Source organism: Haladaptatus sp. AB643 (genome assembly GCF_024136975.1).
GTDB lineage: Archaea > Halobacteriota > Halobacteria > Halobacteriales > Haladaptataceae > Haladaptatus.
In genome coordinates, this window is record NZ_JAMYJW010000001.1 from 1 (window position 1) to 54,743 (window position 54,743).

At 61.0% G+C, this 54,743-nt stretch carries 61 protein-coding genes and 2 tRNA genes (1 of these 63 running past the window's edge); 34 read left to right on the forward strand and 29 right to left on the reverse strand.

Annotated features, from left to right (window positions below):
* Nucleotides 1-552: 552 nt before the first annotated feature.
* Nucleotides 553-861, reverse strand: a complete 309-nt coding sequence (locus NKF25_RS00005) for a non-histone chromosomal MC1 family protein (RefSeq protein WP_253224715.1) — start codon at nt 859-861, stop codon at nt 553-555.
* A 243-nt stretch (nt 862-1,104) separates the two neighbouring features.
* Between NKF25_RS00005 and NKF25_RS00010 the strand changes: the two genes are divergently transcribed.
* Entirely contained in the window at nt 1,105-1,302 is a 198-nt protein-coding gene (locus NKF25_RS00010; protein ID WP_007982308.1) for a hypothetical protein, read from the forward strand.
* 42 nt (nt 1,303-1,344) lie between these two features.
* The gene (locus tag NKF25_RS00015) at nt 1,345-2,403 is read left to right on the forward strand and encodes a quinone-dependent dihydroorotate dehydrogenase (protein WP_253224716.1); all 1,059 of its coding nucleotides are present in this window, start codon (nt 1,345-1,347) and stop codon (nt 2,401-2,403) included.
* A gap of 9 nt (nt 2,404-2,412) precedes the next feature.
* On the opposite strand, the gene NKF25_RS00020 is transcribed toward NKF25_RS00015, so the two are convergent.
* The 3 genes from NKF25_RS00020 to NKF25_RS00030 are packed head-to-tail and all read right to left on the reverse strand — an operon-like array spanning nt 2,413 to nt 6,127.
* A complete protein-coding gene (locus NKF25_RS00020) occupies nt 2,413-2,871 on the reverse strand; it encodes a GNAT family N-acetyltransferase (protein ID WP_253224717.1) in 459 nt (152 codons plus the stop codon).
* Between the two features lie 32 nt (nt 2,872-2,903).
* Entirely contained in the window at nt 2,904-4,619 is a 1,716-nt protein-coding gene (gene pheT / locus NKF25_RS00025) for a phenylalanine--tRNA ligase subunit beta (RefSeq protein WP_253224718.1), read from the reverse strand.
* Entirely contained in the window at nt 4,619-6,127 is a 1,509-nt protein-coding gene (locus NKF25_RS00030; protein WP_253224719.1) for a phenylalanine--tRNA ligase subunit alpha, read from the reverse strand. Before NKF25_RS00030 ends, pheT begins: the two co-directional genes overlap by 1 nt.
* A gap of 277 nt (nt 6,128-6,404) precedes the next feature.
* Between NKF25_RS00030 and NKF25_RS00035 the strand changes: the two genes are divergently transcribed.
* Both NKF25_RS00035 and NKF25_RS00040 read left to right on the forward strand, forming a co-directional pair.
* Entirely contained in the window at nt 6,405-7,040 is a 636-nt protein-coding gene (locus NKF25_RS00035; RefSeq protein WP_253224720.1) for a class I SAM-dependent methyltransferase, read from the forward strand.
* Between the two features lie 67 nt (nt 7,041-7,107).
* Nucleotides 7,108-7,566: a hypothetical protein gene (locus NKF25_RS00040; RefSeq protein WP_253224721.1), complete on the forward strand. Its 459-nt coding sequence runs from the start codon at nt 7,108-7,110 to the stop codon at nt 7,564-7,566.
* Between the two features lie 72 nt (nt 7,567-7,638).
* On the opposite strand, the gene NKF25_RS00045 is transcribed toward NKF25_RS00040, so the two are convergent.
* From NKF25_RS00045 to NKF25_RS00060, 4 genes are all read right to left on the reverse strand, one after another.
* On the reverse strand, nt 7,639-7,788 hold the full coding sequence (locus NKF25_RS00045) for a hypothetical protein (RefSeq protein WP_253224722.1): 150 nt from the start codon (nt 7,786-7,788) through the stop codon (nt 7,639-7,641).
* A gap of 148 nt (nt 7,789-7,936) precedes the next feature.
* Nucleotides 7,937-9,496: a tryptophan--tRNA ligase gene (locus NKF25_RS00050; protein ID WP_253224723.1), complete on the reverse strand. Its 1,560-nt coding sequence runs from the start codon at nt 9,494-9,496 to the stop codon at nt 7,937-7,939.
* Nucleotides 9,493-10,524, reverse strand: coding sequence for a tRNA-intron lyase (gene endA / locus NKF25_RS00055; RefSeq protein ID WP_253224724.1), 1,032 nt, complete (start codon nt 10,522-10,524; stop codon nt 9,493-9,495). The genes NKF25_RS00050 and endA overlap by 4 nt, the downstream gene beginning before the upstream one ends.
* 134 nt (nt 10,525-10,658) lie before the next feature.
* The gene (locus NKF25_RS00060) at nt 10,659-11,408 is read right to left on the reverse strand and encodes an endonuclease NucS domain-containing protein (RefSeq protein ID WP_253224725.1); all 750 of its coding nucleotides are present in this window, start codon (nt 11,406-11,408) and stop codon (nt 10,659-10,661) included.
* 76 nt (nt 11,409-11,484) lie between these two features.
* On the opposite strand from NKF25_RS00060, the gene NKF25_RS00065 reads away from it, so the two are divergent.
* Entirely contained in the window at nt 11,485-12,171 is a 687-nt protein-coding gene (locus tag NKF25_RS00065) for an HAD family phosphatase (protein ID WP_342766291.1), read from the forward strand.
* Here NKF25_RS00065 and NKF25_RS00070 read toward each other — a convergent pair.
* Nucleotides 12,140-14,482, reverse strand: coding sequence for a DEAD/DEAH box helicase (locus tag NKF25_RS00070; RefSeq protein WP_253224726.1), 2,343 nt, complete (start codon nt 14,480-14,482; stop codon nt 12,140-12,142). The two genes, NKF25_RS00065 and NKF25_RS00070, sit on opposite strands and share 32 nt — an antisense overlap.
* A 238-nt stretch (nt 14,483-14,720) precedes the next feature.
* On the opposite strand from NKF25_RS00070, the gene ilvA reads away from it, so the two are divergent.
* The 8 genes from ilvA (at nt 14,721) to NKF25_RS00110 (ending at nt 21,670) form a co-directional block, all read left to right on the forward strand.
* Entirely contained in the window at nt 14,721-15,932 is a 1,212-nt protein-coding gene (gene ilvA / locus NKF25_RS00075) for a threonine ammonia-lyase (protein ID WP_253224727.1), read from the forward strand.
* A 69-nt stretch (nt 15,933-16,001) separates the two neighbouring features.
* A complete protein-coding gene (locus NKF25_RS00080; protein ID WP_066139611.1) occupies nt 16,002-16,382 on the forward strand; it encodes a Rid family detoxifying hydrolase in 381 nt (126 codons plus the stop codon).
* Nucleotides 16,383-16,390: 8 nt separating this feature from the next.
* Nucleotides 16,391-16,579 carry a hypothetical protein gene (locus NKF25_RS00085; protein WP_253224728.1) on the forward strand — a complete coding sequence of 63 codons (189 nt, stop codon included), beginning with the start codon at nt 16,391-16,393 and terminating at the stop codon, nt 16,577-16,579.
* Nucleotides 16,580-16,621: 42 nt separating this feature from the next.
* Nucleotides 16,622-16,703: transfer RNA gene (locus NKF25_RS00090), tRNA-Ser, on the forward strand.
* A gap of 186 nt (nt 16,704-16,889) precedes the next feature.
* Complete coding sequence (locus tag NKF25_RS00095; protein WP_253224729.1) at nt 16,890-17,513, forward strand: CAP domain-containing protein; 624 nt, start codon at nt 16,890-16,892, stop codon at nt 17,511-17,513.
* Nucleotides 17,514-17,585: 72 nt separating this feature from the next.
* Complete coding sequence (locus tag NKF25_RS00100; protein WP_253224730.1) at nt 17,586-18,146, forward strand: hypothetical protein; 561 nt, start codon at nt 17,586-17,588, stop codon at nt 18,144-18,146.
* Nucleotides 18,147-18,429: 283 nt separating this feature from the next.
* Nucleotides 18,430-20,067: a thermosome subunit beta gene (gene thsB, locus NKF25_RS00105; protein ID WP_253225572.1), complete on the forward strand. Its 1,638-nt coding sequence runs from the start codon at nt 18,430-18,432 to the stop codon at nt 20,065-20,067.
* Between the two features lie 616 nt (nt 20,068-20,683).
* A complete protein-coding gene (locus tag NKF25_RS00110; RefSeq protein ID WP_253224731.1) occupies nt 20,684-21,670 on the forward strand; it encodes an ornithine cyclodeaminase family protein in 987 nt (328 codons plus the stop codon).
* A 58-nt stretch (nt 21,671-21,728) separates the two neighbouring features.
* Here NKF25_RS00110 and NKF25_RS00115 read toward each other — a convergent pair whose 3' ends face one another.
* Entirely contained in the window at nt 21,729-21,956 is a 228-nt protein-coding gene (locus NKF25_RS00115; protein WP_253224732.1) for a hypothetical protein, read from the reverse strand.
* 249 nt (nt 21,957-22,205) lie between these two features.
* Between NKF25_RS00115 and NKF25_RS00120 the strand changes: the two genes are divergently transcribed.
* Nucleotides 22,206-23,411, forward strand: a complete 1,206-nt coding sequence (locus NKF25_RS00120) for a potassium channel family protein (protein WP_253224733.1) — start codon at nt 22,206-22,208, stop codon at nt 23,409-23,411.
* A 12-nt stretch (nt 23,412-23,423) separates the two neighbouring features.
* Here the strand turns inward: NKF25_RS00120 and NKF25_RS00125 are convergent, their stop codons facing one another.
* Nucleotides 23,424-23,813 (reverse strand): RidA family protein, encoded by a 390-nt coding sequence (locus tag NKF25_RS00125; protein WP_253224734.1) that lies wholly within the window; start codon nt 23,811-23,813, stop codon nt 23,424-23,426.
* A 203-nt stretch (nt 23,814-24,016) separates the two neighbouring features.
* On the opposite strand from NKF25_RS00125, the gene NKF25_RS00130 reads away from it, so the two are divergent.
* From NKF25_RS00130 to NKF25_RS00140, 3 genes are all read left to right on the forward strand, one after another.
* Nucleotides 24,017-24,973 (forward strand): succinylglutamate desuccinylase/aspartoacylase family protein, encoded by a 957-nt coding sequence (locus NKF25_RS00130; protein WP_253224735.1) that lies wholly within the window; start codon nt 24,017-24,019, stop codon nt 24,971-24,973.
* Nucleotides 24,974-25,079: 106 nt separating this feature from the next.
* Nucleotides 25,080-26,183: a threonine synthase gene (locus NKF25_RS00135; RefSeq protein WP_253224736.1), complete on the forward strand. Its 1,104-nt coding sequence runs from the start codon at nt 25,080-25,082 to the stop codon at nt 26,181-26,183.
* A gap of 79 nt (nt 26,184-26,262) precedes the next feature.
* Entirely contained in the window at nt 26,263-26,790 is a 528-nt protein-coding gene (locus NKF25_RS00140; protein WP_253224737.1) for an NUDIX domain-containing protein, read from the forward strand.
* 35 nt (nt 26,791-26,825) lie between these two features.
* On the opposite strand, the gene upp is transcribed toward NKF25_RS00140, so the two are convergent.
* Nucleotides 26,826-27,503 carry a uracil phosphoribosyltransferase gene (upp, locus tag NKF25_RS00145; protein ID WP_253224738.1) on the reverse strand — a complete coding sequence of 226 codons (678 nt, stop codon included), beginning with the start codon at nt 27,501-27,503 and terminating at the stop codon, nt 26,826-26,828.
* 89 nt (nt 27,504-27,592) lie between these two features.
* On the reverse strand, nt 27,593-28,843 hold the full coding sequence (locus tag NKF25_RS00150; RefSeq protein ID WP_253224739.1) for a GTP-binding protein: 1,251 nt from the start codon (nt 28,841-28,843) through the stop codon (nt 27,593-27,595).
* A 119-nt stretch (nt 28,844-28,962) separates the two neighbouring features.
* Here NKF25_RS00150 and NKF25_RS00155 point away from each other — a divergent pair, with 119 nt between their 5' ends.
* From NKF25_RS00155 to NKF25_RS00165, 3 genes are all read left to right on the forward strand, one after another.
* Entirely contained in the window at nt 28,963-29,259 is a 297-nt protein-coding gene (locus NKF25_RS00155) for a hypothetical protein (protein ID WP_066139654.1), read from the forward strand.
* Nucleotide 29,260: 1 nt separating this feature from the next.
* The gene (locus NKF25_RS00160; RefSeq protein WP_253224740.1) at nt 29,261-30,229 is read left to right on the forward strand and encodes a TRC40/GET3/ArsA family transport-energizing ATPase; all 969 of its coding nucleotides are present in this window, start codon (nt 29,261-29,263) and stop codon (nt 30,227-30,229) included.
* 130 nt (nt 30,230-30,359) lie between these two features.
* On the forward strand, nt 30,360-32,108 hold the full coding sequence (locus NKF25_RS00165) for a carbon starvation protein A (RefSeq protein WP_253225573.1): 1,749 nt from the start codon (nt 30,360-30,362) through the stop codon (nt 32,106-32,108).
* An 8-nt stretch (nt 32,109-32,116) separates the two neighbouring features.
* Here NKF25_RS00165 and NKF25_RS00170 read toward each other — a convergent pair whose 3' ends face one another.
* Nucleotides 32,117-32,719, reverse strand: a complete 603-nt coding sequence (locus NKF25_RS00170) for a hypothetical protein (protein WP_253224741.1) — start codon at nt 32,717-32,719, stop codon at nt 32,117-32,119.
* 102 nt (nt 32,720-32,821) lie between these two features.
* On the opposite strand from NKF25_RS00170, the gene NKF25_RS00175 reads away from it, so the two are divergent.
* The 5 genes from NKF25_RS00175 (at nt 32,822) to NKF25_RS00195 (ending at nt 36,627) form a co-directional block, all read left to right on the forward strand.
* Nucleotides 32,822-33,571, forward strand: a complete 750-nt coding sequence (locus tag NKF25_RS00175; RefSeq protein ID WP_253224742.1) for a class I SAM-dependent methyltransferase — start codon at nt 32,822-32,824, stop codon at nt 33,569-33,571.
* A gap of 37 nt (nt 33,572-33,608) precedes the next feature.
* On the forward strand, nt 33,609-33,833 hold the full coding sequence (locus tag NKF25_RS00180) for a hypothetical protein (protein WP_066139671.1): 225 nt from the start codon (nt 33,609-33,611) through the stop codon (nt 33,831-33,833).
* Nucleotides 33,834-33,941: 108 nt separating this feature from the next.
* Nucleotides 33,942-34,631, forward strand: coding sequence for a DUF5828 family protein (locus tag NKF25_RS00185; RefSeq protein WP_253224743.1), 690 nt, complete (start codon nt 33,942-33,944; stop codon nt 34,629-34,631).
* 91 nt (nt 34,632-34,722) lie between these two features.
* A complete protein-coding gene (locus NKF25_RS00190; protein ID WP_253224744.1) occupies nt 34,723-35,373 on the forward strand; it encodes a TMEM175 family protein in 651 nt (216 codons plus the stop codon).
* Between the two features lie 66 nt (nt 35,374-35,439).
* Nucleotides 35,440-36,627, forward strand: coding sequence for an inorganic phosphate transporter (locus NKF25_RS00195; protein ID WP_253224745.1), 1,188 nt, complete (start codon nt 35,440-35,442; stop codon nt 36,625-36,627).
* Between the two features lie 18 nt (nt 36,628-36,645).
* Here the strand turns inward: NKF25_RS00195 and NKF25_RS00200 are convergent, their stop codons facing one another.
* The 3 genes from NKF25_RS00200 to NKF25_RS00210 all read right to left on the reverse strand — a co-directional run bounded on the left by NKF25_RS00200 (nt 36,646) and on the right by NKF25_RS00210 (nt 38,738).
* Entirely contained in the window at nt 36,646-37,290 is a 645-nt protein-coding gene (locus NKF25_RS00200; RefSeq protein WP_253224746.1) for a YigZ family protein, read from the reverse strand.
* An 83-nt stretch (nt 37,291-37,373) separates the two neighbouring features.
* Nucleotides 37,374-38,153, reverse strand: a complete 780-nt coding sequence (locus NKF25_RS00205) for a class I SAM-dependent methyltransferase (protein WP_253224747.1) — start codon at nt 38,151-38,153, stop codon at nt 37,374-37,376.
* 81 nt (nt 38,154-38,234) lie between these two features.
* On the reverse strand, nt 38,235-38,738 hold the full coding sequence (locus NKF25_RS00210) for an ACT domain-containing protein (protein ID WP_253224748.1): 504 nt from the start codon (nt 38,736-38,738) through the stop codon (nt 38,235-38,237).
* Between the two features lie 84 nt (nt 38,739-38,822).
* Here NKF25_RS00210 and NKF25_RS00215 point away from each other — a divergent pair, with 84 nt between their 5' ends.
* Complete coding sequence (locus NKF25_RS00215) at nt 38,823-39,380, forward strand: putative glycolipid-binding domain-containing protein (RefSeq protein ID WP_253224749.1); 558 nt, start codon at nt 38,823-38,825, stop codon at nt 39,378-39,380.
* Here the strand turns inward: NKF25_RS00215 and hisB are convergent, their stop codons facing one another.
* The gene (gene hisB / locus NKF25_RS00220; protein WP_253224750.1) at nt 39,381-39,968 is read right to left on the reverse strand and encodes an imidazoleglycerol-phosphate dehydratase HisB; all 588 of its coding nucleotides are present in this window, start codon (nt 39,966-39,968) and stop codon (nt 39,381-39,383) included. It abuts the gene before it with no gap.
* 121 nt (nt 39,969-40,089) lie between these two features.
* Between hisB and NKF25_RS00225 the strand changes: the two genes are divergently transcribed.
* A complete protein-coding gene (locus NKF25_RS00225) occupies nt 40,090-40,269 on the forward strand; it encodes a hypothetical protein (protein WP_253224751.1) in 180 nt (59 codons plus the stop codon).
* A gap of 15 nt (nt 40,270-40,284) precedes the next feature.
* Here the strand turns inward: NKF25_RS00225 and hisA are convergent, their stop codons facing one another.
* Nucleotides 40,285-41,007, reverse strand: coding sequence for a 1-(5-phosphoribosyl)-5-[(5-phosphoribosylamino)methylideneamino]imidazole-4-carboxamide isomerase (gene hisA / locus NKF25_RS00230; RefSeq protein ID WP_253224752.1), 723 nt, complete (start codon nt 41,005-41,007; stop codon nt 40,285-40,287).
* A gap of 76 nt (nt 41,008-41,083) precedes the next feature.
* Here hisA and NKF25_RS00235 point away from each other — a divergent pair, with 76 nt between their 5' ends.
* On the forward strand, nt 41,084-42,268 hold the full coding sequence (locus tag NKF25_RS00235) for an inorganic phosphate transporter (RefSeq protein ID WP_066139695.1): 1,185 nt from the start codon (nt 41,084-41,086) through the stop codon (nt 42,266-42,268).
* A 99-nt stretch (nt 42,269-42,367) separates the two neighbouring features.
* A complete protein-coding gene (gene fer, locus NKF25_RS00240; RefSeq protein WP_253224753.1) occupies nt 42,368-42,757 on the forward strand; it encodes a ferredoxin Fer in 390 nt (129 codons plus the stop codon).
* Nucleotides 42,758-42,810: 53 nt separating this feature from the next.
* Here the strand turns inward: fer and NKF25_RS00245 are convergent, their stop codons facing one another.
* On the reverse strand, nt 42,811-43,401 hold the full coding sequence (locus NKF25_RS00245; protein WP_253224754.1) for a DUF3238 domain-containing protein: 591 nt from the start codon (nt 43,399-43,401) through the stop codon (nt 42,811-42,813).
* Nucleotides 43,402-43,505: 104 nt separating this feature from the next.
* Here NKF25_RS00245 and NKF25_RS00250 point away from each other — a divergent pair, with 104 nt between their 5' ends.
* Nucleotides 43,506-44,489, forward strand: coding sequence for an A24 family peptidase C-terminal domain-containing protein (locus tag NKF25_RS00250; RefSeq protein WP_253224755.1), 984 nt, complete (start codon nt 43,506-43,508; stop codon nt 44,487-44,489).
* A 28-nt stretch (nt 44,490-44,517) separates the two neighbouring features.
* On the opposite strand, the gene NKF25_RS00255 is transcribed toward NKF25_RS00250, so the two are convergent.
* The 3 genes from NKF25_RS00255 to NKF25_RS00265 all read right to left on the reverse strand — a co-directional run bounded on the left by NKF25_RS00255 (nt 44,518) and on the right by NKF25_RS00265 (nt 46,559).
* Entirely contained in the window at nt 44,518-45,372 is an 855-nt protein-coding gene (locus NKF25_RS00255) for a universal stress protein (RefSeq protein WP_253224756.1), read from the reverse strand.
* 107 nt (nt 45,373-45,479) lie between these two features.
* Nucleotides 45,480-46,070, reverse strand: coding sequence for a hypothetical protein (locus NKF25_RS00260; protein ID WP_253224757.1), 591 nt, complete (start codon nt 46,068-46,070; stop codon nt 45,480-45,482).
* Between the two features lie 48 nt (nt 46,071-46,118).
* Entirely contained in the window at nt 46,119-46,559 is a 441-nt protein-coding gene (locus tag NKF25_RS00265) for a DUF2391 family protein (RefSeq protein ID WP_253224758.1), read from the reverse strand.
* A gap of 156 nt (nt 46,560-46,715) precedes the next feature.
* On the opposite strand from NKF25_RS00265, the gene NKF25_RS00270 reads away from it, so the two are divergent.
* Nucleotides 46,716-47,396, forward strand: coding sequence for a class I SAM-dependent methyltransferase (locus tag NKF25_RS00270; RefSeq protein WP_253224759.1), 681 nt, complete (start codon nt 46,716-46,718; stop codon nt 47,394-47,396).
* A 211-nt stretch (nt 47,397-47,607) separates the two neighbouring features.
* A complete protein-coding gene (gene mdh / locus NKF25_RS00275; RefSeq protein ID WP_066139714.1) occupies nt 47,608-48,525 on the forward strand; it encodes a malate dehydrogenase in 918 nt (305 codons plus the stop codon).
* A 101-nt stretch (nt 48,526-48,626) separates the two neighbouring features.
* Here the strand turns inward: mdh and NKF25_RS00280 are convergent, their stop codons facing one another.
* From NKF25_RS00280 to NKF25_RS00290, 3 genes are all read right to left on the reverse strand, one after another.
* Nucleotides 48,627-49,286, reverse strand: a complete 660-nt coding sequence (locus NKF25_RS00280; RefSeq protein ID WP_253224760.1) for a metallophosphoesterase family protein — start codon at nt 49,284-49,286, stop codon at nt 48,627-48,629.
* A 25-nt stretch (nt 49,287-49,311) separates the two neighbouring features.
* Nucleotides 49,312-49,890 (reverse strand): IMP cyclohydrolase, encoded by a 579-nt coding sequence (locus NKF25_RS00285; RefSeq protein WP_253224761.1) that lies wholly within the window; start codon nt 49,888-49,890, stop codon nt 49,312-49,314.
* Between the two features lie 62 nt (nt 49,891-49,952).
* Nucleotides 49,953-51,119, reverse strand: coding sequence for an FAD-dependent monooxygenase (locus NKF25_RS00290; protein ID WP_253224762.1), 1,167 nt, complete (start codon nt 51,117-51,119; stop codon nt 49,953-49,955).
* A gap of 117 nt (nt 51,120-51,236) precedes the next feature.
* On the opposite strand from NKF25_RS00290, the gene NKF25_RS00295 reads away from it, so the two are divergent.
* The gene (locus tag NKF25_RS00295; protein ID WP_253224763.1) at nt 51,237-51,902 is read left to right on the forward strand and encodes a helix-turn-helix domain-containing protein; all 666 of its coding nucleotides are present in this window, start codon (nt 51,237-51,239) and stop codon (nt 51,900-51,902) included.
* Between the two features lie 124 nt (nt 51,903-52,026).
* Nucleotides 52,027-52,099 (forward strand) — tRNA-Gln (locus NKF25_RS00300).
* A gap of 86 nt (nt 52,100-52,185) precedes the next feature.
* On the opposite strand, the gene NKF25_RS00305 is transcribed toward NKF25_RS00300, so the two are convergent.
* The 3 genes from NKF25_RS00305 to NKF25_RS00315 form a co-directional block, all read right to left on the reverse strand.
* Nucleotides 52,186-52,563 carry a hypothetical protein gene (locus NKF25_RS00305; RefSeq protein WP_253224764.1) on the reverse strand — a complete coding sequence of 126 codons (378 nt, stop codon included), beginning with the start codon at nt 52,561-52,563 and terminating at the stop codon, nt 52,186-52,188.
* A 62-nt stretch (nt 52,564-52,625) separates the two neighbouring features.
* Nucleotides 52,626-53,114, reverse strand: a complete 489-nt coding sequence (cgi121, locus tag NKF25_RS00310; RefSeq protein WP_253224765.1) for a KEOPS complex subunit Cgi121 — start codon at nt 53,112-53,114, stop codon at nt 52,626-52,628.
* Nucleotides 53,111-54,743, reverse strand: the 3' portion of a protein-coding gene (locus NKF25_RS00315) for an ATP-dependent DNA helicase (protein WP_253224766.1). 626 nt of this gene lie beyond the right edge of the window; only the last 1,633 of its 2,259 coding nucleotides appear in the window; the start codon falls outside the window, past its right edge; it ends in the stop codon at nt 53,111-53,113. The genes cgi121 and NKF25_RS00315 overlap by 4 nt, the downstream gene beginning before the upstream one ends.

Sequence of the window (54,743 nt, forward strand, 5' to 3'; positions counted from 1 at the left end):
GAGTGCCCCCATACACTTAAGGGCATTGGATTGGCTTTCTTTCGCCCGAAACCCAGCGGGCACATCGTGAGATGTGATGGGTTTCGGGCTGACACCTCGCGGGGTGACCACGAGGCGTCCTTCGCATTTACTCAAAGTCGGGGGTTAGACTTAAGCCCGTCGAATGAAACTCTCATAGGCACAGATTAACTAGCATTATATCTCAAAGTAAGCCCACAAAAGGGAGAAATAGTTCACCAAGGGCCATTGATTTCGAGTTATCGAGCAAGCGGGCAACCGATGTGGCTCGAAGGGAACGCAACTCGGGTAGTTCGGTTTGCGGATTAGCGTAACGGTTGAACGGTTACAGCTACTGGTCGAGAGAACTATTGCGCGAGTGGAAGATCGAACCGTCATCCTACGCGTCGTGCGTTCAGTCCGGCCGGATGTGCCTCGCGCATCCTGTTATTTTTTTGAGCGAGCAAAAAAAACTTCTGCTACGCTACGCGCATGCGAAGAATACTATACTATGTAGCAGTCGAATAAAACACTCGGTTATTGAGTACGTTCGATTCACTCGTCCAGGTGCTCGATGCCCTGTTTGGAGACGTTTGCCTCCGTTATTTCGGTCGGCATCCAGTCTGGTTTGTCGTCAGGGGCCTCCTCGTGCCATGCCCAACCCTCGTAGATGTGGACTTTGTCGGTACCCTTCTCTCGAAGTCGGAGCTCGACTCTGTCCGCCGCATCTTCGGAACTACCTGGGTCAAGTCGACGTGCTGCTTTGAGCGCAGCCTGTCGAGGGGTGTTCCCCGAAAAGACACTTGATTCGTCTCCATCCGATTGGCGCAGTGCAAAGTTCCGCTTACCATCGTCACGTACCATGGTTTTCTCCTCCATGCCAACCCAGCACAGGGTCCACTATAAATATATCGCCGATATGAGCGGTTTTCGGCGATAGACATAAATAGGAGAGTTCCGCAGTATCGTGGTTTCACACTGGAAAAACAGGCCGAGCAAGGTAAGTGGTCTCGGCTCATAGGGCATTTCTAAGAGAGACGGAGCGGAACAGTACGGTAGAAAACACTTAAGTACATCCTACGGTGAAGGACTGCATAAGATACCGCGATGGTACGGAAAAAGAAGCTCAGCCCGAGTGGCGCGAAAGACGAAGACGGAGAATATCACAACGTCCACGTCAACCTACACGAAGACGAACTTGCCGTCGCTGGCATGGAGATCGGTGACGAAGTCTTTGTACGAGTTCGGGAAGACAAGATCATTATCCAGAAGGCGGATAAAGACGAGGTCGAACACGAATTTTAGGTCGCCGCGGGCACCCCGCAGGTGATTTTCATTCGAAGAACGATGAACGGATACGAGGTCGTTAAACCACTTTTATTCCAGTTGCCAGCAGAGCGTGCACACAGCACGGTTCACACGCTCTTGAGAACGGTGCAGGGGACACCGGCCGAGCGATTGCTCGGGATGAACTACCGAGTCACCGACCCCCGCCTGACGGTCGACGCGCTCGGCCAGAGATTTCCCAACCCGGTCGGTGTCGCTGCCGGGTTCGATAAGAACGCGGAGATTCCCTCCGCATTGGCGAGCCTCGGGTTCGGACACGTGGAAATCGGGGGTGTAACTGCGGAGGCCCAACCGGGCAACCCGAAACCGAGAATGTTCCGACTCCGCGAGGACGAAGGTATCATCAACCGGATGGGGTTCAACAACCACGGAGCCGACAGAATCGGTGCACGCATGGCAATGCAGTCGCTCCCGGACGTTCCCGTGGGAGCGAACATCGGGAAGTCGAAGACGACCCCATTGGAGACGGCAGAGGAGGACTATCTGTACAGCTACGAGCGCGTTTCCTCGCACGCCGACTACTTCGTCGTGAACGTCTCCAGTCCGAACACGCCCGGTCTACGTGAACTACAGAACCGCGAGAATCTCGAACGGATCTTGACGACGCTACAGGATGCAGGCGCAAGTCCGTTACTCGTGAAGCTCTCGCCGGACCTGCCGGAGCCAGCGATCGCGGACGCACTCGATCTCGTGGCGGAACTCGGGTTGGACGGCGTCATCGCCACGAACACGACGACCGACCGCCCCGAAACGCTCCGGAGCGAGTACCGAGACGAAGATGGCGGGCTATCGGGAATGCCGATCCAAACGCGTGCAACGGAGATGATTCGATTCGCCGCCGAACGGGTGGACGTTCCAATCATCGGTGTGGGGGGAATCTTCACCGCCGAGGACGCGTACGAGAAGATTCGTGCAGGTGCACACGTCGTCCAGTTGTACACCGGTCTCATCTATCAAGGGCCGTCAATAGCGCGTGATATCAACGAAGGACTGCTTGAACTCCTCGATCGGGACGGCTACGACAGTATCGAGGACGCCATCGGAGCGGACCTTTCGTAGAATCACTCGTCAGGCATCACGCCGCATTTCGAGAAATTCGTACTCCCCACCGTTGGTTTCCTGTACGAACACCTCGACGCGCTCGAATCCAACCTTCTCATAGACAGAAATCGCGCGGTCGTTGAACGTCGCGACGGCGAGGGAGAACTCCTCGGGGTCGTACTCCTTCCGAGCGAACACCAACCCGGCTTCGACGAACGACCGTCCGTTGCCTCGTCCGGTGAGATGGGGATGCATCCCGAGCCCTATTTCGAGCGTTCCATCCGAGAATTCGAACGAGAAGAAACCGGCGCGTTCGTCATCTGCAGCGAACACCGCGTACTTGTCGTCCCAGTTAGTCGGATTAGTGAACAGCGCCAAATCCTCTGGGTCACTCTCCATGTCGTAGAAATCGTACGGCGGGTCGTAGTGCCACGAGACGATGGCGCGCACATCGTCCACAGTGATAGGACGAAATTCGTAGTTCATAGAAAAACCGCCACACGAAAAGGAGTTAGTCGTTACTCTAGTGCGTCCAGTCGGAACTCGAATCCGGTGACCGGAACCTCCAGGTCGTGCTCAACGAGCACTTCCGGATGGATTTCGCCGACGATTCCGACCGTCTCCCCGTCGATGACGACGGCGGCCGCACGGCCGGAGATGAACGACGGGTGCTCCGTCGGGGGCGTTTCGAGGGTCACGTCGAAGTTGCGAGCGATGGCTTGCAGACGCGCCTTGGCGTCCTCGTAGGAGGCGTCGTAGCGCGCGAGGACGCCGGCCACGGTTCGGTGTTCGGCGACGCCCGTGTTCTCCGAGTCGTCAACTGCCGCCGCCAGACCGATTTCCGTGAGGTCCTGCGGGTACGTGCGGTGAGTGTTGTTCTCCAGCACCATCATGAGCGAGGGGAGCGCCCACGTTCGGAGCATGGTGTAGTCCTCGCTGTAGGGGTTTTTGATGGTCGCAGGAGTGCCCCCGCCGACGACGTCGGTGCTGGGTTCCACGCGCATGCGCTCGAAGTTCTCCTCCTCGCTTATCATGTGGAAGTTGAGCAGGTCCTCGAAGCCGAGACCGACGAGAACCTCGCGCGCTGCGTCTTCGAGTTGCGAGCGCTCGTGTCGGCCGCCGACCGTCCCCACGTCAGGGTAGCGGGGCGAGAGGTCGTTGAAGCCGTATGCGCGGCCGATGTCGTCCACGATGTCTACGGGGTGGAGCACGTCCACGCGATAGGGCGGAATTTCCACCTCGTAGACGACGCCCCCGTCGTCGGTCTCCTCGGCTTCGCCGGAGAGGCCGGAGTGGGCCAACAGGTCCAGCACTTCGTCCGGGGTGAACTCGATACCGAGCAGGGTCTCGATACGGTCGTGGGTGACCTCCTTGGTCGTCACGTCGAAGTTCGGCCGGACCAGCGTTCGGTCGTCGTATTCGACTTCGACTTCCTCGATGGTGCCGCCGCGGGCGTCAAGCGCGTAGCAGATGATGGCACACATCTTGTCGATGGTCCACTGGTCGGTTCCGGTGAGTTCGACGAACAGGTTGCGCGAGTCGGCTTCGACCTCGGTCCGGCGGCCGTTGATCACCGGCGGGAACGAGAACAGACCGATATCGTCGTAGATGGCCGGGTAGCGGTCGTACTCCGAGACCAGATCGGCGTACTTCTCGCCGGTCGGGTGGGCACGCAGGACTTCGTCGGGTGTCATCTCGGCGTCCGCGTCGAGCGGCACGAACCGGTCGCCGTCGGGGTCGACGCCGACGTAGCGAATGGAGTTGCCGCCTTCCTCGGTGGCCGAACTCCCCTTGAGCATCGTCAAATCGTGAATCCCGATGGCACCTTTCGCACGTTTGCGACCCATCGTCGCGTGGAGTTTCTCCTGCAGTTGGATGAGCGAGTCGAGTGCGTCCTCGCTGAGGTTCACGCCACGGACGATCGCACCGGTGACATAGGGGCGTTCCTCGGGGACGCTCTCGTCCACCTCGATGGTCCAGTCCGCGTCGTTCAGCTTCGGGACGTAGACGCCGCTGTCGTCGCCGTACTGGTAGCGAAGCGAGCGCGCGACACCCTCGATGGAAAGACGGTCGAGGCGGTCAGGGGCGAACTCCAACTGCATGTCGCCGTCCTCCGTGTCGCCCTCGTACTCCAGGCCGAGGCCGAACATGTCCTCCTTGAGTTCGTCGTCGCTCTTTTCGTCGTGACCGGTCAGTTGTCGCAGTTCGTCGGGGTTGACATCGACAGTTGGCATCAGTGAATCACCTCCACGTCGCGGAGCAGTTCGAGGTCACACAGCGTCCCGTGAACGTCGCGGATGTCCTCGAAGCCGTACATCAACATCAGCAGGCGTTCCAGGGCGAGACCCCACGCCATCACGTCGCACTCGACGCCGAGGGGTTCGAGCACCTCGGGACGGAACATCCCGCTGTTCCCGATTTCGATGAGTTCACCCGTCTCCGGGTGGTTGCCGAACAGTTCGAAACTCGGCTCAGTGTACGGGTTGTAGTGCGGTTTGAACTGGATGTCCGTGATACCGAACTGGGCGTAGAACTCCTCGAACGTACCCATCAGGTCACGAACCGAGAGGTCCTCGGCCATCACCCAGCCCTCGATCTGGAAGAACTCCAGCAGGTGAGTCGGGTCGAGCGTGTCGTTGCGGTACACCTTTTCGACGCTGAAGAAGCGCTGTGGCGGTTCCAACTCGCCCTGCGCATAGCCCGAGAGGTATCGCATCGACAACGAGGTGGTGTGCCCGCGAAGCGCGATTGCTCGTGCGAAGTCCTCGTCCCACGGCGAGTGATATCCCTCGCCGTTTTCGCCGACACCTTCGAGGTGCGCGCTGTGGACGCGCTCCACGAGGTCCTCCGGCAAGTCCCCGATTTCGGTGGGGTTCGACAGCGCGAACCGGTCCCAGTGGGTGCGCGCCGGGTGGTCCTGGGGCATGAACAGACAGTCGTTGATCCAGAAGTCCGCGTCCGCGTGCGGGCCGTCCATCTCCTCGAAGCCCATGCCGACGAGCACGTCCTTGACGCGGTTCGCGGTCTGGCGCAGGATGTGAACCTTGCCGCCGTCGACTCGCTCGGCGTCGGCCGCGACGTTGTACTCGGCGAACTCCACGTCGCGCCAGTCGCCGGTCGTGAGCATTTCCGGTGTTAGCTGGCCGACCGTCTCGGCCGCTTCGATACCTTCCATCATCGCGGTGACGCCCGCCTCGGTCAGCGTCACGGAGCGAACCGTCGATTCGGAGCGCTCGACGAGGCCGCGGCTTTCCAACTGGTCCAGCGTGTCCGCGTCGTCCACGGATTCCCCATCCGCGAGCGCGGCGAGCGCGCTCGCTTCGTCGTCCTCGTCCGGGTTCGCGTCGGGGTCGACCGTGATTTCGCCGCTGTCGATGCTCCCGTAGCCCTTTCGAGCGTAGTTCGAGAGGGCGATGTTCACTTGCGGACCGCCGAGTCCGGATCCCCCGATGGGTTGGCCCATCTGAACGGCGTCGTCGTCAGCCCCGGCGTCGATGGCTGCCTCGTAGAGGGCAATTTCCGGCAGTCCGTCCTCGGCGTACTCCTCGCCTTCCTCGGTCAGCGAGACGGATTCCTCGGTTCGTTCGTCGATCGACAGCAGTCCCTCGTCTTCGAGTTCGAAGACCGCGCCCGTCACCGTCTCCGGTTTCAGACCGGTCTCCTCGGCGAGTTCCGCTATCGTCTGTTCGTCGTTCGCGCTCGCGGCTTCCAACACCGCGACCTGTGATTCTGGTAGTTTCATGTCCACTGGTAGTCGTTGGTCGTATCTCCCGTTCCGCCGGTTTAGCCCTTCTGAAGACAGACGGACCACTCGGGCTCCTGCACCCGGTTTCGTCCTCCCGCCGCGGGAGGAGTCCACCGACCGCTCAGACCGCGATAAAAAAGCCGAATCCCAGCGGTGGCCGTGGTTCGACTGCACTACTGCCATGGTGGGATTCGGATGGCATGGCTGAATGGTGGCGTCAAATCGACAAAAGGGTTCCGGAGGGGTTTACCCCACATGGCGTGATTTGGGGACGATGATGGACTGGGAGCGGTTCTACGACAGGGCGAACTACGACCGCTGTGCCTACATCGGCGGCGAGCGGATGGCAGACCTCGTGGAGCGATCTTTCGAACGGGAGGGCACGCCCGAGAACTTCGCGTCGGTTGGCTGTGGACCGGCGGTCGTCCCGTTCCTCCTCGCCGAGCGCCACCCCGACATCGACGTGTACGGGTTCGACATCTCGGAAACGGTCGTCCGGGACAACGCCGAGAAAGCGACGGAAGAAGGGTTGAACAACCTCCATTTCGCGGTCGATTCGCTCCCGAATCTCGATAGGAATCGGAAATTCGACGTGGTGTACTGCGTCGCCACGCTCTATTTCGTGGACGAACCGCGCCGAGCAATCGAGAACCTGTACTCACACGTTCGAGCGGGAGGTCATCTCATTTTGAACTATCCGAACGAACAGAGCAGGAGAACGTTCGATAGGGAGTTCGAGGGACGCAAACGGGAATCGTTCGAACTCGTCTTGAGCGGCGCGAATATCATTAGCGAGGATGTCGTTCGGAACATAACTGGCGCGAAAACGCGGAGCTACTGGGAACTGATAGACGCCGAAGACGAGGAGTTCGTTGATTCGGCGACTCCGTGTGTCGTCGTCGAGAAGTGAGGAGAGTATCCGGTCATCATTCGTAGTTCGTAGCTGGGTTCTTACCTGTAGAAAACGAATATTAGCTATGTCCGCTATCGCAACCCGAGGAGGGACGGTACGATGGCTCCGCGGCCTCTGGGAGTACTATCGAGAGTACACCCACACGGCGATACATGCGGCCGCGACCGCGGCGCTCACCGCATTCGGGTTGCTTATCTTCGTCAACAAACTGTTCGTGCTGCTGGCGATTGCCTCGTACGTTTTCCCGCCGGTTATCCTCTACAGCATCGGATTCAACGTCGAAAAATCGCCATCCTCTCCCGAGACCGGTGCTGGCCAAACGATTGCCGGAGCGAATTCGAGCGGGACTTCGAAAAGCGACGGGGGAAGCACGGGTACGATTAGGCATGACGGGGACGCGGATTCGGACGGATACGACGGCGATACCGATTCCGATAGCGATGACGGCGACACTGATTCGGACAGCGATGACGGCGACACTGATTCGGACAGCGACGACGGAGATACCGACTCTGACGGATGATGGTATCGATCATCGAAATTCATACGAACGCGATGCGTCGAACGGGAAGCAAGCGCGTGGAGGTCGGTCCGATTAGCCGTCGGCGTCCGGTGCAGAGGACTGCTGATGTTGGTATCCCAGGAAGAAGAGACCGAGACCGATGAGAATGAGGATGACTCCGGGAATGAGGAGGATGAAACTCGGACCACAGGGGTTACCGACGCTACTATTGGGAGTGCACATCTGGTCTCGAAACCCGAGCCAGATCAAAAACACACCGACGACGACACCGGATACACCGAATCCTTCGAACGAACGGAGCCGTGACATCACGTTTGAGATAGAGACCGGACCCGCAAAACACTTCTGAAGCGTCGAAATCGGGAATCGGTTATCGACGCGAGGATTCCAACTCGATATCCAAGCCGTCCAACAGTTCTTCCGCCTCTTCACGCTTTTCCTGGTGGTCTTCCAGGAACTCCTTCATGAGTTGAGCGGCCTGCTCCTTGCAGTCGCCACAGAGGCGCTCGCCGGAGACACATTCGTCGTAGACCTCCTTCGTGAACTCGTCGTCGTCACCCGCGAGGAGGTAGGCGTACAGTTCGTACACCGGACATTCGTCGGCCTTTCCGCCCAACTCGCGCTGTTTTTCGGCGGTTTCGCGGCCGCCCGTCGTCGCGGATCTCACCTTGTCGTAGCCGTCCTCGGGGTCGTCGAGCAGGCTGATGTGGCTGGCCGGAACCGACGAGGACATCTTGCCGCCCGTCAGACCGGTCATGAATCGGTGGTAGATCGACGATGGCATGATGAAGCCGTAGCCATCGTTCTCGATTTCGATTTCACGGGCGAGGGTTTTGGCCTCCTCCCGCGAGTAGTCGAACACGTCGATGTGCTCGTCGAACACCCGTTTTTCGCCCTCGATGGCGTCGATGAGTGCCCCATATGCCGCTTCTGTCGCGTTGCGGTCGAGGAACCGAACACGGGGGCGAAGCGGCTCCATGCCGGCGTTTTCGAGCTTCGAGATGGTCGTCTCGACGGCCGGAACGTCCGGGTCGCCGTTCTCGGCGAGCCACGCGGCCGCGTCCTCACAGCGGGGCATCTCGGGGTCCTCGGCGTACTCCTCGCGTGCTTCGTACGCCGCCGCGATGTGAGACAGTTCCGTCTCGTCCGCCTCGAAACTCGCGTAAGCTTTCGTCACGCCGAAGTAGCGCATCCGAACCGCCAGGTCGCGGGCCAACCTGACGTGCGGGTCCTGGTCGGGACCGACCGGAATGACGGTCGGTTTCGGTTCGTCGAGTTGCGGGTAGAGGATGTCCGCCATCTGCGTGACGACGCTCTGGACGTGCGAGACGTTGGTTTCGCCGTCGAAGCCGTAGATGGACTGGAACTCCGAGAAGTTGGCCTTCGACCCGAGTTCGAACGCCAAATCCTGTAGTTCGCGGTTCTCGGACTGGCGGTAGAGCGTCCCCGTCTCGGCGTCGAACCCGAGGGCGATGAGCGAGAGCAGGTAATCCCGCGAATGCTCGTCGATTTCCTCCCACGAGAGGCCACGGGCGCTGTGGGCTTCGAGGTCCGCGATGAGCCCGTAGGTGTCCCCGCCCTGCTGTTGATGCCAGATGAGTTCGTCGAACACCAGTTTGTGTCCGATGTGCGGGTCACCGGTCGGCATGAACCCCGACAGCGCGGCGAACGGTTCGTCGTTCTGCATCGCCTCGGCCACGCGGCGGTAGCCACGGTCGCCGAAGATGACGCTCCGGCGCATCAGGTAGTGTGGGTCCGGAACCGCCGGGAGGACGTCGTCGAACTCCTCGATACCGAACTCCTCAAACAGTTTGCGGTAGTCGGACACCGTCGCCGACCCCCACGGGTCGAGGACGACGTCGTCCTCCCCCGTTGCGGTACCACCGTCGGGCAGGAGTCCGCCCGTTTCGGATGAATCGTCTCGTGTCATGGTGTAAGTCGTGTCACCGACAGCCAAGTGTCTATTCGTTCGTTCTCCGTGATGAGCGCAAAAATCATTTGCTTTCGTACCCCGTGTGCCAGTCGAACGTCGAGCGCGAGGTCACGCGGGACGAACTCGTAGTCGTCCTTCAACACCCGAATCAGATACTCCGAGTGCCCGAGGTCGTCCACCGACTTCACGTCGGCGTAGGTCCGGAAATCCGCGCCGAACTTGAATCCCGTCTTCGGGACCACGCCATGTTCCCGAAGGGTTCGATACACCAGCAAGCGGCGGTCGAACCGCTCGCCTTCGACCTCCTCACCTCGCTCGACTATGTCGTCGTACGTTCCCCCGATTTCGAGATTACCCTCCGCGACCAGATGGGCGGCCTCCACGAGCGACAACTGTAGAATCCCCGTCGCGTCGCGTCCACCCATCTGCTGGCCGTAAAACGCCTTGCCGTGGAGTTCGTCGGGAGCGTCCCACACCAGCACGCGGTCGCCGACGATCGACCCGGAAAGGTCGGTCGGTACGTCGTGATCCGTCGTCCCCTCGATCTCGATGCGATCGGTCTCGAAGTAGGTGATTTCGCTCTCCTCGTCCACGATCGCGAGGACCACGTCGCCTAGCTCCGCGACGGGAATCGGATCGCGCTCGCTCGCGACCCGAATCCGGTGTGACACCTCGTCGTCCCACGGGCCGCTCCCGCGCGGATAGACGACGAAATCCGACGACGGGTGGGGGTTCGACACCCATCCCTCTCGATCCGGCGAGAGGTAGAACCCGCGCTCTCGAAGGTTTGCGTAGACGAGGAATCGGGCCGCAAATCCGTTGCCAGTCGATTCCTGTAAAAATTTCTGAAATCCGTTACCATCGACCGAGTCGAGGTCGCCGCGAAGCAGGAGGTGGGCGGCTTCGACGCGTGAAAACGCTACCTCGTTGCCACTGAGTGGGCGACCGTATCCCCGCGAATCGTAGTACCGCTGGCGGGCGTCGCCGCCGACACGGACTTCGTCGTCGCGTAGGCTTCCATCCATACGTCTTCTGTGATGTGGGCCTTCAAATGCACTACGACTCAGGGACGAACTCACCCGACCGTCCGGAGAACGGTGTTCTGCCACCCCGTTAATACACCACTCGGACGGCCGAGAGAGCAGTCATCGATGGGAAATCAGCCCTCCAAACGGCCGTCTTCGAACATCTCGCAATCGGTGTTCAAACACCGACGACCTGTCGAGGTTCGGAACACGGGAAGGCCACAGTCACACGAACCCACGATCATCCCGTTCGGAATTCCGAAGCCGACCTCGCAGTCGGGATAGCGGTCGCATCCCGCGATGATACTGCCCTTGTTCAGAATTCGCATGTCGGCTCCGCAGTCGGGACAGTCCCATTCCCGGTCGAATCGTCGCCGCACGGCCTCGAAAACGGTGCCGCAGTCGCGGTCGATACAGAGTTCGAATTCGGCTCCGCGTTCGACGTGCATGGACGGTAGGCCGCAGTCACACGTTTCCGTTCCGATACTGGCCCGACGCGGAATCGGATACTCCTCGTGACAACCGAGACACGAAACCGCTCCCTTGGCTCGCGTGAGCGTGCCGTCGCAGTGTGGGCAGGTTCCGACGGAAATCCCGGCGACTGAGCCCGGATAGCGGGAAATCCCGTGGCAGGCGTGACAATCGACGCGAACGCGATGGTCGTCGGTCGCGGCGACGAGCGTGAACGAATCGCCGTCGAGCGAGGCGTGGGCGGTTTCCGCACGGGTGAGCCATTCGACCGGTTGATAGCCATCCACGTCGTGGACGAGGAGGGTATCGTCGGGTTTGAGGATGGCGACGACCTCGCCGCGCCGCTGTCCGTGGGTGTCGCCGTCCGTCGTAATCGTACAGTCACCGGCGAACACGCGAATCGTGTCTGTCATGGCCCGGGTTGGTTCCGTGTTCGTATTTGAACGTTCGGGCCAAGGGTTTTGAGTGAAAAGGATGAACGAAGAGAAAATGGAAGAGATAGAAGAAATGGAAGGAGCAGAGCGACAGGCAGTGCTGTTCGACATGGACGGCGTCATCGTGAACTCGGAGGATTTCTGGGCGGAACTCGAAGAGGAGATCATCTTCCCCGAAGTGGGCGTGGAGGATATCGGCGACAACGAGATCACCGGGATGAACTTCCGCGAGATCTACGACTATCTGGACGAGGAGTACGGGACCGACGTGACGAAATCGGAGTTCATCTCCCTCTACGACGGAATCGCCGAGGACCTCTACGGCGAGCACGTCTCGCTGATGGACGGCTTTCACGACCTGTTGGACGACCTACGAGCGGACGGGACCGACGTGGCGCTCGTGTCCTCGTCACCTCACGACTGGATAGAAATAGTCACCGACCGCTTCGACCTCGAATTCGAGGAAGTCGTCAGCGCCGACGACATCGACGCTCCCGGCAAGCCCGAACCGGCAATCTACGAGTACGCGGCCGGGTTGCTCGACTATCGAGCCAACGAGTGTGCCGCGGTCGAGGATTCAGAACACGGCGTCGAATCGGCCGTTCGGGCCGGGACGTACTGTGTCGGCTATCCGAACGGTGCGAAAGAACTCGACCTCACGATGGCGAACGTGGTCGTCTCCTCACCCGCCGAATTGCACGAAGAACTGCTCACTCGACCTGCACGGACCGAACGTCGGTAACCGGCAGGAGAGGGAGGTCGGGGAACGCGACGCGAACGGTGAACTCCATCTCGTCGGCCGTGCCCCCGAAGACGCCGACGGGAATCGTCGTCTCGCCGTCGAGATACGTCGATTTTTCCGTCATTTCGACGCCGTTGACAGTCACGTCGATAGCTGCTTGCTCGCGGTTACCACGGTTCTTGATGGTGACCTCGCGCATGTCGTTCTCGCCGCGAGCGATTCGGCTCGGGAACGACCCCCATTCGATCTCCACGTCGGGAAGCTTGCGGGCGCTGGCTTCGACCTGTTCGGCGACGCCCTCGGTGAGACCCGCATCGACCAACCCATCGACGCCAACGGCGCGCACGTCGGCGGGCGTTTCCAGACCTTCCGTCGCCAATTTGCTGGACCGCCCGGCACCCACCCCATCGATCGCGGTGAGTCCGACAGCGCTTTCCCCGACGCCGTTTTCGACGCGGGCCTCGATTCGGGTGACGAGGTTCGCGGCGACCGGCCTGTCGAGCCGTTTCAGGAACGCACGGAGCGCCGCGAGCAGTCGAACCGCGTTCTGCTGGATGACCCACGCGTCGCTCCGCAAGTCGCCCGGCGTCGAACCCGTCATGCTGGAACGGAGGATGGCGAGCACCTTCCGCCCGCCCGCTTCGAGGTCGCCGGAATCCTGTCCGACGAGGACGGAATTGATGGCGTCACGCTCGGCTTGACGGGCACTCACGCTGTCGAACTCGGCCGCGCCAGCGACCGTTTCGAGCACCTTCGGCACGTCGATGTCGTCGGCCTCCGCGAGGCGGCGGAACCGTTCGGCCGTGTCGAGGTTGAGGTAAAATTTCGAGGCGAGCATGGCGAGCGCCGTGCCCTCGATGGAGAGGTCGTCGCCCTGCTCCACGAATCCGCGCGAGACGAGGCGCTGAAGCGTGTTTCTGACGCGCTCACGGTGATTTTCGAAATCATACTCGTCGGGTTTCGTCTGGGCGCGGACGTAGTAGAACGTGGTTTGAAGCCACGACATCACATCGTCCAGATCCGAGATGGTGCCCATCGCGATTTCGGCGTTGAGATGGGAGTCCAAATCCTCCGCGAGACGGGATTCGATCTCCTTGCCGTCGCGCAGGAGTTTTCGGTACTTGTCCGCGTCCTTGAAGTCACAGACGACCCACCCGTAGCCCACGTCGTCGTAGCCGGGACGGCCCGCCCGTCCGAGCATCTGGAGCACGTCGAGCGGACTCATGTCCACCTCGCCTTCGAGCGGGTCGTGAAGTTTGGTGTCGCGCAGGACGACACATCGGGCGGGGAGATTCACACCCCACGCGAGCGTGGAGGTGGAAAAGAGGAGCTGAATCTTTCCCTGTTTGAACCACTCCTCGACCCGGTCGCGGTCGTTCTTCGACAGTCCCGCGTGGTGAAACGCCACGCCGTCGAGCACGGAGTTTCTGAGGGTATCGTTTCGCAGTTCCTGTGTTTCGGTATGGAAATCGTAGTCGCCGCGCGCACCGATGGGGATGTCCCGCTCGGCGATTTCGTCGCGGGCCTTCTTCGCGGCCTGCACGGTGTCCTGCCGCGAGGCGACGAAGACGAGCGCCTGTCCGTCCTCGCGGATGTGTGGCTCCGCGAGGTCCAGCGCACGATACAGCCTGCGATACTTGTCCGCGAAGGAGTTGTCCCCGTGGGAGTAGGTCTTCACGTCCGCGTGCAAATCGACGGGGCGGTAGTCGTCCCCGAACTCGAAAGTGGTCTCCGGCGGCGCGTCGAGCCAATCGGCCACGTCGCTCACGTTCGGCATCGTCGCGGAAAGCGCGACGATACGAGGGTCACAGAGCCTGCGGAGGCGTGAGATGGTGACTTCGAGGACGGCCCCGCGCTTCTCCGAATCGAGCAGGTGCACCTCGTCGATGACACAGCAGTCCACGTCGGTGATAAAGGAGTAGCGGGACGAGTCGTGTTTCCGGGTCGCCGAGTCGGTCTTCTCGGGCGTCATCACGAGGATGTCGGCGCGTTCGGCGCGCCGCGGGTTCAACTCTCGTTCTCCCGTGACGACGTACACCGAGTAGCCGAGGTCCTCGAAGCGTTCCCAGTCGCTTTCCTTCTCGTTGGTCAGCGCCCGAAGCGGGGCGATGAACAGCGCGGTGCCGTCGTCGCGCAGCGCCTTGCAGATGGCGAGTTCCGCGAGCGCCGTCTTGCCGCTCGCCGTAGGCGCGCTGGCAACGACGTTCTCGTCGCTTTCGAGCAGCGCGGGAAGCATCTCGCGTTGCATTCGGTTGAACTCCTCGAAGGCGAACGCCTCCGCGAACTGTGGAACCGCCTCGGAGACCTGCATCGTTTCGTAGGCAGAGTGGAAAGCAAAAAGGCGTTTCTGTACCGGGCTGTCAGCAGACATTTGATGAGAAATGAACATGAATTGCGAGGGCGCTCCCGGACACGGTCACGCAACGACCGTCTCGTTGCGCTTCGTTTCTTTGGGTATTCACTTGAAATCGGTCTCGCGGTGACGAACGTCAACGAATTCGCGGGGACACTTCCTAAACGATAAAGCGTCGCAAAAACTACCGACAACTATGCTAGAGCTTGAAGACGTGTTGGCGGCGCGGGAGCGGGTGGCCGAGACGGCCCGACATACACCGCTCGATTACTCTCACACTTTTACTCGGATGACGGGTGCGGAAGTCCACCTGAAACTGGAGACGTTCCAGCGGACGGGGTCATTCAAGATTCGCGGCGCGACCAACCGCATCATGACCCTCTCGGAAGCCGAAAAGGAAGCGGGTGTCGTCACGGCCAGCGCGGGCAATCACGCGCAGGGTGTCGCACTCGCGGCCACCCGAAGCGGCGTCGATGCGAAGATCGTCATGCCGAAACACGCTCCGATTTCGAAGGTGCGTGCGACGGAGAACTACGGCGCGGAGGCCATCCTCTACGGCGAGGACTACGACGAAGCCGCCGAGCGCGCCCACGAAATCGAGGAGACGGAGGGCCGAACCTACGTCCACGCCTTCGACGACGAGAAGGTGATGGCGGGGCAGGGGACCATCGGACTGGAGATCATGGACGACCTTCCCGAGGTCGAAACCGTCGTAGTCCCCATCGGTGGTGGCGGCCTCATCAGCGGCATCGCAACCGCCATCAAGGGACGGAACCCCGACGCCCGAGTCATCGGCGTGCAGGCCGAGGGCGCATCGAGCGTGGCCGACTCGCTCCAGAAGGGGAGCGTCCAGACGCTCGACAGCGTTGATACCATCGCGGACGGAATCGCCACCCGAAGCGTCGGCCAGCGGACGTTCGACGTGATAGACGCCCGCGTGGACGAGGTCGTCACCGTCTCGGATTCGGAAATCGCGGTGGCGGTCTCCTACCTGCTCGAACGCGGCAAGACGCTCGTGGAGGGTGCGGGTGCGGTGAGTCTCGCCGCGATCCTCGGAGGCAAGTTCGACTACGCGGACGACGAGGTGGTCGTCCCCGTCCTCAGCGGCGGTAACATCGACATGAACCTCCTCACGACCGTCATCGTGCGCGGACTCGTTGAAACCGGGCGCTACGTCAAACTCAAGACGGTACTCAAGGACCGACCCGGTTCGCTGCGAAAACTCCTCGACGTCATCGCGGATGCACAGGCGAACATCTACGCCATCCAGCACGACCGCACCTCCCGCGACATCGGTATGAACGCGACGGAGGTCGAACTGGACCTCGAAACACGCGGCCCGGAGCACGTCGACAACCTTCTCGACTCCCTGCGAGAGAACGGGTTCGACGTGGAAGTGCTGGTCTGAGCGGATCGGTGGTTGATTTTTCGCCCCCTATTGACGTAGGTTTAAGTTCCACGGCCCGAAGTGACGTGCATGAAGCGAATCATCAGCACGCAGGACGCTCCCGAGGCGGTTGGCGCGTACAGTCAGGCAACGACGAACGGTGACATTCTCTTCACCGCAGGTCAGATTCCGATGACGCCCGACGGCGAGCTCCTCGCCGACGAGGACATCTCGGTGCAGACGCGCCAGAGCCTGGAGAACGTCAAAGGCATCCTCGAAGAGGAAGGGCTGAACATGCAGGACGTGCTGAAAGTGACCGTCTTCATGGACGACATCGAGGACTTCGACGAGATGAACGAATCCTACCAGGAGTACTTCCAGGACAATCCACCGGCCCGCAGCGCCGTCGAAGTGGCGAACCTGCCGAAGGGCGTCGGCGTCGAAATCGAGGCCATCGCCAGCACCGAGTAAGGATAGCTGTGAATCCTCGCGTCAAGGCGAGTCTCCTGTGGGGCGTCGTCGGCGCGCTCGCGTTTCTCGTCCTCCTACAGGGGTACCAGTTGGTCACCGGCTATCGCTACTCGGTTCCGATGATCGTCGGGACGACGCTCGTCGTGGCGATCGGTGCACCGATATTCACCTACATCGCCCACGGGGCACTCGATTAGAAAAGAAGGGTTTAAACACCGCACCCGGTAACCAACAGGTAAGCCGGGATGGCCGAATGGCAAAGCGCACGCCTGGAAAGCGTGTTCCCTTATGGGATTCTGGGTTCAAATCCCAGTCCCGGCGTTTTCGAGTGAACTGCTTGGCGAGCACCGCGTAGCGTGCACTTCAAAACGGCGAACGAGAAAACGCATCGGACTGGATTTGAGCAGGAGTCTCACATTCACACCATCGAGAGCTCCGTTCGAAAATGTCGATTACCGGAACAGCAGGGCCCGACATTCATCACACCGGGGGTCGAACAGCGAACGAATGCGTACGCGCTCGCTCGTCCCGCTTTGCTTGGTCCTCCTCATCGTACTGTTCTCCGGGGCATACGTCGCTGGCTACCACGTCCCCGGCGAACGGACGCTCGATACGGCCCGCGGAGTACAGGTGGTGGACGTTCCACACGACCAGCCGAAACGGCTGACCGACCCGAACCGGACGCAGTTTCGCCGCTGGGTGGAGTTTTACGTCCATCGCGGTATCAACGAACGGCGAGCGGAACACGGACTCGCCCCGCTCGAATTCGACGGTGCGCTCCGCGACATCGCGAGAAATCACAGTGCCGATATGGGGAAGAAAAGATACTTCGCGCACGTGTCGCCGTCGGGTGCCGACCCAAATGACCGGTATCGGCGGGCAGAGTACTACTGCATTCGGGGTGCGGGGGAGAACATCGCGTACACCTACTTCGACCGGCGGGTTCGAACCGACAATGGGACCGTAGTGCGATATCGGACGGCGAAGGAACTCGCTCGTGGAATCGTTTCACAGTGGATGCACTCGCCGGAACACCGAAAGAACCTACTCTCCAAAAATTGGGAGCGAGAAGGCCTGGGAATCTATTATACTCGGGATGGAAGAATATATGCAACAGAAGACTTCTGCTAAATCGGTGCAAAAAATTAAATAGTTAGGGTCACCTCTCAAAAACGAACATTCGCCCGGTCGATAGACGACACAATGAACGAAGAAGCAGACGAGACGAAGGAGACGCCACTGTCGAGAGATATCATCTTCCAGATACTGAGCAATCAACGGCGACGATACGCACTCCACTACTTGCGACGTAGGGAAGAAGCGGCCGAAATCGGGGAGCTTGCGACGCAAATCGCGGCGTGGGAGAACGACGTCACCGTCGACGAAGTAACCTCACAACAACGCAAACGGGTGTACAACACGCTCCAACAGGCACATCTGCCGAAGCTTAACGAGACTGGCTTTATCGATTACGACCCGGCACACGGTGACATCACGTTGACCGAGCGGGCCGAGCTCTTGAACACGTATCTCGAAATCGTTCCCGACAACGACCTCCCGTGGTCGGAGTACTACTTCGTTTTGGGCTGTGTCAGCCTCGCACTGTTGACAGGGGCACAGCTCGGTGCCGGACCGTTCGGTCTCGTGCCGGTACTGTGGTGGGCACTCGGGCTCGCCGTACTGGTGACGATTTCCGGCGGGGTCCACATGTACTACCATCGAAACCATCGTCTCGGTCACAGGGAAGTGCCACGAGAAAACTGATCGAGTGGACACCGTCGGGAAGACGTTCCGAGAAACGACGGGCGTCGAGACGAGAAAGGGGAGGGGGGTATGAACTGTGCATCGGAGTATATAAATAGGAGTTTGAGAATCGGATTTTCATCGAGAGACTCGTGTTAACTAGTATCGTGATTTTCGTCGTACCGACCGCCTTACGGCGATTTTCTGTTTCAGAATTCGATCGCTGGATGTCCGCGAACGAGGCAGTGGATAAAGATTTATATAGAAGCACAATCATAGTCGCCATTGTACTATGAGTCAGCGCATGCAAGGTCAGCCGATGATCGTAATGTCCGAGGACTCCCAGCGAGTCAAGGACAAGGACGCGCAGGAACACAACATCACTGCGGCGCGAGCGGTGGCGGACGCCGTTCGCTCCACACTCGGTCCGAAAGGGATGGACAAGATGCTCGTCGATTCGATGGGCGACGTGACCATCACGAACGACGGTGTCACCATCCTCAAGGAGATGGACATCGACAACCCGACGGCCGAGATGATCATCGAAGTCGCCGAAACCCAAGAGGACGAAGCGGGTGACGGGACGACGACGGCCGTCGCGGTGACGGGTGAACTCCTCAAGAACGCACAGGACCTCCTCGAACAGGACATCCACCCGACGGCAGTCATCAAAGGCTTCCACCTCGCAAGCGAGAAAGCACGCGAGGAGATCGACAACATCGCGGACGAGGTCGACACTGACGACGAAGACCTCCTTCGCAAAGTCGCGGAAACCAGCATGACCGGCAAAGGTGCCGAACTCAACAAGGAAGTCCTGAGCCAGATCATCGTCGACGCGGTTCAGTCCGTCACCGTCGAAGAGACGGTCGACCTCGAATACGTCAACATCGAGACTCAGACCGGCCGCTCGGCTGGTGAATCCGAACTGCTCGACGGCGCGGTCATCGACAAGGACCCCGTCCACGACAACATGCCGAGCTCCGTCGAGGACGCGAAAGTTCTCCTCCTCAACGAAGCCGTCGAGGTCGAGGAAACCGACGTCGACACCGAGATCTCCATCAACGACCCCGATCAGCTCAAGAACTTCCTCGACCGCGAGGAAGCCCAGCTGAAGGAGAAGGTCGATCAGATCATCGACACGGGCGCGAACGTCGTCTTCTGCCAGAAGGGCATCGACGACCTCGCACAGCACTACCTCGCGAAGGAGGGCATTCTGGCCGTCCGACGCGCAAAGAAGAGCGACATCAAGTTCCTCCGAGAGGTTCTCAACACGAACATCGTCTCGGACCTCGACAGCGCGTCCGCGGACGACGTTGCAGAAGGTAGCGTCACCCGCGACGACAGCGACGAGCTGTTCTACGTCACGGGCGGCGAGAACTCCCACGGTGTCACGCTCCTCCTCCGCGGTTCCACCGACCACGTCGTGGACGAACTCGAACGAGGTATCACGGACGCACTGGACGTCGTCGCACAGACCGTCAGTGACGGACGAGTCGTCTCCGGTGGCGGTGCCATCGAAGTCGAACTCGCCTCCCGACTCCGCGACTACTCCGACAGCGTCGAGGGCCGCGAACAGTTGGCCGTCGAAGCGTTCGCCGACTCGCTCGAACTCGTCCCGCGCGTTCTCGCCGAGAACGCTGGACTGGACTCCATCGACACGCTCGTCGACCTCCGCGCGGAACACGAGGACGGCGAGAAACGCGCCGGCCTGAACGTCTTCAGCGGCGACGTGGAAGACACGTTCGAGGCGGGCATCGTCGAGCCGGCTCACGCCAAGGAGCAGGCACTCTCCAGTGCGACCGAGGCCGCGAACCTCGTCCTCAAAATAGACGACATCATCTCCGCCGGCGACCTCTCCACCGACAAGGGTGGCGACGAAGGCGGCGCACCCGGCGGCATGGGTGGCATGGGCGGCATGGGTGGTATGGGCGGCGCGATGTAAGCGAGGTTTCGAAGAAACCTCGAATGTCGAACGGGCGAAGCCCGTGAGACGGAAGATAGGTTCAGGCTATCTTTCACTCCGCTCACCCCCGAGGAATCGTCTATTGAACTCGAACCGATTTTTTAGACTCACGTCGAATAGCGGCGCGTAGCGGATAGACTGTAGTCGTTGACGACCGTCGTTTTCGTCAACCCCGGGAAGTCGAATCTGGCACGCGACGGACTGCCATCATCTCACGATAACGATACGGAAAGACAGCGTGAAATTCGCCGAGAAGACGTGCTGATTCGGGGCAAAATCCGGTTTCGTCGTCACGGGACGGTAAGCCGTAATCGAGGAGATGGAAAATCGGCCACCGTCCGATTTTTACCCCGAGTAAACCGCGGAGTCGTCTACTGAACTCGAACCGATTTTTGAATCCACGTCGAATCGAGACGTGTTTGCCGGATGTTACTGCAATCAAACTAATGAATGTGAATCTCCTTCGAGTACTTTCGAGATCAAGAATTCACACGAATTCCCCCGAAACATTCCTCAAATCAGCAGAGGAGACGACGATCGGAAGCAAAAATCGGTAAAAGATGGAACTAAGTGGGAACCACGTATCCCTCCAAATATGGAGACACTCCTGCTGAATCAGGATGCCGTAGACGAGAACACACAGATGCCCGAACTCATTCGGGCCATCGAGGACGCATTCGCGGCCTACGCGCTCGGCGATGCGCAGATGCCCGCGAAATCCTACATCGACCTGCCGCAGTACAACGGCGACTTCCGGTCGATGCCCGCCTATTTGGATGCCGACGGCTGGGACGCGGCCGGAATCAAGTGGGTCAACGTCCACCCCGACAACCCGGACGGCTTCGACCTGCCGACCGTCATGGGGACGATGATTTACAGCGACCCCGAGACGGCGTACCCGCTCGCCATCATGGACGGGACGGAACTCACGATGAAGCGCACGGGCGCGGCCGCCGCCGTCGCGACGGACCACCTCGCCGTCGAGGACGCGACGAGCATGGGTCTGGTCGGCGCTGGCGTCCAGTCCTACACCCAGTTGGAAGCCATCTCGAAGATTCGCCCCATCGAGGAAGTCGTCATCAGCGACCTGGACGAGGAAGCGGTCGCGGACTTCATCGACTACTTCGACGACGAGTTCGACGTTCGCGCCGGATCGATTTCGGAAGCTGCGTCCTGTGACATCCTCTCGACCGTGACGCCGGTCGAATCCCCCATCGTCTCGGCCGACGCCGTCGGCGAGCACACCCACATCAACGCGATGGGTGCCGACGCGGAGGGCAAACACGAGATCGCGGACGAGGTGCTGTTGAACGCGAAACTCGTCATCGACGACCACGCCCAGACCACCCACTCGGGCGAGATCAACGTCCCGTACAACGAGGGAACCCTCACGGACGACGACATCCACGGCGACATCGGCGACATCGTGATCGGCGACTTGGAGGGCCGCACCGGAGACGACGGCGTCACCGTCTTCGACAGCACCGGACTGGCGATTCAAGACGTTGCCGCCGCACACGTCGTCTACGAGCACGCGAACGAGAACGACAACGGCTACCCGTTCGACCTTCTCGGCGTCTGATTCAGGGATCCGAACCGGATTGAAGCGGGCCGTTTTTTGATGATTTTAGCCCCAGTAGCTACTCCTCGTCGCCGACCGGTGCCCGCGTCGTGAGTTCGTCGGTCAGCTTCGAGATGACCCAGACGATGATCAGGAACGGCAACAGCGGAATCAGCAGGACGAGCAGGCCGAGAAAGATACCCGCGCCGATGGTGTTCATCTCCCTGTCCGAATGACCGTAGTAGGGCGGCGTGACGGTTCGCACGACCTTCGTGACCGGATGGTCTTCCGACTCCTCCTGACTCATGGGAGAAAGAAGGCGGGAAAAATGATAAGCATTCGCACGACACGAGCGCATTGCGTGTTCGATCCGGATTCGATCGATCGGTGACGATGGAGTTCCAGTGGAAACCACGGGGTAGTGAACACGACGAGTACATCACGGACGATCATCGCATGAGTTCCAAACGGCGTTCGAGGACGAACACGGGACTCGACGAACGGTTCCTGTTGCAACCAGCGAACGTTTTTACGGGAGAGCGACCAACGTCGGACTATGGAACCCGCGAGCGGCGACGTGGAGTACGAACCACGGAGTGTGAAAGAGGTTTTGGCGGAGATGAAGGACACGGCGGAACTTCTGATCGACCTCTCGTACTCCGCGGTCCTCCACGGCAGTGACGACATCGCCGAGGAGGTGCTCGCGCTCGAAGGGAAGATGGACGTGCTTCAGTTGCAGGCGCGGATGAGCCTGCTCATGGCCGCCAGAAGTCCGGAGGACGCCGAGGAACTCGCACCCGTACTCGGCGTCGTCGGAGCCGCGGAGAAGATTGCCGACGCGGCGGGCGACATCGCGAAGGTAGTGTTGGAGGATATCGGTCTCCCGCAGGCGATGCGGGCGACGCTTCCGGAGGCGATAGAGACACTGGTACACGTCTCGGTGGCGAGTTCGTCGCCGCTCGCGGGACAGACGCTCGGCGGGTTGAACCTCGAAACCGAGACGGGGGTTCGCGTCATCGCCATTCATCGCGGCGGCGACTGGATTCTGAACCCGCATCGTGACACCGACCTCCGGGTGGACGACCGACTGCTCCTGCGCGGATCGGAAGACGGCGTCGCGGAGGTGTACAAGCAAGCGACCGGGAAGGAGTATCAACCGCCGGAACCACCGGAAGGCGGGGATACGGACCTCGAACGCGCCGTCGATTCAATCGTGTTGATGAAGAACATGAGTGAGTTAGCGGTTGATCTGGCCTACGGGAGCGTCCTGTTCGACAGCACGGACGTGGCGGAGGAAGTCGTGGAACTCGAAGCCGAAGTGGACGCACTCCAGTCGCGGTTCGAGGCGTGGACGTTGCAGGCGGCGGCGAACGCGGACGATCCCGTTTCCTTGCGCGGTCTCGTCCACCTCGCAAACAGTACGGAAGTCATCAGCGACGCGGCGGTGGAAATCAGCGAGGGCGTGCTCCGTGGTCTGGGTACCCATCCGGTCGTGGAGTACGCCGTACAGGAGAGCGACGAGGTCATCGTCCGCGTGACGGTCACGCACGGGAGCGCGTTCGACGGCACGACACTGGGAGCCGAGCGGGTCGAAACCGAGACGGGAATGCGCGTCATCGCGGTTCGGCGGCCGCCGGACGATTGGGTCATCTCGCCCGGGCCGGAAACCGAAATCAACGCCGGGGACGTGCTCCTGGCGAAGGGAACGCGGTTGGGTGCGGAACGACTCGAAGAGTTGTCCGGCAGCACGCAAGGTGAGTAATTCCGGACGATTTCACACGGTGATGATGGCGTCGGCTTCTATTTCGACCAGCAGTTCGGGAGCGATGAGTCGGCTCACCTCGACCATGCTCGTGGCTGGACGCACGTCGGCGAAGAATTCGGCGTGTGCCTCGCCGACCGGTTCCCAGTTTTCGATGTCGGTCACGTACATCCGCGTTCGAACCACGTCGTCAAGGTGTGCCCCCGCTTCAGTGAGCGCGGTTTCGATATTTTCGAGCGCCCGCTTCGTCTGGGCATAGGCGTCCCCTTCACCGACGATGGACCCATCCTCGGCGGTGGCCGTGGTCCCGGAGACGCGAACGTCGGTACCGATACGAACCGCACGCGAGTAGCCGACGCGGTCCTCCCACTCGGTACCACTGGAGACGCGTTTTCGTTCCATGGATGGGCCACGACACACCGAGGTAAAATCGTTGGTGTGAAAGCTATCAGTTCAAAGTATTTTCGGAAGGAGTAGTATCCGGGAAATACGGGTGGTCGAAGGAGAAGAAGTTCACAATCCCAATTCGATACAGACCGACAGTTCATCCAACTGGCAACCGGAATACCGAACTGCTAAGGGTTTTCGGCGACGGTGTATCGATAATGACAACGCTCGGAACGGCGAGCGCGGCCCCAGGGGAAATCGACACGGGCCGCCTCCCGGTTGGTGAAACCCGTGACGGGAGCCAGTTCGGGCTTCCCGTCGCCGTCATCAACGGCGCGCATGATGGAAAGACGCTCTACATACAGGCAGTTAGCGATGGCGACGAACTCAACGGTCTCGGCGTCGTGAATCGAGTCGTCCCGCAACTCGCTCCCGAGGATATTTCGGGGACGATTCTCGTCACTGGACTCGTCAACTACCACGGTTTTCAGGTCGCGGAACACCGGAACCCAATCGACGACACGAAAATGAATCGAACGTACCCCGGCAACGAGTCGGGGACGTCGAGCGAACGAATCGCGGCGGCGACCTTCGAGGCCGCCTCGCGTGCCGATCTCATTCTCGACTTGCATCAGGGTTCGACCAGTCGAATGATGAACGAGGCTCGTGTTCGCTGTGGGCCGCGCCATCGACTGCACGACGAATGTCTCGAACTCGCAAAAGTGTTCGACTGCGGCTACGTTCTCGACCAGAAGGGTCCGGACGGGCAACTCGCCCGCGCCGCGCCCGACGACGGTATTCCGACCATCGACCCCGAACTCGGCGGCTGTGTCGGATGGGACGAAGAGAGCATCCAGTACGGCGTGGATGGTACATTCAACGTCCTCCGATACTACGGCTTCCTCGAAGGGGACGTGGAGCTGAACTCGCAGACCCGCGCAACCGGGTTCGACCGCTACGGCGCACCGAGCGGCGGTCTCGTCAACTTCGAGAAGGACCTCGGCGACGAAGTCTCACCGGGTGAAACCCTATTCACCATCACCAATGTGTTCGGTAAGCTCAAGGCCGAAATCACCGCCGACCGCTCCGGTATCTTCTGGCGCTCCCGTCGCCTGCCGCAGGTCGCCACTGGCGAATACGTCTGTTCGATCGGCATCGACGTCAGTCGCTACTGATTGCTCCGACTGACGACACTTTCCGTTCACAACTTCCCGTTCACAAGACTCACAACGCTCCGCTCCCCACGACACTTACAACGACCGGAGTTTCCCCACTATCACAATGCTCTCCAACCTCTCATGTTCGGCCTGTGGACGCGAATACGCCGCCGGAGCAGACGAACCGTGGCGGTGTGAGTGCGGCCATCCACTCGACTTCGCCGAACGACCGCTTCCCGACCCGGACCGTCCCGCTCCCGATTTCTCTGACATCGACACGAGGGACGGTCTCTGGGCGTTCGAGGAGTTCCTCCCCGTCCGCCGCGTCGCGAGCCTCGGCGAGGGGTTCACGCCGCTCGTGGACGCAGACGACTGGAACGCCCAGTTCAAACTCGACTGCGTGTTTCCGTCGGGGAGTTTCAAGGACAGAGGCGCGACGACGACCCTGTCGCGTGCCGCCGAACTCGGCGTCGAGACCGTGATCGAGGACTCCTCGGGCAACGCGGGTGCGGCAATCGCTCAGTACGCCGCTCGCGCCGGAATCGACGCAGAGATCTACGTTCCGGCGGACGCGAAAGCCTCGAAAGTCAAAGCCATCGAGTGTGTGGGCGCGACCCCCGTTCGCATCGAGGGAAGTAGACAGGACGTGACCGATGCCTGTATCGAGGCCGTCGAAGCCGGTAGTGGTTGGTACGCCAGCCACGCGTGGAACCCGGCCTTCTTCGCTGGCACGATGACGTTCGCGCTGGAACTCGCCGCCCAGCGCGACTGGGAGGTTCCGGATGCGGTCGTGACGCCGCTCGGCCACGGCACGCTGTTTCTGGGAACGTACCGCGGCTTTCGCGCCCTGTACGACGCGGGGTGGACGGATTCGATGCCGCGACTGCTCGGAGTGCAGGCCGCCGGTGTCTCCCCCATCGCAGACGAACTCGACGGCGACGGGAGGGACAAACCCGAGCGGAACGACGTCGCCGACGGGATTCAGATCACCCGACCCGTCCGCCGTGACCAAATCCTCGACGCCATCCACGAGACGGGCGGCGACGCCATCTCGCTCGACGCCGGTGCGACCCAGGACGCCCTCGACAGGCTTCACCGAACCGGTTTTTACATCGAACCGACGAGCGCGGTGGCCGTCGCGGGACTGACGGCCTACCGCGAGCACGGGATTTTGGACGAGGACGCGGACGTGGTCGTTCCCCTCACCGGAAGCGGGCTGAAATCGTAACGGGATTGCGGCGGTCGTTTTCGTGCGTCATCCACGTTATCGATACCCTTTTGCGAGTTCTGTCGAATCGATTTCACGAATGGTCAACCGACCGCCGAACAACTGCCCGTACTGCGGCACCGAACTGACAACGGCGAAAATCGAAGGCCGCCAGCGGCACCTCTGTCCGGACTGTGACCGAGTCGTCTGGCACAATCCGGTACCCTGTGCGGGCGTCGCCGCCGTGGACGACGACAGCGCTCTCATCGTCAAGCGCGCGGCCGACCCCGGACGAGGTGAGTGGACGATTCCCGGCGGTCATCTCGAAGTGGGCGAACCGCCCGCGGCCGGGGCGGCCCGCGAACTCCACGAGGAGACGGGACTCTCGGTTACTCCGGACGACCTCTCACTTCTCGACGCGCGTTCTTTTGGTCCGTATCGCGGGAAGTACGTCGTCTCCATCGGCTACGTGGTTCGGCGCGAGAAGACGGACGGCGAGGTGGTGCCCGGGTCGGATGCCGATGAAGCCCGGTTCATAGCCCCGGATGAATTTGAGCGGACCGGCGCACCGTTTCGAGAAAATCAACGCGAGCGCTTCGAGACGGCGGCCGGGGTTTTGGACAGGTAACGACCGACTGTGCGAGGGACCGCGAAACGTGTCGGTTACGTCGTTCGGAAGGCGCGGTCGCCCGCGTCGCCCAGTCCGGGGACGATGAAGCCGTCGTCGTTGAGGTGGTCGTCGATGCTGACGGTCAGGAGGTCGGCCTCGGGGAACTGGTCGTGGACGTGGAGCAATCCGTCGGGGGCGCTGACGGCCGAGAGGACGAAGAAGTTCTCCGGATTGGGCTGCTCGCGGAGCACTTCTTCGAGGACGGCACACATCGTGCTACCCGTGGCGAGCATCGGGTCGGCGACGATGACGGTGTCCTCCTCGGTGATTTCGGGGAGCTTGACGTAGTCGATGGTGATGGGGAACTCACCGTCTTCGTTCATGCCCGCTTCCTCGTCGCGTCCGGCGCTGATGACGCCCTGTTTGGCGCGGGGGAACGCCTTGAGCAGGCCTTCGACGAACGGCGTCGCGGCGCGGAGGACGTTGATGATGACCACGTTGTCGAGTCCTTTGACGCGCTCGCCGGTGGTCTCGGTCAACGGCGTGTCGATGGAGACGTACTCGGTGTCCATCGCGCCGTCGATGATTTCGTAGCCACAGATACGACCGAGTTTCACGAGTCCCTTGCGGAAGCCGACCTGTTCGGTCTTCTCGTCTCGAATCTTCGAGAGGGTGTCCTTCGCCATCGCGTGCGTGATGAGGTGGGCGTCACCTCGCTTCTCGATAGTCATATTCGATTCGTGAGTGGCGAGTGGCTATAAGCTAACGATACGAGCGAACCCGCGGGAGCCAGTGACAGTCGTGGAACGCCGCCAACTGGTCATTCGCCGTAGGTCAGCAGACCGTCCTCGTCGCTCGGGAACGGGTCGTCGAACGCGTTCCAGTCGGCGTCCATCTCGTCGTCGGTCAGCGCGCAGTCGTCCAGCGTGGCGAGAATACCATCCTCGTCCACGTCGGTTCCGATGAAGACGAGTTGCGTCCGGCGGTCGCCCCACTCCTCGTCCCAGTAACTTGCCGAGCGGTTGCTCCGGTAGAGGTCCTGATCGATCTCCGGAAGGCTGGCGATCCACGCCCCGGCGACGGTCACACGGGCGGACGATCCTGCCTGCCCGTATTCCAGTTTCACGTCGTCCCGTCCGGCGACCCAGAACGTCCCCTTGGCGCGGACGATGCCGTCCGGGAGCGACGCGAAGAAGTCGTGCAAGCGAGCGGGATGAAGCGGTCGGGTGGCGCGATACGACACCGACGTGATCCCGAAGGCCTCCTGCGGATGGCGGTGGCCGTGGTCGTGGTTGTTGTTGTGGTCGTGTGTCCCTTCGGAATCGTGGTGATGGTCGCCGTCGTGACCGTCCGCGTGTTCCATGGCCTGCTTCCATCCGGCGGAGTCACTGACTGCGCCGAGGTCGAACAGGCCGCGCTGGAGCACTCGGTCGGGGGAAACCCGTCCGTGTTCGGTTCGAATCAGTTCCGCGCGGGGTTGGAGCGCGCGGAGGGTGGCTTCGATTTCGTCCAGTCGGTCGTCGTCCACGAGGTCGCATTTGTTCAGAAGGAGGATGTCACAGAACTCGATCTGCTCGATGACGAGGTCCGAGAGGGGGCGCACCTCGCCGTCCTCCGTTTCCGTTCGCTCGACGGGCGCACCGGGTTCGAAGAAGTCCCGGAATTGTCGGGCGCTGACGACGGTGACGGTCGCGTCCACGTCGTAGCGGGCGGCCACGCGCGATTCCGTCGTGAACAACCGCGCGATGGGGGCGGGTTCGCTGATGCCGGACGCTTCGACGACGAGCGTGTCGAACTCCCATTCGCGGGCGAGACGGGTGACTTCGGTTCGCAAATCGTCCTGTAGCTCACAGCAGATACAGCCGTTCGAGAGTTCGGCGACTCCCTCGTCCGCGACGAGTTCGGTGCCGTCCTCCAGCAGTTCGGCGTCGATGTTGATCTCACCCATGTCGTTGACGAGAACCGCGATGTCCGTGTCGTCGCTCTCACGCAGGAGGTGGTTGAGCGTCGTCGTCTTGCCCGCGCCGAGGTTGCCACTCAAAATCGTGACCGGAATGGACCCCTGATTCATTTGTTATCGTGGCACACGTATTCCACCGTGTTAAGCCTGGCTGGACGCCTTTCGAACCGTCCGAACCGGCGTTCGAACCGACCGGCCTGCTTAAATAGCGAGGGGAATACTGTGTGTGTATGTCTCTCGCGGACCGAATCGAGACGTTCCGTCGCTCCGTCGAGGAGTGGCTTCGCGGCCTCTATCACGGGATGATTTCCCATCCCGCCTACGAACTGATAGAGAAGGAAGCCGAGGATTTGGAGGACGAATTCATGCTCGCGTGCTTCCCCGACGTGTTCGGGGTACCGAGTCCGGTATCGTACTACACCGCCGAACTGCTCCCGTACCTCACCGACGAGTTCGAGGCGTGGGAACGGCGGATGTGGGACCGTGAATCGCTCGTCGAACGAAAGGGCCAACAGTTCCACTTCTAGCATGAACAAGTTCGTGTTCTTCGGCGGCAAGGGCGGTGTCGGAAAGACGACCGTTTCGAGTGCATACAGCCTGAAATGCGCCCGATCGGGGTTGAAAACGCTGGTCGTTTCGACCGACCCGGCACACAGCACGTCCGACGTGTTCGACCAGCAGTTCGGCGACGACCCTCGTTCGGTGGAGGGAATCGAGAACCTCTGGGCGATGGAGATCGACCCCGAGGAGGAGGTCGAAAACCACCTGATGGAGATAAAACGCTCCCTGGGCGACCACGTCAGCGCGGGGTTGGTGAACGCCATCGACCGCCAAGTCGAGATGGCACACCAGACGCCGGGCGCGCACGAATCGGCGCTGTTCGACCGGTTCATCGACGTGATGCAGAGTTCGGAGGAGTACGACCGCGTCGTCTTCGACACCTCGCCGACCGGCGGGACGCTCCGACTCCTCTCGCTTCCCGAGTTCCTCGAAGGCTGGATCGACCGCCTGCTTCACAAGCGCCGACAGAGTATCGACCTGTTCGAAAAGGCCGCGATCGGCGACAGGGAACCGCGTCGAGTGGCGGACGGGGACCCGATCATCGCTCGGTTACAGGAGCGAAAGGAGTTGTTCGAGTTCGCGGGGAACGTGTTGCGCGACGACGCGTCGTTCTTCCTCGTCCTCAATCCGGACGAGTTGTCGATCCGTGAGACCGGGAGGGCGGTCGAGGAACTCACCGAATCGGGACTGCCCGTGTCGGGACTCGTCATCAACAAGGTGACGCCGGAACCCGACGACGACGAAACCGGACGCGGGGCGACGTATCTCCGTGATCGCTGTCGGACCGAGCGCGACAGGATAGACCACATCCGCGAATCGTTCGACGAACCGGTCGCCGCAGTCATCGAATCGAGAGTATCAGAAGTGAAAGGAAGCCTGCTGACTGACGTTGCGGACGAGTTGGCGGTCGACGTCGAGCCGACGGTCGCGGAGTAATCAGTCACTAATCTGTTAAAAACAAGTACGGGTTGTTCGAGAAACGACGTTTTTGGCCGTCCAACGCCGCAGACGGCAGGAGGAACACTTATTGTTCATCATCATTCTACTTGCCATGAGGCAAAATACCATGGCGATTGCAATCATATGGCTGGTACTCGGCGTACTGGTACTTTTCAGCATAGGATATCTGACGTATTCACGATATCTCGCACAGTTCGTAGAATTGGACGACAGCAACGAGACGCCGGCGCATAAGTACGAGGACGGGCAGGAGTACGTTCCCGCGAAAAAGCCCGTCCTGTTGGGACATCACTATTCCAGTATTGCAGGAGGTGCACCAATCGTCGGCCCGATTACGGCAGGGGTAATTTGGGGATGGATACCGGCGCTGCTGTGGATTGCCATCGGTAATCCGCTGCTCGGCGCGACCCACGACTTCATCTCGTTGTCGAGCAGTCTCCGTCACGAGGGGAAGTCCATCGGGCACATCATCGGTGAGTACGTCGGCGAGCGCGGCAAGAACATGCTGCTGTGGTTCGCGTTCCTGACCATCATTCTCGTCGTCGCCGTGTTCGCGTTCGTCGTCGGGGTCGTCTTCGAGAAATACCCGAGCGCCGCAACGGCGAGCATGTTATACATCGCGTTGGCGGTCGTGTTCGGAGTTTACCTGTACCAACTGAACCTGCCGTTCGGGCCGGGAACGGTGATTTTCGTGATCGGGGTGTTCGCCAGCGTTTTCGTCGGACAGGCGTACCCCATCGAACTCACGGCGGAAACGTGGGTTCCGATCGTCCTGCTGTACGCGTTCATCGCGAGCGTCCTGCCGGTGTGGACGCTCCTGCAACCGCGTGATTACCTGTCGTCGTTCCTGTTGTACGCGGGCGTCGGCGGGGCGCTGTTGGCGGTCATCGTCGGGACGATTGGCGGTTGGCTCAACATCGGAGCCATCACACCGACCCAACCGCTCACGGTCAACATTTCGGGATATAACGGCTTCTGGGGCGTGACCGACCAGCCGTTGTTCCCGCTGCTGTTCATCACCATCGCGTGCGGGACCATCAGCGGGTTCCACTCGCTCGTGTCGTCCGGAACGACCTCGAAACAGCTGAACAAGGAATCGGACGCGCGGGTCATCGGGTACGGCGGCATGCTCGGTGAGGGGCTTCTCGCAACGCTCGCACTCGCGTCGGTCGCGCTCGTCGGAAAGGTCGTCGAGGGTGGCGGTGTCGGACAGGCACTCCCCAACTTCGCGACCGGTGGCGGTATCATGCTCACGAGCTTCGGCATCGACCCCAGCTTCGGTGCGCCGTTCATGGCGCTCGTCATGGTGAGTTTCCTGCTCACCTCGACCGACACGGCGCTTCGCCTCGGTCGGTACATGTTCGAGGAAATCGTCGGCACGCCGGAGACGCAGGTTCAAAGCGTGGCGTCGAACCGATACTTCAACGCGGGATTGCAGTGCGTCATCGCCTACGCGCTCGTGGCGTCCGGAACGTGGTCGGACCTCTGGCCGCTGTTCGGCGGGGCGAACCAGTTGCTCGCGGCGCTGGCGCTGCTGACGGCGACGGTGTGGCTCGCCAACTGGGACAAGAGCAAACAGCTCCTCAGCACGGGCGTCCCGATGGCGGCAATGACCATCGTGACCATCCTCGGGTTGCTGTATCTCGCGCTGTATCAGAACATCTGGCAGAAGTTCGTCCAAGGCAGCAGTATGTCACTCGGAAGCGCGCTTTCTGCCGGGGTCCAAACGATCATCGCGCTCGTCCTCGTCGGACTCGCGCTCTCGCTGGTCAGAATCGGCTATGCGAACATCACGTCCGCGCGCAACGAACCCAGTGGAAGACCCGTCACCGACGGGGGTGACGCCGAGGAATAAGCCGCCGACTACGGTTTGAATCGCCGAACAAATCGAGACAACAGACCGGATTTTTTGGGGACGAGTGGTTGCCAGAGAGCGAACGCCTTGCCGACGTCCGCGTTCTTGCTGGCGACGAGGGTTTCGTGGTCTGGGGCGACGACGGCGAGGTTGATCTCGTACTGGCCGTGTAAGCCGTATTTCAGGAGCGTTCGGTCGCTGAAGTCGGCGACGAAATCATCCACGTCGTCCGGGATTTCGGGGGCGATCACGACGAAGGTGAAGTTCGTTCCGAAGTGTTCCTCGTCGGGGTCGATCCACTCGTCGGCGAGTTCGTGACCGAAGTCCACGATGGATTCGAGGTCACGCACACGAACCGACTCCGCACGGCGGACGAACAGGTGTTCCTCGGCGCTGTGGTTGGCGTAGTTGATGGAGCGGTGGAGGAACTGTTTCTGGGTCTCGATCAACAGCCGTCCGTAGAGCGTGAACGGCTCGCCACGGACTGAGTAGGCTTTTTCGAGGTCGTAATTGACGAACAGCCTGTCGCTGACCCGGTCTACGTACTCGTCGTCCCAATCTGGAACCGTCGCCGAACCGTCCGAATCGTGAGATTCGATACCGCCATCCATACTCGATCGATTGCGAGGGAGCGATAAATATCCGTTGTTGGGTTGCTCATGGGTACCGTCACTCATCATGATTTTATTACAAATGATAGTGTGTGACAGACTATGATGGATTCGGACCCACTCGGTCGAGCGATACTGGATTACGAACGCGGCGGACTGCGCGGCGACTGTCTGTACAGGGACGGCGCGGAAACGTGGGACGGGCACATTTACGAGAACTACTTCAGACAGCCGGAGGAGTGGAGCGATAGCTGGAAGGACCTGCTCGATTCGCTCCCTTGTCCGGTCGTCGATATCGGCTGTGGGTCGGGGCAGTACGCCGAATTTCTCCAAAAGAGGGGGGAAGTCGTCGCCATCGACGTCAGTCCGGCCGCCGTCGAAGCGACCCGCGAGCGCGGCGTCGAAGACGCCCGCGTGATGGACATGTTCGAGCTGGCGTTTCCGCCGAATCGCTTCCGCTCCGTGCTCCTCAACGGGACACAACTCGGTCTCACGGGGTCACTCGCCGGTGCACGACAATTTCTCTCCGACCTCGCCCGGATTACCGAGGAGGACGGTGTCGCCGTCGTGGACAACTACGATCCGACGAACTGCGGACCGGACGATGTCTTCGGCTATCGACCCGACCCGCGACGGGGTATCGCCCATCGGACGTTCCACTTCGAATACGAACGAGACGGGGAGCGGGAAGTCGGACGAAGCCTTCACTTCGTCCTCTTCTCACCCGACCGACTGCAGGACGTGACCGTCGGAACGCCGTGGTACGTCGCCGAGGTCCGTCCGGGAGATGGCTACTACAAAGCCGTCCTTCGGAAGGACGACGGGGAAAACGGACGGAAACGGGACCAATAGGGTAACACATAACACGGTCGCGTCCGTACGGCGAACTATGGGTGGAAAACGGACGGAAGCGTGTGGTCGGTGCGGTCTCTCGACCGTCATCGACGCGACCGAAGATGGCGAGGCGCGCGACATCTACGGGGACGAACGAATCGAGGTAGACGAGGACGAGATGCGGGCGGTGAGCCGCCACGTCGAACTGCTCGGACGCGCGAAAGATCGACTGAATACGTACGCTGAGCGAGTAACGTACGGGAATTTTCGAGGCGAATAATCTAACCGGCACATACTGTGAAACTCGAAGGATCGCGCGTGAGAAGGCTTCTCACGCGAATTGGCGGTAAAAGATAATACCCTGTAGGACATACGAGCGAGTAATCGAATGGAAGAGAGCATCTCTGGCTTCAAACTCCGAGGTAGCTGGGGAGATATCGTCGAGCACGGGGAGCGGATCACGCAAGCCCTTCGTGAGGCGGACGTGTCGGGTGAGGCATTCCGAGAATGGGACGAGTGGCGACCCAAGTCGCACGAGCGACTCGGCGAGGACGTCGCCGAGAAGACGGCGGAACAAGCACACGTCAACGAAGGCAAGGGCGAACAAGCGGGCGAATCCCCGGACGACGATCTCCGAACAGCGAGTGAAAAACTGACCGAATCGTACGAGAAACTGGAAAAAGACGACACCGAAGGTGCCGTCGACCGATGGCAGGACTCGGTGAACTACGTGGCGCGTGCCGCCGACTCCGCAAGCCGAAAAGCCATCCGGAAGGTCGAGGACACGGTGTATCAGAAGGTGATGACACAACTCGCGCCGTACTACTTCGACAACGAACTCGTCAGCGCGAACATCCAGCAGACGAGTCGGATGGAGGACGGCGAGGAAGGATTCATCTTCGAGGTGAACGTCAACGACGACCACCTGAAGAACGAGGTATCCGATTCGCTCACGGCGTACGAGGACGAGATCGACCGTTGGCACGTCGAAACCGAAAAACAGACCGAGACGGTCGAAGCGGCGGAAGGCGTCGAAGCACCGAAACGAAGCGGCGGGCCACGGGCCGACAGAACCTGATCGAACCGGATTTTTCTCGATATTGAGGGTCGTGCTCGAACTGGTAGGGATGGGCACAATGCGGTTGTTTATCGATGACGTAGAACATGAGATGTCATTTCCATTTCGACGGGAGTCGGACGAGACCGATCGACTCCTCGCGCTCAGTGACGGGGTTATCGCCATCGCGATCACCCTATTAGTGTTGGAGATCACGGTACCAGTCATTCCGGCTGGCGCTTCGGAATCGGAGCTTCCGATCCGCGTCCTCGAACAGTGGAACGAATTTTTCGGGTTCGTGTTGAGTTTCTCGGTCATCGGCCTCTACTGGGTACTCCACCGACGCGTTTTCGTCCACGTCGAGCGGCACACGAAAGGAATCGTGTGGCTCAACCTCCTCTTTCTACTCATGGTTGCGTTCGTCCCGTACGCGACCAGCATGTTCAGCACCTATCCGGGACGGTTCGGTGTGATGTTTCTCGCTGGTGTGCTGGCACTCACTGGGTTCAGCCTCGCCGCCCTCTGGCTGTACGCTTCCCGGAGCGAACTCATCGAAGAGGGAATCACCTCACGTACCGTCGGGATTCAGGCAGCACGGTTTCTCGCCTCGCCGCTGGTGTTCGTCGCCTCGATACTCGTCGCCGCGTTCGATTCGACGGTGGCGATCTTCCTGTGGGTGCTTCTGATTCCGATAAACGCCGCGTTGCAATCACGGCTCATCGAAAGTGTCGAAGTATCAGGGCGGGGGTCGGATGGTCGCTGAAAACACGGTGTCGGGAACCGATATCAGTCGGTACACTATTGACGCGAGACGCTATATCGGATAGATATGGCTGGAGGGTTGCTGACGGTCGTTATCGCCGGGGTCGCGAGTCTATTCATGGCGTGGGCCATCGGAGCGGGGTCGAGCGGCTCGACCCCGTTCGCCCCGGCAGTCGGTGCGAACGCCCTCTCCGTAATGCGTGCGGGGTTTCTCGTCGGCATTCTCGGGTTTCTGGGGGCGGCGCTGCAAGGAGCGAACGTCTCCCAAGCGGTTGGGAGGCAACTGATTCACGGCGTACAGCTGTCGCCGCTCGCCGCGACGACGGGACTGCTGACGGCGGCGATTCTGGTCGCAATCGGCGTGTTCACCGGCTATCCGATCGCCACCGCGTTCACCGTCACTGGCGCAATCGTCGGCGTCGGGTTGGCGCTCGGCGGCGTCCCGGCGTGGCCGAAGTACCAACAGATAGTTTCCCTCTGGATACTCACGCCGTTCGTCGGCGGGGGAATCGCCTACGCGACCGCTCGCGTGCTCCGACGTGAGGACGTCTCGGAGACGGTTTCGATTCCGCTTTTAGGAGGGGTCGTCGGCCTCATCATCGCCAACGTCGGATTCGTCTTCCTCGGCCCGCCGGGCGAAAGCGACTCGATCGCCCAAGCAGTCAGCATGCATCTCCAGCTTCCGACCGTCGGTGGCATTGATGTCGGAATCGTCCTCTCGTCGCTCGTCCTCGGCGGACTGGTCGCCCTCGCACTCCGACGCGAACTGAGTTCGGACCTGAACCGCGGACAGCGTCGATTCCTGCTCGCACTTGGGGGCCTCGTGGCGTTCTCCGCAGGTGGGAGTCAGGTCGGACTCGCCATCGGGCCGCTGCTCCCGCTGTTGGACCCGTACTCGATTCCGCTGGTTCCGGTGCTCGTCGGCGGCGGACTCGGCCTGCTCGCCGGGTCGTGGACGGGCGCGCCCCGGATGATAAAGGCGCTCGCACAGGACTACTCGGCGCTGGGGCCGCGGCGATCGATAGCCGCACTCATTCCGGCGTTCGCCATCGCACAGAGTGCCGTCTTCTTCGGCATTCCCGTCTCGTTCAACGAAATCATCGTCAGCACGATCATCGGCAGCGGCTTCGCCGCGAGCGGTGGCGGCGTCAGCGGAAAGAAGATGGTGTACACCGTCCTCGCGTGGGTGCTCTCGCTCGCGCTCGCGCTCGGCGTGGGTTACGGTGCGTTCAGCGCGGCCAACGCGGTTTTCTGATCGAAAGTCGGATGACGATCAGGTGTCGGGTCGAATGTCGGCCCGACCGCTCGTCGCGCTTCGCAGTCGGTCACACAGCGCGTCACTTTCCTCGACGGGAACTCGAACGGAAAACCCGACGGACTCGTCGTACTCGGCGTCGAATTCGACGCCTTCGCTCTCCAAAATACCGCGGACGGTACCCGAGTCGTCGTATTCGACCGAGATATCGAGACGGCGGTGTGGGCGTTCCTCGACGACTCCGGCGTCGTCCACCGCTTCCTTGACGGCGCGGGAATAGGCCCGAACGAGGCCGCCGACGCCGAGGTTCGTCCCGCCGTAGTAGCGCGTGACGACGGCGACCACGTTCTCGATATCGCGTTGGTGGAGGACGTTCAAGGCGGGTTTCCCCGCACTGCTGGTCGGTTCGCCGTCGTCGCTCGACCATTCCCGAACGAACCCGCCGAGGTCGTCCGATCCGTCGCCGGAATCGTTCCCACCTTGAACGCGGTACGCTGGCACGTTGTGAGTCGCGTCGGCGTGTAGTTCCCCGATTTCCTCGATGAACGATTCGGCCGATTCGACGCTGTCCACGGGTGCCACGTAGCCGATGAACTCCGAGCCACGGACTTCGAACGCCGACTCCCCTCGACCTGCCACGGTCTGGTACGTCGTGCCAGCCATCGTTCACCGGTTCGATGGGCGACACCGAAAAGGCGTGGATTTCGTTGCGGAGGGGACGATTTCGGCTCGCATGCACACGGTGCTCACTCGGGTTTATTGACGGCGACGACGCGAAGTCGGCGATAATCCGCGGTCCACGTCCCGTCCTCGAACAGGTCATCGCGGAGACGGTCCTCCACGGCGGAAACGACCGCGCGCTGTTCGTCGTCCGGAACCGGGGCCAAGAGCCCGTCACCGAACATCTCGAGCCACGATGACAGTCCATCCGGACCGCCGTTGAGTTCCGTTGGACGGTCGAACAGGGTCGCGTAGCGAACCTCGAAGCCGTGTGCTTCGAGGTTCGTGGTGTATTCGCCGACGCTCGGGAAGTACCACGGATTCTCGATATCGTAGCCACGGTCAGTAGCGACGTCCCGTACTGCATCGAGGATGGTAGCGACGTTCCCGGTTCCACCGAGTTCGGCGACGAACCGACCGTCAGGTCGGAGCGTGTCGGTGATGGAGTCAAGGACGGCGTCCTGCTCGGAGACCCAGTGGAGCGCCGCGTTCGAGAACACGGCGTCGAACGGCTCCGAGAACGAGAAATCGCGTGCATCCCCGTGGACGAACCGGCACTCCGGATAGCTCTCGCGTGCCTCCGATATCATCTCCGCGGAGGAATCGAGACCGACGACGTCCGCCCCGGAACTGGCGATTCGATCGGCCAGATGGCCGGTTCCGCATCCGAGGTCGAGGACGCGCTCGCCGGTCTTCGGTTCGAGGAGATCGACGACGCCCTCGCCGTACTCGAAGACGAAGGAGTGGCCCTCGTCGTAATCGGTCGTGTCCCACTCGTTTTCCGTGCCTTCGTCCGGTCGATTCATGCTGCCGAGTTCACGTCGGTCCTATTTCTATCTCCCCATCGAACAGATTTCCGTTCGCGGTGTTCCAGTGTCCGAAACGTCTCAGCTCAGTTGGATCTGATGCACGAACTCCAAGTTCTTCAGTTGGTTGAGCACGTCGCCCGGCACGTCCTCGTCCGTGACGAGATAGAGGCGCGGGTCGTCCGTGAATTCCGGGTCCTCGCTGATCGTCTGGCGGATGGAGATGTCGTTATCCGCCAGCAGGGACGTGACGGTCGCCACGATGCCCGGTTCGTCGGCGTTCCGCACGTCGATCGTCAGCACCGATAGGTCGAGTACGGGGGCCAAATCCATCAGGCTCGGAATCGAGGAGATGTTCTGGAAGATACGGCGCAGTTCCTCGTCCTTGAGAATCGCGTCCGTTGTCGAATCGACGACGCGACGGTCCACCCCGATTTCGCGCGCTATCTGCGTGTTCGGAATCTCGATACTGCCCGAGACCACCCGTCCCTCGTCGCTGACCGAGAACCCGCGTTCGAGGAGAAGCCGAATGACCTGTTGCTGGCTCGGACTGCCCTCGAACTTCTGCATGATTCTGTCGAACATCCTTGTCGAATAGACGTGCCCGACGATTTAGTCCTGTTGGGGTCGAAAGCGAGTGTTTATCGAATCACACTTCGACCGAAAACTATGCAACGGAACGTGGTTTGGGAGGCAGGAGACGGGGTCAGTACGGAACACCTCACCGTCGAGTTCGACCACATCAATGCTGACGGCGTCGTCGTCGGAATCAGGGACGAGAAACCGTTTCGGATACGGTATCGTGTGGAGTGTGACGGGTCGGGAGCGGTTCGACGGATCGAAACCGATCCGCTCGGGACAGGGTCGGGAATCGAACTGGACCACGACGGGGACGGAAACTGGACGAAGGACGGCACTCGGGCACTGGAGCTCGCAGGATGCCGTGACGTGGATATCTCGGCGACGCCGTTCACCAACACGATTCCCATTCGCCGACTCGGGTTGGGTTCCGGCGAGTCCGAGACGATTTCCGTCGTCTATCTCGACGTGCCATCGATGACGGCGACGCCGGTCGAACAGCGATACACCTGTTTGGAGCCGCTCGGTTCGTCAGGTGGAATGTATCGCTACGAGAGTTTGAAAAGCGGATTTACCGCCGACCTACCCGTCGATTCCGACGGGGTAGTGGTGAACTATCCGGGCGTGTTTCGGCGGATGTTCCCGTAGCTACAGACTCTCCTTCGTACTCGCCACGTCGCTCCGTCGCTCGTCGATTTGCGTCGCGTCGTCCAGCGCCCGTGCGGTGGCCTTGAACAGGGCCTCGATTTCGTGATGGGCGTTCTCGCCGTAGACGCCCGCGTGGAGCGTCAATCCGGCGTTCATCGCCAGCGAGCGGAGGAAGTGTTTCGCCATGTGGCTAGTCATGTCGCCGACGCGCTCCTGTGAGAACTCACCGTCGAATCGGAAGAGAGGACGGCCGCTCACGTCCACGACGATGTCGCCGACGGCCTCGTCCAACGGAACCTTCCGGTCGGCGAAGCGCCGGATCGCTCGTCGGTCGCCGAGCGCCTCGTCGAACGCCTCGCCGAGGGTGATGGCCACGTCCTCGACGGTGTGATGATCGTCGATGTGGAGGTCGCCGTCGGCGCGAACAGTCAGGTCGAACAGACCGTGGCGGGCGAAGCTATCGAGCATGTGGTCGAAGAAGCCGATTCCCGTCTCGACGGTGGAGTCGCCGTCGCCGTCCACGTCGAGCGTGATTTCGATGGTCGTTTCCGCCGTCTCACGGGTCACGGCGGCGGTTCGGTCGCTCATACCTATGTGATTTGGCCGTGGCTACAAGGGAATTCCGCTCGTGGTAAATCAGCGAAACCACTCTGGAAGACAGACATATGTCTGACGCAAATATATTTACCCCGCGCTCATATGTTTATTCGTGCTAAAGCGAGATATGCTCAGCGTCCTGTTGGTCGCCGTCGGCATCCTCCTCTGTGGAACGGTGCCCGGCCTGGCCCTCGGCGCACCGATGGCCGCCCTCGGTTCCTACGGGCTTGCGGAGCCACGCCTCGGGGACGCACCCGACGCCCTCAAAGGACTTGCTGGAGAAACCCGTTAGACTCGACGATATTCGTTAGTCGAGCGCACGCTTCGCGTCCGATAGTGAGAACTCTCCACGATAGAGGGCGCTCCCGACGACGACAGCGCTCGCTCCCACATCCCGAAGCGTTCGAACGTCGTCCACGGACGCGACCCCGCCGCTCGCGACGACTGGAATCTCGACCGCTTCGGCGACCTGCCGAACGGGGTCGGTCTGGACGCCCTCCATTTGTCCTTCGACATCGACATCGGTAAACAGAATCGCACCAGCGCCGAGTTCTTCGTACCGAGTCGCCGCCTCTGCCGGGTCGAGTCCCGTCGATTCCGTCCACCCGGAGACGAGGACCTCGCCGTCCTTCGCGTCGAGGCTTACCATCACGGAACCGGGGTACGACTCGCTGATCTCCGAGACGATATCCGGGTTTTCGATGGCGGCGGTACCGAGGATGACGCGATCAACGCCGCGCGAGAGGAGATCGATCGCGTCGGTTGCCCTTCGAATACCGCCGCCGAGTTGTACCTCGACATCGACGGCGTCCAAAATCGCATCGACCGCGGTGGCGTTCTTGCGCTCACCTTCGAACGCGCCGTCCAGATCGACGAGGTGGAGCGTTTCCGCACCGCCTTCGACCCACTTCTGCGCGGCGTCCACGGGGTCGCCGTAGGTCGTTTCCGTGCCTTTTTCGCCCTGGACGAGTTGTACCACTTCTCCATCCTGCATATCGACGGCAGGGATGACTTCGAACGTCGGGAACATACTCTGCTTTAGGTGGGGTGGCCCCTAAACCCAACCGAGTCGGTACCGTTTAAGACGTAGGGACGAATGTAAGAGTATGGTCGAAATTCTGCTACTCGTCGGTCTTGCCGTCGCGGCGTTTGTTGGATTTAATATCGGTGGTTCTTCGACCGGTGTGGCGTTCGGCCCTGCGGTGGGGAGCAAGACCGTCTCGAAACTCGGTGCAGCCACATTGATGACGGCGTTCGCGGTCCTCGGTGGCTGGACAGTCGGACGAAACGTTATCAAAACGATGAGCAGCGATATCGTCGATTTACGGTTTACAATCGTTGCCAGCGTCGGCGTCCTCTTCTTCGTCGGATTGGCCCTCCTCATCTCGAACCTCTTCGGCGTTCCCGCGTCCACTTCGATGACGGCCGTCGGAGCGATCGCAGGGCTCGGAGCGGCGACCGGAACCCTCAACCAGGGGGTTATGTTCCGAATCGTCTCGGCGTGGCTTCTCGCGCCGATTACGGCCTTCTGGATCTGTGCCGTCATCGGTCGCTATCTGTATCCGTACCTCGACGTGTGGTTCAAACTCGAACAGTCGGAGGAGCCGTTGTTCGAGTTCAACCGCGTCGGCTCGGTACCGTATCCGACGGTCTCCTCGAACGCGACGACGAAGGAGGTCATGGTGACGATCCTCGTCGTCGGCATCGGCTGTTACATGGCGTTCTCGGCGGGCGCATCGAACGTCGCCAACGCGGTCGCACCGCTCGTCGGAAGCGGCGACATCACCGGGAGTCAAGGCGTCCTGCTCGCGGGTGCCGCAATCGCACTCGGTGCGTTCACTATCGCACGGAGAACGCTCGATACGGTCGGGAACGACCTGACCGACCTGCCCCTGCTGGCGGCACTCATCGTCGAAATCGTCAGCGCGAGTCTCATCACGTTCCTCTCGGCGATCGGTATTCCCGCCAGCCTCGCAGTGAGCGCCACGATGTGTATCGTCGGGCTCGGCTGGGGGCGAGCGACGCGGACGGTGCGAATCTCCGATGCGGCTACCGCCGCAGTGCGGGGCGACGACGGGGAGAAACGCAAGGAGATGACGGTCAACGTGCTTCCCGAAGAACAGAAGGAAGTGGCGAAGATAGGCGAAGAGGAGCCGGAGACGTTGAAGGCGCGGGACTTGTTCGATCCATCGACGACCGGCCGCGTCATCGTCCTCTGGATATTGACGCCGTCCATCTCGGCCGTCGCGTCGTATCTCCTGTTCGTTATCGTTCCCCTCTCGCCGAGCTGATTGTAGGGAATTCGGGAGTTGAACGAATCGTTCCTGATTTATCACCACAAGCAGACGAAACAACAACTACTAACCATACCGCCGACCAAACCCCGAGTGATGCCTACCGTAGAATACCTCAACTACGAAGTGCTGGACGACCAGGGCTGGGATATTAACGATGACGACCTGTTCGAAAAGGCCGCCGACGCTGGCTTCGACGAAGAAGACTACGGCACGCTCGAAGTCAACCAGGGCGAATACATCCTCGAATCCGCCGAGGCACAGGGCTACGACTGGCCCTTCTCGTGCCGCGCCGGTGCCTGTGCGAACTGCGCGTCCATCATCAAAGAGGGCGAGATCGACATGGACATGCAGCAGATCCTCAGCGACGAGGAAGTCGAAGACAAGAACGTTCGCCTGACCTGCATCGGTAGCCCGGCAACGGACGAGGTCAAAATCGTCTACAACGCAAAGCACCTCGACTACCTGCAGAACCGCGTCATATAAACGAACGGAGTTCGGGAGGGGGTTTTTTAGGCAATATTCGAGAGCGACGCGTCTCAGAGACTGCGTTCGAACTCGTACTCCATCGGTCCAGCCAGCGCGAGGGGTTCATCGCCCGTCTCCCGATAGTCGTGGCGATATAGCGGTCGGAACTCGCCGAAGTCGGTCTGCACGTAGAACTCGAAACACGGGAAGCCGTCGTGATGCCCGTGAACGTATACGGCTCCGTCGTTCCACACGACGGCTTCGAGGTGATAATCGACCGGATCGGCGTGTGCACGGAGCGGGTTGCTCGCGCTCGCGTGCATGTCGAACTCGACGTAATCGTCGTGCCACTGCGGGTCGGTGCAGAAGATTCCTCCCGCCGACGCTTTCCCGCTTCGTCGGTCTTCGGTTCCGTCAGGGTAGGTGATGCGCTCTACCGATTGTCCGGCGTCGGCGAACGAGAGGAGCGTTCCGTTTGTGAAATCGACCACGGCTTCCTGTTCGACGCGGCACCGACCGGTGTTGACGGCGTGTGGCGTGAATTCACGGTCGTCACCTTTGAATTCGAGCATCCCGTCGCCCTCGCTCGGGCGTGAAAGCCAGGTGGATGGGATGAAAGCAGCGCCCCGTATTTTTACGAGGGAGACGTCCCCTGTACTCATAGGATACTCGAACAAACCAAGACAAAATAAAATTAGTGGGAAATATTCAATTTCCTTCAAATATACCGTAACAGCTAAAACATCTCAAGGAGGGCTACCGTTTGGTGCATACTTCGATTCCCGATCTCCTTCGACTGCTCGCCGTCCCCGTCTTCGGATGGGCCGCGTGGCGTGACGTGAAGACGCGGCGGGTACCCAACAAGACGTGGTATCCGCTCGCAGCGCTCGCCGCCGTGTTGCTCGTCTGGGACGGGGTGACCGCGATGGGTTCGTCGCCATTTCAACGAAAACTGTTCCTCTTTCACGTCGCGGTGAGTCTCGGGTTCGTCGCGCCGCTCGTCGTCGCCTTCTGGTGGTTCCGAGCCTTCGGCGGCGCGGATATGAAGGCGTTTCTCGTGGTCGCCGCCCTGTTTCCGTCCTATCCGACGTACTATCTCGGCAGTCAATCGTATCCCATGCAGGGAACCGTCCTCGGCGTATTCTCGTTGACGATCCTGACGAATACGGTGTTGCTGGGGGCGCTGTATCCGGCCGCGCTGTTCGTAACCAATTTGGCGACCGGGCGACTTTCGTCTGTGATGTTCGTCGGTCGAGTCGTGGACTGGGACGAGATTCCGACGGCCCACGGCCGATTGTTGGAGACACCGGACGAGGTGACCCGCAACGGCGTGGATTTGGACGCGATTCGGATGTATCTACGGTGGCGCGGGGCGACGCTAGCCGACCTCAGGAACGGAGCGAACGACCTGCGTGACCCGGCAAGCCTGCCCGCGGAATCGAACCCGCCAACAGACGGCATGGTGACCGACGGCGGGACGGTGATCGAACGCGAACGGACAGTCGAATCGGGGGGCTACGAGGACCCGTGGGGTGCCGCCCACTTCCTCGACAGCATCGACCACGGTGCCTACGGGACGACGCCGAAAAAGCTCCGCGACGGGTTGGAGGTGCTGGTGACGAAGGACGAGATGTGGGTGTCGCCGGGAATCCCGTTCATCGTCCCGCTGTTCGTCGGACTCGTCGTCGCGTTGGGCTACGGCGACATCCTGTCGGGTGCGCTGGCCGTCCTCGGACTGGCGACCATCTGATCTCGAACTGTTCTCGGTTCCGTACTTCTCACAACGTCTCACGAACCAATCGCGTGAGTCGTGGCCGAATCCCGACCTCTCGACGAGTGATGATGACGGTCGTATCCGCGCGTCGGCCGACGGCTTGCGGAACCGATCCGACGAGTTGCCGTCGAAGCATCCCTTGTCGCGTCGAGCCGAGAATAGTGATGTCGTGATTCGACGCTTCCTCGACAACGGTGTCGGTGACTGATCCGGTTCGAACCTCCCGGTCGACGTCCGCGGGAGCCACGCGGGCCGCGATACCGGCGAGTAATCGCTCGGCCGTCGTATCCTCCGTTCCGACACGGAGGAGGTTGATTTCCGCATCGTTCGCCACCGCGATAGCACGGGCGACGTCCGCCGCGAGTTCGGCATGTGGGCCTTCGGCGACGGGGACGAGAATCGAATCCACGCCGTCCGCAGGGCCGATTTTCTCCACGAGAACGTCGGACGGCGTTCTGGCAACGAGTCGGTCGATGTTGCTCCCGAGAACGATTTCGCTCGGCCGTTCGCGCGCCTGCCAACCGACGATGAGCGCGTCGCAGTCGAATTCCACGACGGCGTTCGTGAGTGCGCGAGCGACGTCGAAGGAGACGAGCAACTGCCCGCTGACCGGGACCGCACCCCGTGCAGTTTCGACCACACGGTCGAGAATCTCCTGTTCCTCCCCGCCGAACTCGCGGATGATGACGTCGTCGTTGTAGAGCGCGAACGGCGATTGGCGCTCGGTCACGAGTACCCGCAGGACGAGCACCTCACCGTCCCGTTCACGTGCGATATCGACGGCGGTTCGGGTCAACTGCGCGGCGTTCGCGGGGTCGGCGATGGCGACGGCGATGCGATACTCACTCGTTCCCCCCATTTTCGAGACATACGGTGGCCGATGGCAAAAGCGTTAGCTCCCCGAGGAGGGGAGCGTTTCGAGTGGAGATAGGATTGGGTTGGCGATATCGCTGAACTCGACAGATATCAGTTCACTTTCGAGAAATCGGTGTCGACGTTCCCGTCCCGGTCCAAATCGACGACGGCGTCGAACAGGCCGAGGAAGCGCTCGATTTGCACTTCGTCGTGGACGCCTTTCGAGAGGTGGAACAGGCCGACAGCGTCGTTTTCTTCGAGCAATCCGAGGACTTGCTCGACCGTCTCGTACACCCGCTGTTCGTCGGCGTAGTATGCCATCTCCGTGATGGAGTCGAAACTGATACGGCGTTTGCCGTCGGTTTCGGTCAGGAACGTTTCCGTAACCGAGAGGATGCCTTCGAGGTCGTCGGGGGCCGACACGTAATGGACGTCGTTCGTGCTTCGGCGGGAGTAGCCTCGTTCGATGCTCAAGGTGTCGAGGATGTCCGCTTTGCTCTCGTCCACGTCGTAGTGGTCGAGTTTCTGTTTTACCTCGCGGGCCGTGGTCCGTGTCGAGATAACGAGGAAGCGGTCGGTGTCAGTTTTCAGAAAATCCGTGTCGATTCGGTCGGTTTCGCCGGTACTCGGGTGTAGCAGAAGGACGCCTGTTCCACCGGGTATCGAATCGGGCGTGTTCTCGATGTCGAGTTGGTAATCCATATGGTCCGGTAACTAGTGGCACCGACTTAAAATATGCGGGAATGGACGTCAGAACACGGTGTCGGCGGTGGCCGCCCCGACGACGCTGAAGACTGACCCGACGCTGACGGCTTTCGCCGTCGTGAACAGGACTTCGGTGGACGTGTGACCGTCGAAGAGGCCGTCGTGGAGGAACGTCTCCGGCGCGGCGAACACGATTGCGAGGATAGCAACCGACCCGAAGGAGACGAGCATGAGCGAGATGAAGCGGGTTGGAATCCCGGCCACGTCCGCCTCGCGGTCCGGGTCGCGGTCGTGGTCCGCTTTGTAGAGTGCACCGTACCCGATTCCAAAGACGAGGCAGACGGTCGCGATGGCGTGCATCAGCGACATCGTCGCCGCCACGTCCCACACCTCCTGTGTGACGACGAACGGACCAGCGAGGAGAAACCCACCGAGGATTTGCTGGGCCGTATCGGCGAAGGCGTATCGTTTTCTCGAACCGACCATATCGCTCGAAACGGAGTCGAGAAATAAAGCGCTGGCCGTTCGGATCGCCGTGTTTTCCGGTGGATACGCTTCCGACTCAGTGCGTTCCGAACTCGATGTGGCTCGAACTCGGCACGTTCCGAACCCGTTTTGTCGGGGACGCCCGTTCTCCCGTGCATGAGTGTCCGCGAGGAGTTCGACGATTGGGCGGCGGACGGCCGCGACAAAGGGATGGAAGACCGCCACTGGCACACGGCGAAATACGCGCTCGCTCGCATGCCGGTCGAGGAAGGTGACACGGTACTCGATTTGGGCTGTGGGAGTGGCTACGCCGGGCGCGCACTGCGCGAAACGAAAGGCGCGGGACGGGTGTACGGCCTCGACGGGTCGCCAGAGATGGCGCGGAACGCGTACGGGTACACGGACGATTCCGCCGTGTCGTACCTCGTCGGCGACTTCGACCACCTGCCGTTCGCGGACGACAGCGTGGACCATGTCTTCACCATGGAGGCGTTCTACTACGCGAACGAGCCCCACGAGATGCTTCGGGAAGTTCGGCGGATTCTGCGCCCCGGTGGGACCGTCTTCTGTGCGGTGAACTACTACGAGGAGAACGTCCACTCCCACGAATGGCAGGACTCGATTGCCGTCGAGATGACACGCTGGAGCGCTGCGGAGTATCGAGACGCATTCCGCGACGCGGGACTGTACGTCGCCGAACAGGACAACATCCCGGATCGGGAGATCGACATTCCCGACGCGTCGGAGTTTCCCACCGACAGCTGGGAGACGCGTGAGGCGATGGTCGAACGCTACCGCGAGTTCGGCACCCTGTTGACGGTCGGCGTCGCGCCCTGAACCCCTTCATTTCCGGTCGAAGTTCGAGACGACTCGATTCGTCGTTCGCGTTTCTCGCCAGAAACGGAGTCGTTTCGAAGCGAACGGTCAACCGCGGTAACCTCAAATTCGGTCCGTAACGGCGGACGCCTCTAAACACATCATCGATGGTCGCGCGAAGAATCCCGCTTCCGGAGGATTTAACCAAACAGCAGGGCGTCTTTTAGGTGACATGGTGAAAGTAAGCGTAGTCGGTGCGGCAGGCACTGTTGGAGCCGCCGCAGGCTACAACATCGCACTGCGTGACGTCGCGGACGAACTGGTTTTCGTGGACATTCCGGACATGGAAGACAAGACGATTGGACAGGCCGCCGACGTGAACCACGGGGCCGCCTACGACTCGAACACGACCGTTCGACAGGGCACCTACGAGGACACCGCCGGATCGGACGTCGTCGTCATCACGGCCGGGATTCCGCGCCAGCCGGGACAGACGCGTATCGACCTCGCGGGTGACAACGCACCCATCATGGAGGACATCGGATCCTCCATCGCCGAGCACAACGACGACGATTTCGTCACCATCACCACCTCGAACCCGGTGGACCTGCTCAACCGTCACCTCTACGAGACAGGCGACCGAGCACGGGAGAAAGTTATCGGCTTCGGCGGCCGCCTCGACAGCGCCCGGTTCCGCTACGTGCTGAGCCAGCGCTTCGATGCGCCCGTCCAGAACGTCGAAGCGACCATCATGGGCGAGCACGGCGACGCACAGGTGCCGGTCTTCTCGAAGGTCCGCATCGACGGTGCCGACCCCGAGTTCACGGACGACGAGAAAGAGGAGATCCTCGGCGAGCTCAAAGAGAGCGCGATGAACGTCATCGAGAAGAAGGGCGCGACCCAGTGGGGTCCGGCGACGGGCGTCGGCCACATGGTCGAAGCCGTCATCCGCGACACCGGCGAAGTGCTCCCCGGTTCCGTCAAACTCGAAGGCGAGTACGGTCACGAGGGCGTCGCACTCGGTGTCCCCGTCAAACTCGGTACGAACGGTGTCGAGGAAGTCGTCGAGTGGGACCTCACCGAGTTCGAGCGCGAACAACTCGGCGAGGCCGCCGACAAACTCGCGGAGCAGTACGAGAAGATCGAGTAAGCGAGTTTCGAGCGACTCACAGTCAGTTCTTTTTTGGACGCGATGCGGACGAGAAGAGTAGAGAGGCGACGGAAACGGCTCGCGAAACCTCGATACGGCGACTATCGACCCAGTTCCAACCGCGTGCCGATCTTGTTCGGCAATCCGGCTTCCCGAACCGCCTCCTGCACCGTCCCGATGTCGTACTCGACGCGTCGTTCGTCCACCGTCATGTCGTCGAGGTCCAGAACCGCGTAGGCCGCGCGAGGGTCGCCGTCGCGCGGTTGGCCGACGCTGCCGGGGTTCATCACGATTCCCTCGTCGTACGTTTCGTGATGCTGGACGTGCGTGTGACCCATGACGAGTACATCCTCGTCGCCGAGCATGTCGGCGTCGAACTCCTCGGGGTAGGTGTAGTGGTCCGGGTCGTCCGGGTGACCGTGGACGATTCTCACGCGGCCATCGCACGCGAGACGCGAATCCGGAAGGCGGGCGAGCCACTCCCGTTGCAAATCGTTGAGTTCGGCACGGGCGTGCTCGACGCCAGCCTGCGCCATGCCGTTGAACGCGAACGGCGTCTCCGAGACGACCGCTCGGTCGTGATTGCCCATCACGCACGCCGTGGCTCGGTCGCGGACGATATCGACGCACTCGGCGGGCCACGGGTTGTAGCCGACCACGTCACCGGCACAGAGCAACGCCTCGACGGGGGGCATATCATCGAGAACGGCATCGAGCGCGATGCGATTCGAGTGAACGTCCGAGAGAATACCGACTTTCATGTCGGGTGATACGTTCGGCGGTGCCTTAATTCCCGTTCTCGACGGCGAGGTCGAATCCGTCGTTTCCGCCGTTGCGGGTAACACCGACCGCACAGACGGGATGCTCGAAGTCGAGGTCGTAGGCGGTGCTCGCCGCGCTCTCGGCGTCGTCAGCCTCGAAATCGAACGACTCCGGCGCGTCCTTCTCGTAGGTTGCGACGAGCGTCGGCTCCGTCACTTCCCGTACCAACAGGGCATCGCGCCGGACGATACCGATGTACGATTCCTCGCCGATGGTACCCGCGATTCGCGGCGTGTCATAGTCGTCCTTCTCGTAGTCCAGCGAGAGCAGACACTCGACGAGGGCATCACGTGCCGGGTAGCCGAGTTCGATTTTCTCCGCGATCGGGTCCACCTGCGACCCGTTGCCGATGACGGCCGTGTCGCCGACGACGCGAGCACAGTTGTACGAAATATACGGGTTGTCCGTCTCCGGCGCGTCCTCGGTCGGCCCGACGGTGACGGTGTCCTCACGCGCGACTGCCTTCCGATTCGGGAACGACCGCGACGAAACTCGATACGCGCCTGTCTCCGGTCCAACGATGATGAAGCGTCCGACGTACATACACGAACATGCGTAATTGGGACGGAAATAGGTGCTGGTTTGTGCAAAGATACGGTGTTATCTTATATCTCGCTCGACAGGAACTCCTGGAAATACTCCTCCATCCGTTCTTGGGAGTAGAACTTCACGCCTTGATCGCGGATACCCGCCAAGAAGTGGTTTTCAACCATGACGAACGAACCGATCCGACGCGACTTCTTCTGTACCGTATCGACCCGATCACGGCGACGGGAGACGTAGTGGGAGAGGGCCTGTTCGATAAACTTCGAGTCGGTGCGAGTCAACTCGTCCGCGAGAACCGCCGCCGATTCCATCGCCATCGACGCACCGACGCCAGCGGTCGGCAGGATTGCATGTCCGGCATCGCCGATCAGGACGACACGTCCCTTGGTCCACTCGTCCATGTGGAGGTCGTAGAAATCGTCGTGCCACATCGTCGCCGGATCGTCCATCTCGTCGAGAATATCCGGCACCAGGCCGCTCATATCGTCGAAAGTCGTTCGGATCCTCTCGATTCGCTCGTCGACCGGATCCGGTGTTCCTTCCGGCGCGGTGGCAGCGAGGAAGCACGCCAACTTGTCTTCCGTCGGATACAGTCCGACGAACCGTCCCGCACCCCAATGTTCCTGTACCTCGCCCGTCGTCGCCATCGAGGGATCGACCCAGAACGCCCACCCAGTCATGTCGTGGTAGGTCAACTCCACGTCACCGAACACCAGTTCTCGAACTGTCGAGTGAATACCGTCGGCACCGACGACGAGGTCGTACGTTCCAGTCGTGCCATCGGTGAAGGTGACGTCTACTCCGTCGGCGTGCTGGGCGACGTCCGTGACGGTCGTCCCCATCCTGATAGTCCCCTCCGAAACGGTCGTCTGTAACACGTCGATGAGATTCGGTCGCCAAACGAGGAACGTCTCACCGTACTCGTCCGCGAGACTCTCCATATCGTACTCGTGTAGCTGTTCTCCGTTGTGATTGAATACGTGGTACTCCTCGAACTGGTCGGTATCCCCGAGGAGTTCGTCGTATTTGCCGAGTCCCTTCAACACGTTCGACCCTGCGGGCCACAGGCTGAGCGTGTAGCCGAGACCGCCGTAGTTTTCGGACTTCTCCACGACGTCGGGCGAAAACCCTCTCCCTTCCAGCAGTCCTGCCAGCGTCAGCCCAGCGATTCCGCCACCAACTACGAGAACTCGCATGTCCGTACCGTATCGCACATCTGTTGTCATCGTAGCGACGTGTACGAACCTGGGAATCGTCGCTCTGTTCTCTAGCATGCCACTGGTCTTTATAAGGGATGATCGTCGATATCGAATCGTCACGGGGAACAAGTAGATGAGAGAGACATGAGGTATGCAACAGTCGTCGTTCGGTGGGATGCGGGCGACCTCCATCCGCTCGACGATGCGGTGGCAAACGCATCGGACGTTACCATCGAGACGACCTACTATATCAACCCGATTCGTGATGGAACGTACGCCGAGCTGAGCCGACTTCGGGGGGACCCAACGCGAATACGCGAACTGTTGCGGGAAACGCCGGAGGTATTGGACTTCGACGTTCCACCCGGAAGCGACGGCATCACGTACACCCACTACGAGTCCTCGCCGCTCATGGACGCACTGTTGGGTGTGCTGTTCGATCACGAAATCGTCCTCGAATGGCCGGTCGAATTCGTCGATACCGGCACCGACCGCGGCGTCCGGGTGACGTTCTTGGGAACGGAACGCGCACTGAGTGCCGCACTGAACGACGTTCCTTCCGACTTCGGAATCGAACTCGAACGGATGGGCGAGTACTTGCCATCGATTTCCGATCCGGTCGCAACGCTCACCGGCCGCCAACAGGAGGTATTGGCAGTGGCAGTCCGAGAGGGCTACTACGAGATCCCCCGCGAAACGACGCATCGAGAGATAGCAGACGAACTCTCGGTCGCTCCTGGAACGATCAGCAAACAGTTACAACGTATCGAAATGACGTTGATTTCGTCGCTCGTGGCCGCGAGCCAGTAGGTTCGTAGCCGAATCGATGTCCATGATAGCAGGATGCAACGCTCGGCCGGGTTCGAAACACTGAAATACGGAACTGTGCTACCGTTGAATGCAGATTCAGCGAACCAAGTCGCTGAACGACAGCAGTCCCATGGGGTAGTGGCCAATCCTGTTGCCTTCTGGGGGCAACGACCGCGGTTCGAATCCGTGTGGGACTACTCAAAATTTTTCGGTCGACCATCCCGTCGAGCGTCGTGACCGGACGGTCGAATACCCCTCCGTTTCAACTGGAACGTTCGACAGTTTACCCCTGATCGACGTTCGATTCCGAACTCGTTTCCTCGTCGTCCAACTCGCGTAGTTCACGTTCCTCGTTGTACTCCGCCAACCCACCGGCATCGCCCGAGATTTCGTTATACACAGCCTCGCGTGCCTCTTCTGGCGATTCGAAGCGCTCGTCCACGAGTCGGTCGAAGACGCTTCCGAGCGTTTCGGTCTCGTTCGGCAAGTCGAGCGGTTGGTCGCCATATTCGGTCGCCAACTCCTCGCTCGTCGTCGGATACTTGTGCTCACCGAGCATTCGACCCGCGTCGCCCAGCATGTCTTCGACGCGCTCGGCCCGCTCACGCTGTCGTTTCCGCGCACTGTCCTGTACACGTTCGGCGTCGTGATCGTCGGGCATACGAAGCGGTACACGGCGACGTTTGAAATTCATACTGGCCATCAAAATCGGCCACCGTCAGCCTACTTGTCCACTTCGAGCAAGGCAACTCGTTCGCAGACGAGGTCGGAGAGATCGACAGTCGTCGTCGCCGCTTCCCGTTCCGAAATCTCGAAAAATTCGAACACGGAGTCGCGGGTCGCGGTTCCGAGCGTCTCTGCGGGAGTCACCAACTCGGAGACGGCATCCGCGGCGGGTCGTTCCCGCTCACCATCGACCACGACGACGACGCGTTGTTCACCCTCCGAGATACCCATCGCGAGCGCCTGATTGATCTGGCGACGGCCCGCCGCGTACAGGAGAATTTCGACCGATCGGTCGTGAGCGACGTTCTCACCGCGTTCGAACGAACGGTTCGCGTGGTCCACCGCGGATTGGAGATGGTCTCTTCCGGCCACGTAGTCGGCGTCGAAAGCCTGAACGGCACAATCGAACTCGTCGCCGATCGACCCGAGACGGGCGACGAAGTCGTTTACGTCCGTGATCGTCACCCGTCCTTCGACCAGTTTCATTCGAAATCACCGAGACTCTGCTGGCCGCTGTCGTTGGCCGCCCGAGTGCTCGCCACCGCGGTTTCAGTGTCGGGTTCGACGTCGTCCAGCGATGGGTCCTGTCGTCCGACGTTTTCGAGGATGCTTTCGGCCGTCTTCTTCCGGCCGCGGAGCGCACCCAGGACGACCGATTTGTCCGCCTCACGGAGGTCAGCCCGCGACTCGATACCGGCTTCGTACAGCCGACGGGCGCGTTTTCGACCGACGTTTCGGACGCCCGCGAGGTCGAGCAGTTCCTCCTCGACACCGTACTCGACGCGTTTTCGCGCCTCCCTGACGGCGGTCGTCGTCGCGGATGGAATTCCCTCGACATCGTCGCGCTGGAGTTCTGCGGCCAATCGCTCGGCCGCGTTGAGCAGCCACTGTGCCGTCTCGACTTTGCCGCGGATGTCGCCGGGGCCGATGGCGTAGCGCTCGGTAATGCGGTCTTCGTCCAGTTCGCTCGCCCAATCTTCGAGCAGGCGGGCGGTCTTCAGCGCGGAAAGCCAATCCTCGAAGGCGTTGTCCTCGAACTCCGAGGGCATGTGTCCGAGGAACTCGGGTTCGCGCTCGTAGGCGATTTCGGTGTATCGTTCGCGGTCGCCGGAGCGCAGATAGAGTTGATACATGTCCGGCGTACGCGAGACGAGGTGGTACAGACTGAGGGCGGTCGGTTCGCCCTCCGCCTCCCGGAGGCCGTCGATGATTTCGGCGGCACTCATCGGGTCGAGATACAGTTGCGAGACGCGATGGCCGAGTCCGGTCGCGCGCAGTCGGTCGTCGCGTTCGAGGAAGCCGTTCCGTTCGAGATAGTCGAGCACTCGTTGGGTGACGGTTTCGAGTCGGCCTGTCTCGTCGGTTTGGGTCGCATACAGCGTCCGTTCGAGGAAGTCGAGCAGTTCCTCCTCCGTCCCCGCGAACCCGGATGCGACGGTAGCGAGGATATGGGTTCGAAGCGCGGGTTCCGCCGCGAGTTTGGAGTGGACCGGTTCCGGGTCGGCCCAGACGTACTGGTCGAACAGTTCCTGCAGTTCGTCGTGACTCTTGCTGATGAGCACCGCTTCGCCGTGCGGATCGAGGCCTGGACGTCCCGCGCGCCCGAACATCTGGTGAACTTCGAGCACGTCGAGCGGTTGCATACCGCCGATGTCGCCGTCGTATCGACGCCAGTCGCGGACGATGACGCGTCTGCTCGGAGTGTTCACACCCGCCGCGAGCGTCGGCGTCGCGCTGATGACCTTGATGAGTTTGTCGCGGAACGCGTCTTCCACGAGCGACCGATGTTCACTGGCGAGTCCCGCGTGGTGGAACGCTGCTCCGCTCTCGATGGCAGTTGCGAGGTCGTCGCTCGTCTCCGTGTCGCTCACGTCACGGATTTGATCGGCGATGTCGAGGAGTCCGCGACGCTCCTCGTCGGTTAGATGGGTCTTGGTAACGTCCGCGAGCCGTTTCGCCGACGCCTCCGCGTTCCGACGGGAGTTGACGAACACGAGCGATGACCCGCCGTCTTCGAGCGTGTCTCGGACGAGTGCGGCGGTTTCCTTCTCGTTTCCGCGCGCCAGTTCCTGTTGTGTCCCGTCGTCGAAGTGGAGCGCCTGCCCGTAGAGGACG

Excerpts from the sequence above, each read along its gene's own strand:
- upp (WP_253224738.1), bottom strand. The coding sequence starts at position 27,503 with ATGACTATCGAGAAGCGAGGTGACGCCCACCTCATCACGCACGCGATG.
- NKF25_RS00020 (WP_253224717.1), bottom strand. The coding sequence starts at position 2,871 with ATGAACTACGAATTTCGTCCTATCACTGTGGACGATGTGCGCGCCATC.
- NKF25_RS00050 (WP_253224723.1), bottom strand. The coding sequence starts at position 9,496 with ATGACACGAGACGATTCATCCGAAACGGGCGGACTCCTGCCCGACGGT.
- NKF25_RS00070 (WP_253224726.1), bottom strand. The coding sequence starts at position 14,482 with ATGCAGGTCTCCGAGGCGGTTCCACAGTTCGCGGAGGCGTTCGCCTTC.
- fer (WP_253224753.1), top strand. The coding sequence starts at position 42,368 with ATGCCTACCGTAGAATACCTCAACTACGAAGTGCTGGACGACCAGGGC.
- mdh (WP_066139714.1), top strand. The coding sequence starts at position 47,608 with ATGGTGAAAGTAAGCGTAGTCGGTGCGGCAGGCACTGTTGGAGCCGCC.
- NKF25_RS00135 (WP_253224736.1), top strand. The coding sequence starts at position 25,080 with ATGCTCTCCAACCTCTCATGTTCGGCCTGTGGACGCGAATACGCCGCC.
- NKF25_RS00170 (WP_253224741.1), bottom strand. The coding sequence starts at position 32,719 with ATGGATGGCGGTATCGAATCTCACGATTCGGACGGTTCGGCGACGGTT.
- NKF25_RS00065 (WP_342766291.1), top strand. The coding sequence starts at position 11,485 with ATGGAAGAGATAGAAGAAATGGAAGGAGCAGAGCGACAGGCAGTGCTG.
- NKF25_RS00125 (WP_253224734.1), bottom strand. The coding sequence starts at position 23,813 with ATGGAACGAAAACGCGTCTCCAGTGGTACCGAGTGGGAGGACCGCGTC.
- NKF25_RS00175 (WP_253224742.1), top strand. The coding sequence starts at position 32,822 with ATGATGGATTCGGACCCACTCGGTCGAGCGATACTGGATTACGAACGC.
- NKF25_RS00120 (WP_253224733.1), top strand. The coding sequence starts at position 22,206 with ATGGAACCCGCGAGCGGCGACGTGGAGTACGAACCACGGAGTGTGAAA.
- NKF25_RS00210 (WP_253224748.1), bottom strand. The coding sequence starts at position 38,738 with ATGTTCGACAGAATCATGCAGAAGTTCGAGGGCAGTCCGAGCCAGCAA.
- NKF25_RS00080 (WP_066139611.1), top strand. The coding sequence starts at position 16,002 with ATGAAGCGAATCATCAGCACGCAGGACGCTCCCGAGGCGGTTGGCGCG.
- NKF25_RS00255 (WP_253224756.1), bottom strand. The coding sequence starts at position 45,372 with ATGGGGGGAACGAGTGAGTATCGCATCGCCGTCGCCATCGCCGACCCC.
- NKF25_RS00245 (WP_253224754.1), bottom strand. The coding sequence starts at position 43,401 with ATGAGTACAGGGGACGTCTCCCTCGTAAAAATACGGGGCGCTGCTTTC.
- NKF25_RS00215 (WP_253224749.1), top strand. The coding sequence starts at position 38,823 with ATGCAACGGAACGTGGTTTGGGAGGCAGGAGACGGGGTCAGTACGGAA.
- pheT (WP_253224718.1), bottom strand. The coding sequence starts at position 4,619 with ATGCCAACTGTCGATGTCAACCCCGACGAACTGCGACAACTGACCGGT.
- NKF25_RS00040 (WP_253224721.1), top strand. The coding sequence starts at position 7,108 with ATGTCCGCTATCGCAACCCGAGGAGGGACGGTACGATGGCTCCGCGGC.
- NKF25_RS00030 (WP_253224719.1), bottom strand. The coding sequence starts at position 6,127 with ATGAAACTACCAGAATCACAGGTCGCGGTGTTGGAAGCCGCGAGCGCG.
- thsB (WP_253225572.1), top strand. The coding sequence starts at position 18,430 with ATGCAAGGTCAGCCGATGATCGTAATGTCCGAGGACTCCCAGCGAGTC.
- NKF25_RS00280 (WP_253224760.1), bottom strand. The coding sequence starts at position 49,286 with ATGAAAGTCGGTATTCTCTCGGACGTTCACTCGAATCGCATCGCGCTC.
- hisB (WP_253224750.1), bottom strand. The coding sequence starts at position 39,968 with ATGAGCGACCGAACCGCCGCCGTGACCCGTGAGACGGCGGAAACGACC.
- NKF25_RS00270 (WP_253224759.1), top strand. The coding sequence starts at position 46,716 with ATGAGTGTCCGCGAGGAGTTCGACGATTGGGCGGCGGACGGCCGCGAC.
- endA (WP_253224724.1), bottom strand. The coding sequence starts at position 10,524 with ATGGATGGAAGCCTACGCGACGACGAAGTCCGTGTCGGCGGCGACGCC.
- NKF25_RS00180 (WP_066139671.1), top strand. The coding sequence starts at position 33,609 with ATGGGTGGAAAACGGACGGAAGCGTGTGGTCGGTGCGGTCTCTCGACC.
- NKF25_RS00115 (WP_253224732.1), bottom strand. The coding sequence starts at position 21,956 with ATGAGTCAGGAGGAGTCGGAAGACCATCCGGTCACGAAGGTCGTGCGA.
- NKF25_RS00110 (WP_253224731.1), top strand. The coding sequence starts at position 20,684 with ATGGAGACACTCCTGCTGAATCAGGATGCCGTAGACGAGAACACACAG.
- NKF25_RS00205 (WP_253224747.1), bottom strand. The coding sequence starts at position 38,153 with ATGAATCGACCGGACGAAGGCACGGAAAACGAGTGGGACACGACCGAT.
- NKF25_RS00160 (WP_253224740.1), top strand. The coding sequence starts at position 29,261 with ATGAACAAGTTCGTGTTCTTCGGCGGCAAGGGCGGTGTCGGAAAGACG.
- NKF25_RS00155 (WP_066139654.1), top strand. The coding sequence starts at position 28,963 with ATGTCTCTCGCGGACCGAATCGAGACGTTCCGTCGCTCCGTCGAGGAG.
- NKF25_RS00295 (WP_253224763.1), top strand. The coding sequence starts at position 51,237 with ATGAGGTATGCAACAGTCGTCGTTCGGTGGGATGCGGGCGACCTCCAT.
- ilvA (WP_253224727.1), top strand. The coding sequence starts at position 14,721 with ATGCTAGAGCTTGAAGACGTGTTGGCGGCGCGGGAGCGGGTGGCCGAG.
- NKF25_RS00305 (WP_253224764.1), bottom strand. The coding sequence starts at position 52,563 with ATGCCCGACGATCACGACGCCGAACGTGTACAGGACAGTGCGCGGAAA.
- NKF25_RS00060 (WP_253224725.1), bottom strand. The coding sequence starts at position 11,408 with ATGACAGACACGATTCGCGTGTTCGCCGGTGACTGTACGATTACGACG.
- NKF25_RS00195 (WP_253224745.1), top strand. The coding sequence starts at position 35,440 with ATGGCTGGAGGGTTGCTGACGGTCGTTATCGCCGGGGTCGCGAGTCTA.
- NKF25_RS00010 (WP_007982308.1), top strand. The coding sequence starts at position 1,105 with ATGGTACGGAAAAAGAAGCTCAGCCCGAGTGGCGCGAAAGACGAAGAC.
- NKF25_RS00290 (WP_253224762.1), bottom strand. The coding sequence starts at position 51,119 with ATGACAACAGATGTGCGATACGGTACGGACATGCGAGTTCTCGTAGTT.
- NKF25_RS00035 (WP_253224720.1), top strand. The coding sequence starts at position 6,405 with ATGATGGACTGGGAGCGGTTCTACGACAGGGCGAACTACGACCGCTGT.
- NKF25_RS00005 (WP_253224715.1), bottom strand. The coding sequence starts at position 861 with ATGGTACGTGACGATGGTAAGCGGAACTTTGCACTGCGCCAATCGGAT.
- NKF25_RS00265 (WP_253224758.1), bottom strand. The coding sequence starts at position 46,559 with ATGGTCGGTTCGAGAAAACGATACGCCTTCGCCGATACGGCCCAGCAA.
- NKF25_RS00095 (WP_253224729.1), top strand. The coding sequence starts at position 16,890 with ATGCGTACGCGCTCGCTCGTCCCGCTTTGCTTGGTCCTCCTCATCGTA.
- NKF25_RS00045 (WP_253224722.1), bottom strand. The coding sequence starts at position 7,788 with ATGTGCACTCCCAATAGTAGCGTCGGTAACCCCTGTGGTCCGAGTTTC.
- NKF25_RS00260 (WP_253224757.1), bottom strand. The coding sequence starts at position 46,070 with ATGGATTACCAACTCGACATCGAGAACACGCCCGATTCGATACCCGGT.
- NKF25_RS00140 (WP_253224737.1), top strand. The coding sequence starts at position 26,263 with ATGGTCAACCGACCGCCGAACAACTGCCCGTACTGCGGCACCGAACTG.
- NKF25_RS00185 (WP_253224743.1), top strand. The coding sequence starts at position 33,942 with ATGGAAGAGAGCATCTCTGGCTTCAAACTCCGAGGTAGCTGGGGAGAT.
- NKF25_RS00015 (WP_253224716.1), top strand. The coding sequence starts at position 1,345 with ATGAACGGATACGAGGTCGTTAAACCACTTTTATTCCAGTTGCCAGCA.
- NKF25_RS00235 (WP_066139695.1), top strand. The coding sequence starts at position 41,084 with ATGGTCGAAATTCTGCTACTCGTCGGTCTTGCCGTCGCGGCGTTTGTT.
- hisA (WP_253224752.1), bottom strand. The coding sequence starts at position 41,007 with ATGTTCCCGACGTTCGAAGTCATCCCTGCCGTCGATATGCAGGATGGA.
- cgi121 (WP_253224765.1), bottom strand. The coding sequence starts at position 53,114 with ATGAAACTGGTCGAAGGACGGGTGACGATCACGGACGTAAACGACTTC.
- NKF25_RS00100 (WP_253224730.1), top strand. The coding sequence starts at position 17,586 with ATGAACGAAGAAGCAGACGAGACGAAGGAGACGCCACTGTCGAGAGAT.
- NKF25_RS00200 (WP_253224746.1), bottom strand. The coding sequence starts at position 37,290 with ATGGCTGGCACGACGTACCAGACCGTGGCAGGTCGAGGGGAGTCGGCG.
- NKF25_RS00285 (WP_253224761.1), bottom strand. The coding sequence starts at position 49,890 with ATGTACGTCGGACGCTTCATCATCGTTGGACCGGAGACAGGCGCGTAT.
- NKF25_RS00130 (WP_253224735.1), top strand. The coding sequence starts at position 24,017 with ATGACAACGCTCGGAACGGCGAGCGCGGCCCCAGGGGAAATCGACACG.
- NKF25_RS00165 (WP_253225573.1), top strand. The coding sequence starts at position 30,360 with ATGGCGATTGCAATCATATGGCTGGTACTCGGCGTACTGGTACTTTTC.
- NKF25_RS00150 (WP_253224739.1), bottom strand. The coding sequence starts at position 28,843 with ATGAATCAGGGGTCCATTCCGGTCACGATTTTGAGTGGCAACCTCGGC.
- NKF25_RS00190 (WP_253224744.1), top strand. The coding sequence starts at position 34,723 with ATGTCATTTCCATTTCGACGGGAGTCGGACGAGACCGATCGACTCCTC.